Genomic DNA, 41,331 nt, shown 5'->3' on the forward strand with positions numbered 1-41,331 from the left:
AAAGCTTTCCCAACACACCCATGCGAGCATGCCAGAATATCCGGTATTAGACCCCGTTTCCAAGGCTTATCCCAAAAAGGAGGGCAGGTTACTCACGTATTACTCACCCGTTCGCCACTAATCCACCCACAACAAGTTACAGGCTTCATCGTTCGACTTGCATGTGTTAAGCACGCCGCCAGCGTTCGTCCTGAGCCAGGATCAAACTCTCCACAAAAAACAGAGAGCCAAAACAACTAGCTCAAATAAAACAAAATAAAAACAAGAACAACACACCACCAACAAACAAACCAAACACATACCCGTAAACACGAATACATCCAGTCATTATCATTAGAGTGCTAACTGTCCTCGCACACACCCACACAACCAACACCACACCCACCAACCAAAAACAAAAAAGCCCTCAGCCAGCACTAGCGCGACATGCTAGTCATGTGAACAAAAAATATCACGTAAAAAATAAATAGTCAGACACACTATTAAGCATCCAAACACCACGCCCACACCCCACGCACAACCACCCGAAAAAAACCACGGCAATCACACGCAAGAGAAACAATCACACTCAAAAAGAGCAACCCCGTTAGCTTAGCACCACCCAGCCAGGAAACCAAACCCAGCCCCAGTGAACCACGCCACTCTCAAGGGATCCTGTCACCGCTTACCGGTTTCCCGGGCCTCGGCGACGGATAACAAGCTTACAAGCCCANCNCNCNANACNCAAACCANACCAACGAGACACCCACCACACCCCACTAACCCGACACCACCCAGCCACTCTTACGCGCCGCTTCACACCGGGCGAGCACGCAGGAAGCCACGGCGTCGTCGATAATAGAGAAGTGAGTGAACATAAAGAACCTGCCGTGACAAGCACGCACATACAAAACGACGCGAAGCTATGCTCCCACGATGCCAGGTTCCCACACAGTAGTACTGGACTTCCTCGCGGCGGACAGTTCGGGCTCCTTGTCACCCTGGTGATTACCGTGCTGTCCTACCAGCTCAACACCACGATGGTCACCCCAGCGCTCCCGGATATCGGGCGAAGTTTTGCGGTGAGCGAGGGAACGCTTGCTCTGGTTTCAAGCCTCTTCTTCCTCGCCGGGGCGGTCGCCGGGATTCTTCTTACCCGCTGGAGCGATTTCCTTGGCCGCGCCCGCATGCTACTCGCGGTTCTTGCGATCTTGCTGGTGGGAACACTGGTATGTGCACTCGCCCCGAACTTCCCTATTTTCGTGACCGGACGTGTCCTTCAAGGTGTTTCCGGTGCGGTCTTCCAACTCGCATATATGATCCTGAGCGAATCGGTCTCTCCCGCGATTCTAGGCACCATGCTCGGTATTATTAGCGCCGCTAACGGCGGCGTGGGCGGCCTAGACGGATGGTTTGGCGGGATCCTCACCGACCACTTCGGTTTCCAGGCTATTTTCTTCGTTATTGCGGGTCTCACCTCAGTGGCAATTTTCCTGACAGTTCGACTACTCACGACGCAGGAGCGGCCTGCCGCCAGCGGAAAAATGGATTGGTGGGGCGGCGGACTCCTCTCCCTCAGCCTTATTTTCCTCACCTACTACGTCAATGTTGGCGGCACCCGCGGGTGGTTCACCACGGCTACCCTCCCACTTTTCGGTGTGGCCGCGCTATTTTTCAGCGCTTTTTGCATGGTTGAGCGTCGGGTTCCCTCGCCGCTTTTCGCCCTGCGCCAGCTGGCATCACGCCACTGTTGGCCGCTTATTGCTACAACACTTCTATCTCTCGCATCAGTTTTCGCGGTCATTAATTTCACGGTCGCGCTTTTCGCCCAGAATCCCGACGCGGGCTACGGGCTAGAGGCTGGCCGCGCTGCACTCCTCTATCTCACACCGCCCGCGCTTATCGGACTGGCCGCTGCCCCACTTTCCGGGTGGCTGGCGGGAAAAATCGGCTGGCTCACCGTTCTGCGCACCGGACTCCTTATTTCGCTATGCACAATTGGCGGGATCTGGTTCTTCCTCGATCACCAATGGGTTGTTTTCACCCTCATTGCGATTCTTGGAATCACCTATAACGGCATGATCCTCACAACTGTCAACGGGCTCGGCGTCATCCTGGCCCCACCCGAAGCACCCGGCTCGCTCCCCGGTCTCAACGGCGCAGCTTTTGGCGTGGGCGCAAGCCTAGGTATTGGCCTGGTGGCGCCCCTCGTCGGAACGTGGGATGGCTACCGCGGGGCACTGGCTCTTTCCGCCGGCATCGCCGGGATCGCTCTACTGTGCGCGTGCGTCTTGAAGATGCGCACAGATTAATAACGACGACGCAGCTACCTGGCAGCTGTACACCCCGCGCGCCGCGGGCCCACTACAAAAGCGGCCGGCATCTGAACAATCAGGTGCCGGCCGCCAATTTCGTGCACTCATGCTCGGCTGCGGGTAATACGCCAGACAGCGAGCACCTCAGCTTTTAGAGGAGGGAGGCGTAGAGCGCGCGGATTTCTTCCTTGGTGGCCTTGCGGGGGTTGCCCGGGGTGCACACGTCGTTGAAGGCATCCTCGGCCAGGGCGTCGAGGCCGGATTCGTCCACGCCCACCGCGGAGATCGTGGTGGGATTACCCAGGTCCTCAACCAGCTGCTTGACCGCGTCCACCGCGTAGGTACGCGCTTCTTCTAGCGCGACGTCGTACGAATCCTTCATGCCGAAGGCATGCGCAATATCGCGGTACTTTTCACCGGTGTACTCGGCGTTGAACTTCATGACAGCCGGCAGCAGGATACCGTTGGCCACGCCGTGCGGCGCGTCGTAACGCCCACCGAGCGGGTGCGCCATGCCGTGCACCAGGCCCAGGCCCACATTGGAGTAGCCCATGCCCGCGATGTAGGAGGCGTAACCCATCTGCTCAACGGCGTCGGTATCGCCATCGGCAGCCTTGCGCAGGTTCTTCGCGATCATCTGGATAGCCTTGAGGTGGACCGCATCCGAAAGCTCCCAGGCGCCCGGGGTGATGTAGCCCTCGATGGCGTGGGTCAGAGCGTCGAGCCCGGTCGCTACCTTGAGGGAACGGGGCATGCCGTCCATGAGGTCCGGATCCACGATGGCGAGGACGGGAATATCGTGTTCGTCCACGCACACAAACTTGCGGTGCTTCTCCGTATCGGTAATCACGTAGTTAATGGTGGTTTCCGAAGCGGTACCGGCGGTGGTGGGAATGCCAATAATCGGCACGGAGGGGTTCTTGGTATCCGCCACGCCCTCGAGGGAGAGAACGTCAGCGAATTCGGGGTTCGCACCGATAATGCCGATGGCCTTCGCGGTGTCCTGCGGGGAACCGCCACCCAGGCCGATGAGCACATCTGCACCGGAATCCTTGAGCGCCTGCACGCCGGCCTTCACGTTTTCGACGGGCGGGTTCGGAACGACGTCGTCGAAAATCTCGTAAGCAAAATCGGCCTCATCCAAACGTTTCGTGACTAGGTCCACGGTCCCGGCCTGGCGCACACCCTTGTCGGTGATGATGAGGACTTTCTTGAAGCCGCGCCGATGCAGCTCGGGGACCAGCTGGTCGAGCGCACCGCGCCCGAAGTACGAGGTTTGGTTGAGGATCATGCGATTAACCATGACAACTCCTTATGTCGAATATTCGTAGCAACTGCGCCACTTTCCTGACATGGAACATTGTTCCATTTTTTTGACCCCCGCCTTATGACGTAAGGCCCGACAAGGAGAGAGCGCCCGGAGGCGCGGCGACATTTTCCCGCCAGATTGGTTACGGCGCGGGGTAACTGAGAAGCTACGGTAATGTGCGTAGGAAGCACGACGACGCCGCGTCCCCGCGGCGCGCGGGCGCGCCGCGGCGCCGTCGTACCTACCTTGCGAAACCTATTCCACATCGAGCGGAACCCGGCGGTGCGGAGCCGGGAAGGCGCCATCTAGGCGCGCCAGCTGCTCGACGCTCAACTCGATCCGCGCGGCCTCCAGGTTTTCCCGCATATGGGCGAGCTTCCCGGTGCGCGGAATCGCGATGGTCGGGCTCTGCGCTAGCACCCAGGCCAGTAGCACCTGGAAGGGACTCACGCCCAGGTCGCGGGCTACCTCGGTGACCACCGGATTGGTGACCAGGCCGTTGCGCAAAGTCCCGGCTTGGGCGAGCGGGCAGTAGGCGATGAGCGCCACGCCGAGCCGCTCCATGAGGCCGCGCAATTCCACTTCAATTCCGCGCGAGCCGAGGTGGTAGAGCACCTCATTAGCCTGGCAATTCGCGCCGCCGGGCAGCGCGGCCAGCTCCTCCATATCTTCGACGTCGAAATTGGAGACGCCCCAGCTGCGGATTTTCCCGTTCTCGCGCAGGCGCTCCAGCTCCGCCACGGTTTCGGCCAGCGGGGTGCCACCGCGCCAGTGATAGAGGTACATATCCACGTACTCGGTTCCCAGCCGCGCCAGGCTGGCATCCAGCGCGCCTTCCATGCGCCGCCGGGATGCGTTGGAGGGGAGCACTTTGGTGATGAGGTAGAGCGATTCGCGCGGGAAAGGTGTGATTGCTTCGCCCACGAGCTCTTCGGAGCGCCCGCTGCCGTACATTTCCGCGGTGTCGATGAGCCGGGCGCCGCCCTCGATTCCGCAGCGCAAGGCCGCAATTTCTTCCTGCCGGCACGCTCGGTCATCACCGAGGAACCAGGTGCCCAGCCCGAGGGCTGACACGGTATCGCCATTGGCCAAGGTGATGTTTCGCATGGGGTTTCCTTTTCGTTTCCTGCTTGCTTCCCCGAGCCCGCCGCCGCAAGTCCAGACCGCGGGCGCTTTCCATTCCAGGGTGCCACGGATGCCGTGCCCGCGCCAGGCCTTTCAGTGCGCCGAGATCGCCTGGACTGCAACTGGACTGCAAAAAGTGCGTCAGGAATATTGAAACCGCGAAAAGCTGTCAGCCCCATCGCAATCACTCGCTCGCGTGGACAAGCGTGGACGATGTGAGCGGTGATACCCATAAAAAGCGACGCATCAACAGCGGAGCCCCCAGGATGCGCCCTCCCGGCAGGAGGCCCCCACAAAAAGCAACCCCACGACAGTGCGCCCCACAAAAAGCAACATCTCGACGGGCAGCTCTTCAGAATGTAACCCCACGACAGTGGGTCCCACAAAAAGCAACCCCACGACATCAAAACAATTTCTTAATGTAGCTGCGGTTGCATTTTGATTTCGGGCATACGCGGCGGCCTCCTCACGGGATCCTCATAGGCCTCACGAACTTCAATAGTCACACCGGCCCCTAGGGAGGGGGATCTGTTTTCATAACTGTACTGCGCTTGTCGTACATGCGAAGTACATCCCGGAAAAACACACCCTCCCCGCCAGCGCGCCGGGCGGCGAGGCAAGTGGCGGGAGGCACGGTGCCTGGGTCGGCATCGCTAAGCCCGTGCTTGGGGTGTCGTTTCATCTTACGAACACGCCTGGCGATGTTAGTGACCGACCACCTGTCTTGGCGATGATCAACATGAAGCCACGACCATCACATTCACATATGTTACAGTCCCTGACTTTTCACAACTGCTTGACCCCGACCAACCACGTACACTTTGTACATGCCTCGATTGAAGGGATAACTATGGTTCGCGTATCTCCGGATCCGGATTGGACACCAGTGCCTTTCCGCCAGTCATGGAGCGGGCATCTCATCGCGGGCACGCTGACCGCAATAGGTATTGTGATTACGCTGGCGCTGAGCCGGTTGTTCCTCCCTCATCAGGTGAACTTTTTCGCGCTGCTGCTCATTGTTGTGCTCAGCACCGTGGCTGTTGAATTCCTTTCAACGCACATCGACCGCTGGCATCAACGTCGCTGGCACCACCCGAGCCCGGGAGGATGGATTGCCCCGCTGAGCCGGATTGCATTCTTCGCAGGGGTCTATTTTCTTGTCACGCTGGTGCTGACGCTGGACTCTCGCCAAGCACTCATCTGTGGTGGCGTGGCTACCGCGGTCGCGATCATTGAGGTGATCGGGATACGGCAATGGAAAACAGGCGTGACCATAGCGGAGGAAAAAGAAGCCACGCTGGCAGCCAAGAAAGCGCTTGAGGACATAGCTATAGAACTGCGCATAGAGCGGCAGGAGAAAGCTCGGCTCAGGGCGGCGGAGCGCCGCAAGCAGCTTGGCTTACCAGAGGACACCAGTCCGATTATCACGGTAAAGCCGGGTGGCTTCGAATTCCGGCCGCACCGCGTTAACTTTATTCCGCCGCGCGCCGAGCCCGACGCCGCGGAGCAGCCTGATAATCACTCCGCTGAGAGCCCTCGTGAAGGGCGGGATTAGCGGCGCGGTGCGCGGGGCTTTCTGCAGCTGTGTGCGCGGAGCCTTCTGCGGCCGTATGCGCGGGGCTTGCCGTTGAGCTGTGGGAGGCACGGTGCGCTGAGCTCCTCCCGGATGTAGCGGTCGCAGCGAAGGTATGCGCAGCCCGGCGGCCGCGGATTTCCTGCCAAATATTGCGGCTGCGTGCCGTGCTCTCGGTACCCGGCTGGGCAGCGCGGCTCCCCCGGCGCCGCGGCCGCTCGGCAGCTGCCGGTGTTTCGGTTACCTTTACCGCAGGTTCGGGTTTCGCCTCAAGCTCCTCGGTTACTTCAACCGCGGCGGTCTTTTCGGTTGCCTCCGCTTCAGCCGCTTCGCTCGCCTCCGCTTCCGGCGCCACATCCAGAAGCGGCACCCCGACAGCGGGCCCGAGCGCGGTAGCGCGCTGGAGGCGAATTTCATCCACAGAAAGCAAAATCCCGGTGGCCCGCTCCAGGATGGTCACCTGCCAGACCTGCACTCCGGCTCCGGCCAGAGCGCGCACGGCATCATAGGTATCCGGCTCGATGGCGAAAGCAAAAATGCTCAGGCGCGGGGCCGGTTCCGGGATGGGCGGATTGACCGCGGTGAACTCCTGCCAGGCGGAGGAAAAATCGTGGGGCCCGCCCGGGAAAAGCCGGGTAATTTCGCGGCGGTCCAGAGTGGCGTGCTGCGCGGAACGGGCGAGGGCCGCGAGGAGCGCTGCGCCGTCGAGAACATCAATAATATCCACGCTAATAATGTTCCCGGTGGCATCCAAGGCAACCAATGAAGCGGTGCCGCGCTCCCCTTCCGGGCGCGTCCACGCTACCTGGAAGGCCGGGAAATCCAGGAAATCAGAAATCTGGGCGCGCAGTGCTTCCGCAACCGCGGTACGGGTTTCTTCCGGCAGATCGGCAGGAGGCGCCGCGCGATGAAATTGCCCGCCACGTAATGAGAAAACGCCCACGAGATACCATCTCCGATACTGTTTGCCGCACGAACCTGCCAACTCAAGCCTATCCTAGGCGAGATACCTGAGAATTGACTGCACCGCGCTTTATTGCACGACGACGCCCGCGTGGAAGAAGCCCACGTACACCTTGCGAACTAAACCAAGAGCAGCAAACTTGCCATGTGTCACAACTACGGTAAGAGCCGAAGAGAAAAGCTACTCCGTTTACCCCCGTAGACACGTTATGTTTACAGGGGTAAACTACCTGCTATGAAACGGGCCCACCTCTTGAACGAGCTCAAGAAAATCGCGAAACAGAGCGGCCACACGCTTATAACCACCGAAGGAACTCGACACACACGCGTTACCATCGGCGATGTAAGCGACATCGTGGGGCGGCACCGCGACATTCCAGAGGAAACCGCAAAGGGCACAATCCGTAAATTCAGGAAAGGACTAGGACTATGAGCAAAACGCATGTGAGAGCCTTTCGCGACCACGGGTGGTGGGGGCTCGAACTTACCGTAAACGGTGAAATTTACCATTCTCAAGCCCGCAGGCTCAATGAAATTAGCGAGATTGTCGCGGATGCGCTCAATCTTCTTAATGTTGAAAACCACGGGTTCGATTTAGTCATAGATGTTGGCTCCACCGCCGAAACTATTGCTCAGGCTAAAAAACTATCCCGGCAAGCTCACGAACTTCAGTCACGGGCATCGCAAGCTACGCGAGAAGCCGCTACCAGCTTGCGATCTTCAGGGATGACCGTCCGTGAAGTTGCAGAGATTATGGAGCTTTCACCCGGACGCATTTCCAAGATTCTGCAAACAGCCTAAGTTCCGCATTAACTGCACCTTCTTCTACCCGCACGCCAAGCGGCCGGGCGGGAACCAGCTCCGTGCAGAGCTCCGTTCCCGCCCGGCCACCGTGCAGCGCGAGCCGCGTTTAGCTAGCGTTTGCGCAGCTAGCTTACGGTTCCGCTGCTACGCCGTCGCCCCGGCTCCGGACTCATGCCCTTTGGCCATGACGGCCGCGCGCCCGGCTTCCAGGCGTGCCACCGGTACCCGGAACGGCGAGCAGGACACGTAATCCAAACCGACGGAATCGAAGAAGTGCACCGAAGCGGGATCCCCGCCGTGCTCACCGCAGATACCCACGGTGAGATTCGGATTACCCTTCCGCCCGCGCTCGGTACCCATGCGCACCAGCTCGCCCACACCTTCGCGGTCGATGGTCTCGAAAGGCGAGGTGTCGAAGATTCCTTCCGCCATATAGGTCGGGATGAATTCGTGTTCGACGTCGTCCCGCGAGAAGCCCCACGTGGTCTGGGTCAAATCATTGGTGCCGAAGGAGAAGAATTCGGAATCCTCGGCGATCTTCTCCGCGATAATGGCCGCGCGCGGCAGCTCGATCATATTGCCGATCGCGATATCGAGGTCGTAGCCAGATTCGCGTTCCGCCTCGGCAATGATCTTGCGGGCCCGGTCCGCCACCAGGCGGAATTCCTTCTCCGAGCCAATCAGCGGGATCATGATTTCCGGATGCGGATCCAACCCGCGCTTGCGGCAGGCCACCGCCGCCTCGGCCACCGCCCGCACCTGCAGATCCACGAAGCCGGGGATCTGGATGGACAGACGCACCCCGCGCAGGCCCAGCATGGGGTTGTCTTCGTGGCGTTCAGTTGCCGCCCGCAGTAGCGTGCGGGTGTGTTCGGGAACCTGCTGGCCGCGCGCCTCCATCGTGGCGACCTCAACCGCCAGCTTGGTCATATCCGGGAGGAATTCGTGCAGCGGCGGGTCAATGAGGCGCACCACCACCGGCAGTCCGTCCATCGCCTCGAAAATACCCTCGAAGTCCCCGCGTTGCAGCGGCATAAGCGCCCCGAGCGCGGCGGCCTGCAATTCCGGGGTAGCCGCGAGGATAACGTGCTCGATAAGCTCGCGCCGCTCACCCAGGAACATATGCTCGGTGCGGCATAGGCCCACGCCCTGCGCCCCGAATTCGCGAGCGCGCGCGGCGTCTTCCGGATTATCCGCATTGGCCCGCACGTGCATGCGCGCAGACTTATCCGCCTGGGTGAGGATGCGATCCACGGAACGCACCAATTCGCAGGTGTCCTTATCATCACCGGCGGCCTCCAGCGCGGCCTCCAGGCCCTGGGATACGTAGATCATGACCGGGGAATCTTCCACCGGGACAGCCCCGAAGAACACTTCCCCGGTGGTGCCGTCAATGGAAATAACATCCCCGGCGCGCAGTGTTTGCCCGGTGGACTTGATGAAGACCGTGCCGGCCTTTTCTTCCACGAGGAGATCCTCCGCGCCCACCACGCAGGTACGGCCCATCCCGCGGGCCACCACCGCAGCATGTGAGGTTTTCCCGCCGCGCGCGGTGAGCACGCCGGCGGCCACCACCATGCCGGGCAGGTCATCCGGGTTGGTTTCGCGGCGCACCAGGATCACCTTGGCACCTTCGGCGGCGCGCGCCTGGGCCTGCTCGTTACTAAAGACCACTTCACCCACGGCCGCGCCCGGGGAGGCCGCCATGGCCTTCGTGATGAGGGTGCGCTGGGCATCGCGCTGGAATTGCGGGAAGAGTAGCGAGGTGAGCTGTTCACCGGTCGTACGGGTGATCGCTTCTTCCGCGCTAATAAGGCCCTCATCTACCAGCTGGGTAGCCACTCGGAAGGCCGCGGCGGCGGTGCGCTTACCCACGCGGGTTTGTAGCATCCACAGTTTGCCTTCCTGGATGGTGAACTCAATATCGCACAGGTCCCGGTAGTGGTTTTCCAGGCGCTTCATGATGTCCATGAGCTCGGTGTAGGAAGCCGGATCCAGCTGCTCGAGGTCCTTGAGGGAAAGGGTGTTGCGGATGCCGGCCACCACGTCCTCCCCCTGGGCATTGACAAGGTAATCACCGTATACCCCGGAGTGTCCGGTGGAAGGATCGCGGGTGAACGCCACCCCGGTGCCGGATTTCTCCCCCATATTGCCGAACACCATCGTGCAAATATTGACGGCGGTGCCCAGGTCATCCGGGATATGTTCGCGCCGGCGGTAGATCCGAGCACGCTCGGTGTTCCAAGAACGGAATACCGCGGTGATCGCGAGGTTCATTTGCCGGCGCGGGTTCTGCGGGAAGGGATACCCGCTGGCGCGCCGCACGATTCCCTTGAATTGTTCGACCAGCTCTTGCAGGTCCGCCGTCGTCATATCAAGATCGCCACTGTAGCCTTTCGCCTTTTGCAGGGCGTGCAGGGCGTCGGAGAAAAGATCTCCATCAATATCGAGTACGGTGCGGGCGAACATTTGGATGAGGCGCCGGTAAGAATCCCAGGCGAAACGTTCGTTGCCGGATTGCGCCGCGAGGCCCTTGACGGACTGGTCATTGAGGCCAATATTGAGCACGGTTTCCATCATCCCCGGCATGGAGAACTTCGCGCCTGAACGCACCGAGAGCAGCAGCGGATCCTCCGGATCGCCAAGTTTCTTGCCCATCTGCTCTTCCACGGCTTCCAGGTGGCGCGTCACCTCCGCTTCGAGTTCCTCGGGTTCCTGCCCGTTACTCAGGTAGTAGCGGCAGGCTTCGGTGGTGATGGTGAAACCGGGTGGGACAGGCAAATCCATGTGGACCATCTCCGCCAGGTTGGCTCCCTTGCCGCCGAGAAGGTCCTTCATGTCCTTGTTGCCCTCGGTAAATGCGTATACGAACTTGGTCATATCGTCCTCCGTGAGGGTTCACACGCGCATAAGTGCGCGGAGCGGCCCCTTCGCCGCTCACGTGTCCAGGGTAACACTTCGGGGCGGCGTGATCGAGAGGAATTTTTAGTGAATGCCGCGCACGTTTCCGGCGGCGTCCACGTCAATGGCCAGCGCGGATGGTTCTTTGGGCAGGCCCGGCATGAGCATGACGCTCCCCGCCATGACCACAACGAAACGGCCCCCCGCGGAGAGATGTACATCGCGTACCGGCACGTCAAAATCGCTGGGAGCGCCCAGGCGTTTCGGGTCGGTGGTGAAGGAGGCCGGAGTTTTCGCGATGCAGACGGGATAGCTGCCGTAGCCGCGTTCTTCCAGCTCACGTAGCTGCTCACGCGCTTCTTGCGCGAAGGTGACGCTCGCTCCCCCGTAGACGCGCCGCACCACCGCCGTGATTTTCTCGCTGAGGCTCGCGCTATCCGAGTACGTGAAACGGGTGCGGGACGGCGTTTCGAGCGCGGCCAGAACCGCTTCGGCCAGGGGCGCCGCGCCTTCCCCGCCGCGCGCGAAATGCTCAGAGACGGCCACCGGCACACCCAATTCTTCGAATTGCGTACGCACTTTTTCGATATCTGCTTCGGTATCCGTATCAAAACGATTAAGGGCGACGACGACGGACTGCCCCCACACCGCCTGCAAATTATGAATATGCCGGGCGGCATTGGCGATACCCCCGTGGTAGCGCAGGGCGCGCAAGGTGACCACAAAAACGGCCGCGTCGGGGCGCAGCCCGGAGGTACGGCACATAATGTCAATAAATTTTTCGGCCCCCAGATCAGCCCCGAAGCCGGCTTCCGTTACCGCGATCTCCCCCATCGCGAGCGCGGCGCGGGTGGCCATCACAGAATTGCAACCGTGCGCAATATTGGCGAAGGGCCCGCCATGCACGAGCGCGGGGGTGCCTTCCCGGGTGGCAACAAGGTTCGGGCAGAACGCTTCGGTCAGAAGGGCAAGCATGGCACCGGTGGCACCCAGATCCGCCGCGGTGACGGGTACGCCAGCCCGGGTGCGGGCCACTTCCATGGCGTTGAGGCGCTCGCGCAGATCCGCAAAAGAGGATGCCAAGCAGAAAGCTGCCATAACTTCACTGGCGGGAACAATATCGAAGCCGGTGGCGCGGGTGGCGTGCGCACCGGGATTGGAACGGGTGCCCGCGCCCGGGCCGGCGCTATCGAGGCGCCCGCTGGGGCTGAGGAGGATAGCCCGCAGGGCCCGGTCATTCATATCGATAACGCGGCGCACGCTGACCGTAGCCGGGTCAATATCGTGGGTGTCGAAATAGACCGCGTTATCCGCCATAGCGGCTAGGAGGTTATGGGCGGCAGCAATCGCAGCGAAATCCCCGTTGAAGTGCAGGTTAATGGAGGCGGCCGGAGTGAGGGTGGCTCGGCCCCCGCCGATCGCCCCGCCTTTGAGCCCGAAAACCGGGCCGAGCGAAGGTTCACGCAGCGCCAGAACCGCGCGTTTACCCAGGTAGCGCAGGCCATCCGCCAGGCCAATGGAGGTGGTGGTTTTCCCCTCCCCGGCAGGGGTGGGTGACATGGCAGTCACGAGCACGAGGCGGCCGGGCTGCGCACCGACCTTTTCAACCCAGCGGTAATCGATCTTCGCCCGGTCCCGACCGAAGGGGATAACGGCATCGGCGGGCACCCCGGCCGCCAGCGCCGTATCAACAAGGGGAAGATCAATAGACATACGCTGTAGTTTATACCGCTCTGCCCGATCCCCTAGGCAAGCGGACCCATCTCTTCTTCATAGGCGGCGCGGAGCGCTTGGCCGCGGGATTCGTCGTCGTCGTTAAAATAACGCAGCACGCGGGCCGGAACCCCAACCACAATGCAGTTGGCGGGGACATCACGCATAACGACGGCGCCGGCGCCCACAATCGAATTTTCACCGATGGTCACGCCCGGGCCGATGGTGGCGGAGGCACCGATCCACACGTTATCTCCAATGGTGATGGCGGTGCCGAATTCCAGGTCGGTTTCGGCGCGAACGCGCGGAGGAACCGGGTGCCGGGCGGTGGTGATAGTGACGCGCGGGCCGATGAGGACACGGCGGCCCAGGGTAATGGGGGCGACGTCGAGGAGAATCGCACCGGAGTTGATAAAGACCTCCGGGCCGATGTGAACATTGGCGCCGTAATCGCAGTGGACGGGCGGAACCACGGTGGCGCTGGGGTCGAAAGAACCGAAGAAACGGGCGGCGATGGTGCGGATCGTTTCGTTATCGGAAGGGTTGGTGGCATTCAGCTCGTGCTGGACAGTGAGGCCCTCGCGGCGGACGTGGGCTAGGTAAGGATCGTCGGCGATATACATTTTCCCGGCGACCATGCGCTCCCAGGTGGGCGAGGGCTGCGGCGCGGTGCGCTGGACGGGCGCGGGCGACGATTCCGGAACGGGCTGATTCGATTCGGTCATAGGTTCATTCTGGCATATCTGGGCTACCATCTATGGTGAACTCTTGTTCGCCCTTCGGAAGGGATGCGGTGGTGCGTTTCCCAGGTTTTCTACCCCGGCGGTGGCCGGCTGGACATCGTGGCCCAGCTGGCATGCTGCCATCTCGCAACGCGGCGGGCTCCGAACCGCTTGGAGAAATACTCCGCCACGCGGCAAGGCGCCCCGTCACCGCAGCAGCCTTGATAAGACCTCACCAGCAGCGGGCCGCTCAGCCGGCCCCCACATCAGAAAGGATGAATCATGCGCATTGCAATTATTGGAGCTAATGGCGCGGCCGGAAAGCTCCTCACTCAGGAAGCAGTTTCGCGCGGGCACGAAGTTATCGCCGTGACGCGCTCGGAAAACGAAACGGAGGCCCCGGTCTCGCTACGCCGCGATGTTTTCGATATTGAACGCGGGGATATTGCCGGCTTCGATGCCATGGTAGATGCCTTCACACCCAGCGCAGATGCCGGGGAGGACTTCCCCGAGCGCGCCGCACACCACCTCATTGAGTTGGTTTCCGGGCTGCCGACCCGGCTCATCGCGCTCGATAGCGGAGATGCGAAAGTCCCGGCGGCTTTGGAGGGTGCCCACATCGCCAAGTGGACGTACATCTCCCCGGAGATTACTTCCGCAGATCTGGCTGCGGGCGTGATTGACGAACTCGAGCGCGGCCCGCTGACTGCCCATATCCGCAAGCATCTCGTGGTGGGTGAGAAATAGAGCGTAGAGAAATCGGAGCGAGGAACGCACCGCAGAGAGCACATCTCCGCAAACACGAATAAGGGCCGCGCCTGGGAATCCGGGAGCGGCCCTTTTTGCACGTTTCGAGCATATTATGCACATTCTATTGCGTGGTTCGCTCACCTCAGCTAATCTATCCGTATATTTCGAACGAAATATATGTTCCGATAGGTGAGCGCGGAGGCGCGCCCTCCGAATATCTGTGAGTGCCACGCCCGCCCCGACCAGGGGCACGACACTCTCGGTAGCGTGTTCGGCAGGCCCGTACCACTCGCGATGCAAGGAAGCGATCGCGGCACCCCGCGCGGTGTTCCAGGAGTTTTTCATGATTACGTCCCCGCAGATGGCCCAGCGGCCCACTCGATATCGCTGGGTAGTCATGGCGATTATTTTCGTCACTTACGTTATTTGTATGGCCGATCGTTCTAATATCGGCACCCTGCTGCCCTTCATCAAAGAAGACTTCCACATGACCAATTCCCAGCAGGGTCTCATCGCTTCTATGTTCTTCCTCGGTTACGCGATTTCACAGATCCCAGCCGGTCTCATCATGGGCAAATTCGGGACCCGTAATATGGTGACGTTCGCGGTGCTATGTTTCTCCCTCGTTACCTTCCTCATGGGCTTTACCACCACGGCCATCGGCCTGATCGTGCTGCGTCTGCTTCTGGGTCTGACCGAAGGCCCCACTCCGGTAGGAATGACCTCCACTATTAATAACTGGTTCCCGAAACGGGAGAAAGGCACTGCCACCGGTATCTATATCGCTTCCACCCAGTTGGCACCGATGCTGGTTCCGCCTATCGTGGTGGTCCTCGCCCACAATATGGGCTGGCAGCATGTGTTCTGGGTCTTCGCAATTCCGGGTGCGATTATGGCCATCGTTTGGCATATTTTTGTGCGTTCTTATCCCCGCCAGTCTTCCCACGTCAACAAGGCCGAGCTCGCCCACATTGCCTCCGAAGAAGTGATCACCCAGACCAACCGCAAGGAAGCATCGTGGATGCCCAAGGTCGATAAGCTGATCCGTTACCGGAAGGTCAAGCGTCTGGAGACCAACGGCGATGTTATGCGCTCCTGGGATATCTGGGGTGACACCCTCGCGTACTTCTTCATGAACAACGTGCTTTATGGCATGCTGACTTGGATTCCCACCTACCTGGTGGATGCGCGCGGTTATGATGTCTTCGCCATGGGCTGGGTAGCTGCCTGCCCGGCGCTGGGCGGTATTATTGGCGCCCTCACCGGAGGTTGGGTTTCTGACCGTATCTTCGCGGGCCGACGCAAGCCAACTATGCTGCTGACCGCTCTGTTCACAGCGATTATGTTCGCCGTGGTCCTCATGGTTCCCAATAACATGTACGTGGTGGCACTCGCACTTATCCTTACAGGTTTCTGTCTCAATCTGGGCTGGCCGATGTTCACCGCCTACGCGATGAACCATTCCACCGAAAAAACCTACCCCTTCGCAATTTCGATTATTAACTCCGGTGGCAACCTGGGCGGATTCTTTGCTCCGCTTATCGTGGGTATGCTGCTTGATGCTACCGGTAGCTATAACGTGGCCTTCTCTTACTTCGTCGTCGTTCTGCTGCTCGCCTTCGTTATTCTGCTGACGCTGCGTGAGCCGAAGCCGCAGGCGGCGAGTGTTGGAAAGGAAGAAGCTTAATTATGAGTGCCGAAAGGAAAATTCTCTCCGGCGTGGTGGCCGACGACCTCACGGGCGCTACCACCACGGGAGCACTACTGGCGGCACGCGGGGTCAAGAATATTGTCAGCCTCAGCGACACGTCGAACTTAAGTTACGACGACGTTGACGCATTGCTTGTTTCCACCGATTCCCGCAGGCTCCCACCTGAGGAAGCTGCCTCCCGGGTACGTAATGCAACCCGCGATCTGGTGGCACGCGGGGCAACGATATTCTCTAAGCGCACTGATACTACGATGCGTGGCGGTATCGGTTACGAAATTGACGCCATGCGTGATGTGCTGGGCGAGGATTACATGGCTATTATCGTGCCGGCCATGCCCCCCTCGAAGCGCATTGTGGTGGCCGGATATTCACTTATCGATTCGCTGCTTCTAGCTCGCACCGGCGTGGCCAACGATATTCTCAGCCCAGTCAAGGAGTCGTACCTTCCCAAGTTATTGGCCGGGCAACTACGTGATGCCGTCGACCTTATCTGCATGAATACCGTGGTGGAAGGGCGCGACGCTATCCGCGCCGCCATGCAAAAATCCTATGATCGTGGCGTACGTAATATCCTCTGCGATTCAGTATCGAGCGAAGATGTTGCTGATATTGCCGCGGTGGTCAGCCAGCTCGGCTGGAAGGTTCTCTGCGTGGATCCGGGGTTATTTACCACGGAATACGCTGTGGCCCAAGGGATCCGAACCGAAGAGAAAAGGCCCAAAGCGCCACTACGCACCAAATCTCAGGAAAATGATCACGGCACGGTGGTGATCGTGGCGGGATCCGCAACCGCGACTACTCGCCAGCAGCTGGAATACATGCAGGAGGTGCCCGGCACGCATACCATCACTCTCCCCCATGATCCTTTTATTGGAGGTGGGCACGAATACGCCCAGGCGCGGGCAGAGGCTGTGGCACAGGCACGAAGGATTCTCGACGACGCCGCAGCAGGCAATGGGGAACCCGGACAGGTGCGGGTTATCATTATTACCCTCGATACCACGCTGAGCGGTACCGTCGTCGATATCAACCGGATTGAAGTGGCGAAGAACTTGCCAGCCGGCCAAGGCTCGCGCAATCTGGCGCAACACCTGGGCGAAGTTGCCCGCGATGTCATGGACATGCTCGGTAATCAGCTAGCAGGCGTGTATGCCACAGGAGGCGACACGCTTGTCAATACCTGCCACGCTATCGAGGCAAGCGGTATCGCACTGGAAGATTATGTGATTCCGCAATCAGATCAGGGCAGAATTGTGGGAGGTCCCTTCAATGGCCTTCCCATGGTGGGTAAAGGCGGACTCACCGGAACTGAACACACCGCACTTCGTATCGTCAACCGACTCTTTGATGAAAGGACCGTTTCATGACATCCGCAGCACACACCGTTGAGCCCAGCGAGCACGCGCGCACTCTGGCCGACCAGGCCCGCAAGGATCGCCGGCCCGTTACCGCAATTACCCTAGGGGATCCGGCCGGCGTTGGCCCGGAAATTGTGGTGGGAACCGTCTGCGATCCCAGCGTATACGAATGCGCTCGTCCCTTCGTGATTGGTAATCGCAAGGCTTTGGAACGCGCCGCGAAGATGGCCGGTAAGAAACTGGTGATCAACGAGATCTCTGAGCCGGAAGAAGCGAAGTTTGAGTTCGGTATCGTGGACCTCCTCGATACCGGAGTGCATTCTGATGCCGATATCAAGTTCGGAAAGATTCAACGCGAAGCCCAGCTACAGGCTTATTCCTATTTGGAAAAGGCGATTGAGCTGGGGAACCAGGGGAGACTGCACGCGGTGTCTACCGCCCCGACCCATAAGGAAGGGATGATGGAAGCCGGGGTGCGATACCCGGGGCAGACTGAGATTTTCCAGAATCTCACCCACTCCAAGTACGCGCTCACGATGTTCCACGTGCATAAGCTGCGGGTGTTTTTCCTATCGCGGCACGTGTCTCTACGTGATGCGGTGAATTTCGTAACCAAAGAGCACGTGCTTGATTTCCTGCGGAATATCCACGAGGAATTCGAGCGCATCGGTTTCGATAATCCTTCCATCGCGGTGGCGGGGCTCAACCCGCATAACGGCGACAATGGGATGTTTGGCCGTGAGGAAATTGAGGAGTTAGAGCCGGCAGTGGCTGCCGCCCGCGCCGAGGGCATTCGTGCCCGCGGCCCTTTCCCTGGCGACTCGATTTTCGCTTTCTCGCTGGACGGGCGCCACGACGCCATCCTTTCTCTCTACCACGATCAGGGCCATATTGCCTGCAAGACCCTCGACTTCGAGAAAGCCATCACCCTGACCCTCGGGCTGCCGTTTATGCGTTCCTCCGTGGATCACGGCACAGCTTACGATATCGCCGGCAAGGGCATCGCCAACACCGGTTCTATGGTGGAAGCTACCCGGGTATGCGCGGAATTTGCGTTGCGTAAACTCGACGGCGAAGCGCGCCGGGCCGCGCGGGCCTAAAACGGTGCGTGCTGATTCCACTACGTGGCTAGTACCGGTCGCGCGGTGAATGATAGCCACGCACAATTCGAGAGGACCGCGTTTCCACTCAGGTGGGACGCGGCCCTCTCTGGTCCGTATGGGCGCGACGCCGCATTTGCGTGAGCAGACCCGCGAATATTCCGGGCCATGCGTCCTTAACGTCAGTGTCACCGCGGGCTAAGATGAGCGATATCACTCAGATTTATAGGACACAGAAATCCGCTAAACCCAACATAATCTGAGAGTCATGCAGCTAGCCACGAGGTGAGAGAACACCGATGACCGCAACGGAAGAACCGCGCGCCCGCCGCGCACAGAACCGCAAAGTAGTCAAGCGCCGCGCCCGGATTTTAGAACTGCTAGCCGGGGGAGATGCACCGCTGCGCAATGAAGAACTCGCCCGGCATTTCGGTGTTTCCCTCGCGACCATCCGTCGGGATTTGAGTGAACTAGAAACCAGTGGGGAGCTATCCCGTACTTACGGCGGTGCGGTCTCTGCTCACCCGGAATTTCTTCACCTGGGCGGGATTACCCCCACGAATTTGGCCCGTAAAAAAGCAATTGCGAAGCGGGCCGCGGCTCTTATCGCTGATGATTCCCTCGTGATCCTAGATGCGGGAACCACCGCCGAGCAGCTTTCCTTTGCCCTCGATAACACGCGCCGCATCACCGTGATTACCAACGGGATTCGCCCGATTAACGCCCTGGCACTCCAGGATAAAGTGACGGTAGTGGTGCTCGGTGGAACCCTCGATATTGCACACGACTCAATTACCGGCGTCGATGCAGAAAAAATGCTCGAATCTATGCACGGCAATTATGCCTTTATGGGCGCGGTACAGATCTCCCCGGAACGCGGCATCGGCTCTCTCAGCTACGAGCAGGCGCGGCTCAAAACCCAGATGATGGCACATGCTTCCCAGGTCTACGTAATGGCAGACGCGGCGAAACTGCATAATCGCCCTTATCCATACTGGTCACCTTTTCCTAAACGCTGGACGCTAATTACTGATACCGACGCAGATGCCGAGATGCTGCGCCGCTTGCAGCGCTCGGGTGCTGAGGAAATTCTGCTCGCCAAGGTGTAGATTTTAAATGGCTCATGTCACAACGGCGAATGGCAGGAGGAACGATGATCATTTATTTTTCCGAGACTGGTACTACTGAAAAAGCAGCAGAACGCTTGCAGGGTATCGTCGGCGGCGAAGCGGTACGGATAGCCGCTGCGCAGCCCTACACGAATGAGGATTTGGATTGGCGGGTCGAGGACAGCCGGGCAAATCTGGAACAGCACGGTAAAATCGCAGCTCCCGGCCTTGCGGAACCTGTCGAGCTGGGAGGTGCCACGGAAGTATTCCTCGGTTTTCCGATCTGGTGGGGTATCCCGCCGAAAGTCGTGGATAGCTTCGTGAGCTCGCATGAGCTAGGAAACGCACGGGTACACCCCTTCTGCACCTCCGGAAGCTCACCGATGGACGAAGCCGAGGACTATCTACGCTCCGCTTTCCCGCAGATCGCGTGGACGAACGGACTGCGTTTCCACGACGGCCTCAGCGACGAAGAAATCCGCGCCTGGGCCGATGCGCGCTAGAGTCCCGAGCGCAGTTATTGCACTGAGCGGTACGCTCGGCACTCTTGCCGCCTGTTCGCTGGGTCAACCTTCCCCGGATGAACTGGCGGCATGCACCGGAACCGTTACACTCTCCCAGCTCAACCTCCCCGGGCCCTACGGGGTTTCCTGGACGGTTGAGTTTGCGGAGGGCGACACCGCCACCTTGACGTATAACGTTCCTGGAGGTGGCACGGGCCTGACCGAGGTGTATCGGGAATCTTTCCCGGTCGATGCGCAACCGCGGCGAGAGATGTGCATGCGGGCTGCGATGACGAAAGAAGCAGAACCCCTGCCGGGCGGGGCGACCGTCAGCTGGGATCTGGGGCCGGCTGGCTCCGGGCACACCAACGATGAGGAAGCAACTGTGTTCATGGAGCCGGTCATGCTCATGGTCACCCAAGAACGCCTGTGGGCCGCGAATGAGGCATATGAGCAGTACGCCGAGAACCGCTAGAGGAACCGCTTCATCATTCTCTTCACGAGAGAATCTTCAATCAGCTAGGCTCCACATTGGATAGCGGTGATTTACCTAGAGTGCGCCAACTTCTCGCACGCCCATGCCACCCCAGCTTCTCAAGATAGAGAAAAGAGAATCCTATGGTTAGCTTCTCCACTTTCACACGCAGCGGTGCCGCACTCGTGAGTATCGGCATTGCCCCGGCATTGAGTTCCTGCTCCTCGCAAGGGCAAGCCTTGCCAGAACAGATAGCAAAATGTACCGGCACTGTCACGGTGTCTCAGCTTGGGGTACCTGACCCCGAAGGGTTTTCGTAGACGGTTATCTTCGAGAAAGATGACACTGCAATACTCAGCTTCTCCGCCGGAGGGAAAGATACCCGACTGACCGAGGTATACGAAGATTCGTTCACTGTTGACACCAAACTTCGCAAGAAGATGTGTAAGGTAGTTGCAGCTCAACCGACCGCGGAAGCCGAAGAATCCGAAGATTCCACAGTGGAATGTGATTTATCGCCAGCCGGCTCAGGTAAAACGAGAGACAGCAAAGCCGACTTCCTCATGGGCCCGGTTCTCAAGATGATTCCCGAAAGCGCGCTCCTGGCCGGGTATGCGGCACACGAAGAATACGCCAAGAACCGCTAGGTGTGCGGGACGGCAGGCGCGGCATCGTCGTTCTTAATGTGGCGCGGCACGGAAACCTTATGCTGCCACAATGCGGATCATAAACGAGAAGAAGGCACCGCCGTCCCGGTTTCACCCAGCGCGGCGGTGCCTGTTCCGTAACATCGCGTTAATTTATGCTCCCGCTACTTCCTGTTCAAGGTCGTCGGTAATAACCTTGCCCATGGTTTCTGGCGTGGATAGGCACGCCAGAATGCCAAGGCCCATCATAATGGTGGTGAAGGTTAGTACCGGCCACCAACCGAAGCTACCCGGCCGCACGATAATGGCCGCGATCATCGGGGTGAAGCCCACGATGATATTGCCCAGCTGCGTGGAGACGGCATAGCCTGTCATTCGCAGGCGAGTCGGGAACATCTCGCTATACATCGGCGCCTGAACAACGTTTCCGCCGGTGGATACCAGCCCGATAATGAAGAGCAAAATAACCAGCAGCGGCACGCTCTTGATCTGAATTGCCCAGAAGATAACCGGGAACAGTGCCACGAGGCTGAACATCGAAATAAGGTACACCGGCCGGCGGCCGATCTTATCCGAGAGCGCTGCCCACAGTGGCTGAACCGGAACACCAATAACCATCGACACGGTGGCCAGAGTCAGCAAGGTCGAGCGCTCCCAACCCCAGTAAGTGGTGCCGTAGTTGAGCATGTAATTCGTGAGCAAAACGCCGGTGATTGCGAACTGGCCCATCGCCATAACGCGAATGACTTGCCGCCAGTGATTCTTGAAGAGGTCGCCGAGGCTCCCCTTATTTTTTCCGGAAGTCTTTTCCACCGAGTGCTGCGTGGTTTTACCCTGTTGGCGGGCGAGTGCCTCGTAAACATCGCGCGGTTCATCTGCCTTCGTCCGCACCCACAACGCGTAGAGCACCAGCGGAATAGCAATGAAGTAAGGGATCCGCCACCCCCAATCGAGAAGGAAGGACTCATTCCCTGACACGGGAATAAAAGCGGCAATACCAAGAAGCTGGCCGATAAGAAGTCCGTGCATGGTGAAAGCAACGAGACGGCCACGTTTCTCTGGCGGTGCCAGCTCGGACGTCATCGCTGTCGATCCGGCTTGCTCGCCACCCGCGGAGAATCCCTGAATAAGCCGCATAGCAATCAAAATAATGCCCGCAGTAGGGCCAATCGAGTCATAGGACGGCAAGAATCCAATAACGAGAGTTGCAAATCCCATTAACCCGAGAGTGAGGAGGAGCGTCTTCTTTCTCCCCCAGGTATCACCGAGGTGACCGAGCACGATAGCTCCGAGAGGCCGAGCGAGATACGCAACACCGAACGAGGCAAGCGAAGCGACATTCGCTAAGGTCGGATTATCCCCACCACCGAAGAAAACGGTAGGGAAGATAACCGCGGATGCGGTTCCGTACAGGCCAAAGTCATAGTATTCGGCAAGAGCGCCCCAAAAACCAGATTTTGCGGCTTTCTTGGCTGATTTTTCTACGTTCACTTTCTCGCCCGAGACCTTCATAGCTACATTCGATGCAAGACCACTCTCTGGCGACGATGCCGGCGTAGCACCTGGTGTCGTGTGTGGGTCCGTCATTGGTTATCCTTTCGCGCAACGGAGCTGCATTGCATCCGTTTTATGCGGTAAATCGTGGACGTTCCCTTACGTCCATCAGCTAGCGTACTAAGAGCATGGTGATTAAAACCGCCTCACTGCGGGTGAATTACACGTTCTCTCTTCGTACCATCAGACGAGTAGACTAGTCCGTAATTACCGGAAGTAATACTCAAAAATCCGTGTAGCGAATGGCGGGGCGGAATGCGAACAAACCTACAATTCTCACAGCGTTTGACGGATGCAATTCAGGCGCTCCACGCAGCTGATGACCGGCGGGCCATCGCACGCTATTTCGTTGCCTTACTTGCGGATGTGGCACCTAATTCAGACTACATTTCTTTCCACGTATTCTTGCCACGCCAGAATATCTTTGCGGTACTGGGTGTATACGGTCTACGCCATTATAATTCGACTCTCCTGGTGGAAGCTGATTCACCCTTCGGAAGAACTCTTGACTGCCGCGAACAGTACTGGGCCCGTACTCCGGCCGAGGTAGCTCGCCTGTATTCCTTCCCGGATGATTCTTCGCTTGCCTACGAACGAACCCGACCGCTATTCCACTCGGCTTCCGCAGCCACTCACACGTCCGCGGTTATTCAGCCCTGCATCATCGGGGAAGAATTAGAGGGAACTATCTGGCTGGAATCCCACTCGCGAGCCGGAGCTTTTTCGACAACAGATCGGTTGCGCATTTCCCAGCTTTCCACCCTTGCGGCGTTACTTCTGCGCACCGCACCTCACGCAACTATTCTCAATTCTGACGGTTTAGCGGAGGTATGGGATGTACTTCTTACCACCCCCACTCAGCTCACTGCGGACACACCTGAGAATTCGACCCCTGAAAGTACGCCACCACGAACCGAATCGAGACACGCACCTGCGCTTACGCCCCGCGAAAGGGAGGTATTAACGCAAGTAGCATTGGGACTTACTAATTCCGAAGCAGCCTGCGCTCTGCATGTATCTATCAATACGGTGCGCAGCCATCGCCGCACCCTCATGCGAAAACTCGGAGCACACAATGTAGTGGAGCTTCTTGACACAGCGGAACGCTATGGAATGCTATCGAACTCGTAGAGAGACTAGTCCCTAACAGCTACTGGAAGGCGTTTTCACCCCAATGGGACAAGCTAATTCAGCGTTTGGACTCTATGCTGGCACTTAATCGCACAGGAGATTATTTCGAGGGAGAAATGATGAACGCACCGACATTGTCAGTACCAGTTCCCGCTGCCACAGGCCCAATTGCAGTCAACAATGAGAGCTATCCCTTTTCTGCAATGCGGTTCGCACGCGAACCACTAGATTTAGCCTCGTACGGATACGTTGAGGAGGAGTATTTCCTTTCCGGTACCGCAAACGTTTATGGTTTCACTCCGGAGGAAGACACCCGCATAATCGTCGAAAAAGAGGGAATTCCATACTGTACCCGCGTACTGGTGCGGCGCCCAGCTAAGGAAAGTTCACCGACCGCATGGGTATCTATTTTGAATGCCTCGCAGGGATACGACATCGAAGACGATTGGAGGCGGGCCTGGGACTACCTTATGGACAAGCGGCACACCTATGTTGCCGTGACGGCCAAACCCATCCAGATCTCCGCCTTGCACACCTTTGATCCGGAGCGCTACAGACAGCTCAACTGGGGCGGAAAACCGCGCCAGATCGATGCCGCAGAGCCGGGATGGAATCCTTTTATGCAGCTTGACGAGTGCGAAGAGGGCCTGGCCTGGGATGTGATCGCGCAGGTGTCCGCGTGGCTACGATCCTCGAACAGCCCTGTGAGCCTAGAGCGCGTCTTCCTTATCGGCCAGTCCCAATCCTCGGTGTATACCAATACATATCTCACCTACTTCCACAATCTGTTACGGCTAGCCGACGATGCACCTACCTATGACGGTTATGCTCCCGGGGTCGGATCTGTGTTTGTCAAAGCTATTAACCAGCACAAGTCCGGGATCCCGCCGCAAATGCTGAGCGGCGTAGATCTTGATGCACCTGGGACTGGGGAGAAACAAGCAGCCTTTGTCCCCTACCTCGTTGAGCCCGCCCAACTTGATGTTCCGATTATCAGCACCTCCTCGGAGGCTGATGTGAGCCTCTTCGGCGCTGGTCCCGAATCTTTCCGCCTAGGGGACGGACCGTTGCGCCGGCATTGGCATGTGAAGCGTTCACCACATTCGGATGCCCGTTCGCGTGTTATCCCACAAAATTCGGAAGTGGTCAAGGCGAAGCGGCGCCCACGCCAGATGGATACCGCGTTCCTCGAATCCCTCAGTGCGCTTCCCATTGAACCGATTATTACCGGGTCCATGGCCGCGGTAGAAAAGTGGGCAGCGGAGGGGGTACCGGCTGCACCTTCCACCTGGTTCGATGCCGAAAATGGGCAGTGGGTAAAAGATGGCGCCGGGCTGCTTTCGGGTGGGATTGAATTGGGACTCCTCGCTCATCCGATCGCGGATTTCCTCCCCGGAGCGCCCGAAAATCCCGTGTACGGCCTCATGACCTTGCATGCGCGCGAGTCGATTCTCAAGCGTTTTTCTTCTTTCGAGGGCTACCGGGCCGCCTGCGATGAAGTCGATGACGCGCTGGAAAAGGCGGGTTATCTTGAGCCTGTGGGCCGCCGCTTGCTCCACGCCGTGGAACGCGAGCTGTGGGAGCGCGCGGTGGAAGGCGCACCGGCTCCCCTGAGTTCACCGCAAGGTCGGTAGCAGCGCCCGGGTTGCCAGGGCGGAACGCGCCGCGGCGTCGCCGTTAATCCCGCGCGCTCAGGGCACCGGATTCTTCCAGGTAGCTCTCCCAATGGGGTGAAGCCGGCACCTGCCTGACCTGCCGGGAGGCCAGCATGAGCACGGCCGCGAGCGCGGTGGGAATCGCGAAGGAGATTTGGGTGAGTTCCCATCCGATCATCCCAATCCCCCAGCCGGCCAGCGCGGGGGCGAAAGCCGCGGCTCCGGAGGCGAAGAACTGGCTGACCGAACCCACGCGGCCCATCAGCTCATTGGGCGTCATGAGCGTGACCAGGCCCATCACCGCGGCATTGACGGCGGGGATAATCAGGCCCATTAATGCGTACATCGCGCCGATCCACCCCAAACCGGGAAGGAAAGGAACAATGGCGACGACGCCGGCGCACATGAGGAATCCGGCGATGATGAGAATTCCGGAGGGGACCCGCGCGACGAGACGCGCGGCAACCACCGCCCCGGCAAGCGCCCCGCACCCGAGCGCGGTGGCGAGCAGGCCGATGAGCGCCGGCTCCACCCCGCGGTCGGCGAGGCCGAGGGTCACGCTCATCATCATGCCTGCCCACCCCAGGTTGAGCAGGCAGGCGCAGATAAGAAGCACTCGGACCACGGCGCGTTCCCACATCCACCGTAGCGACTCGTTGAATTCCGCGAGCGCACGGGAGATGCGGCCGGTACGAACAGGGCGCGCAGAGTTGTCCGAGTTCTCAGGGCACCTGGCACTGCTGGAGCACTCAGCGCCGCCGGAACACTCAGCGCCGCCGGAACGCCCGGGCCGGTAATCCCCGCGCATGAGGAGCGTAGCCCCCATGCTCGCCAGCTGCCCGACGATTTGCGCGAGAGCGGGGACGTAGAGGTGGATGGCAAGAAGCGCTCCGCCGGCCGGGCCGGTGGCGAGGGTGACCGCGGCATCGCGCCCCTGATTCGCAGCCACGGCGTTGGGAAGAAGTCGCCCGGGAACCACCTGTTTGAGCATGGAATTTGAGGCCGGGGAAAGCAGGGAGTTACGCAGGCGGTCGAGGAAAGCAAGAACGGCAAGATTGAGCACGTTCGCGGTGCCACTGAGCAACAGAGCTACCAGCGCAACCTGCGCGAGCGCCCCTAGGCCAGACGAGACCAAGCGGAGGGTACGCCGGTTATGGCGGTCGGCCAATACCCCGCCGGGAAGAATACCCAGCAACGTACCTACGCCTTGGAAGAATCCCACCGTTCCGGCGTGTACAGGAGAGCCGGTCACCGCCAGGCAGACCAGCGGGAAGGCGAACATCGCGATCCCCGCGCCCAGGTCCTGGAGCAGATCGCCGGTAAACCAGGCCCGGTATTCACGGGATGCCCAGATGGTGGCAGGTTCACGCTCTGATGCGGTCACCTGTTCCGTTGCTATAACTGTCCCATTGTCCGTACCTGACATGAGGTCTCCTTACGTGCTGATGAGCCGAATACCTCGGCCTCCACCTCCCACTATAATTACGCAAGAATTATTGCGCAACATTTGTTGCGTATGTGGGCAAGTCCGTTGTTCCAGCTACAATGATTCTATGGCTTCTTCTGACAGCACTGCCGAATCACGTGACACTCCCGAAATGACCAGCGCCGATTCGGGCAGCGCGCCCACCGCGGGCACCACCACGGGAACCACCACGCCGGAAACGGTGGCTCGCCTCAACCGGGAGCAGCTGCGGGCCCTATCTCACCCGGTCCGCTTGAGCCTGCTCCACACTCTCAGCCGACTAGGCCACGCGCGCGCCGCGGATTTGGCTGAGGAACTGGAGCTTCCCGCCAATTCCATGAGCTATCACCTGCGAATTTTGGCCCGCGGTGGGCTGATTCGCGAGGATCCGACCCGGGCGCGCGATAAGCGTGATCGGGTGTGGACCCTCACTTCCCCGCGCATGGCCACCGATTCCAGCCTGCCCAATTCGGAGTATTCCAAAAGCGTGACCGCGGCCGGCACCGCGATTCTGGAATGGGCCACCTCACTGTGGCTGGCCGCCATGACCGCCCGCACTAACCACCCGGAGGAGCGGCCGCTGTTCACCAGTTTGCACCCGGCGGAAGTCCTTCTCACACGTGAGCAGGCCGCCGATCTTTCCAAGAAAATGTATGAACTCGTGGAAGAATATCGGGTGGATAATGAGGCGGGCGCGGCAACCCGCCCGAATAACTCTTCTGATTCTTCCAAGAAAGCCACACCCGAAAACGCCACTCCCTTTGTGACACTCCAGGCTATTATCCCGCGCAGCCCTGGCCACAACACGCACGCAAGTACCCGCTAGCAAAGGAGCGCAATGAGGCATTCCGCGTTATCGTATTCAGTTTCCGGGGCTCCCATCGAGGGCACCATCGTTGCTTTTCACGGGGTGACAGATTGCGCCGCCTCGTTACACAGCCTCGCCGCGCATTACGGGCGTGATTACCGAGTGGTGCTCTGCGATCTGCTCGGCCACGGACTCTCGGCCCGTTTCGCCAAGGACGACCTGGCCGATCCCTTCACCGCCCTCGTTGCCAGCGCAACCGATGTGGTGGTGCGCGCCGCCGCCGGCACTCCCGCACGCCAGATCCTCCTCATGGGGCACTCCCTAGGCGGTGCGGTCGCCGCGCATATTGCCGCAGCTCACCCGGCGCTCATCGCGGGTCTGGTGCTTGAAGACCCCGCGCTCCTCACCCCGGAGCAGGCCCGTACCTACCGCGAGGCCGCCGAAGATCTTGGCAAAACCCAGGAGCGCGTGCGCGAGTATCTACCCGAAGCTATCGCGTCATTGCGCGAATCGTATACCACCTGGACCCCCTCCGAATACGCCGGCTGGGCACAGGGTAAGACCGAGGTGGACCTCGATTTCATTGCCACCGGCGTGGTGGGCCGCCCCGGGCGCGCGGTGCTTGGCCAGCTAAGCATGCCCACCCTCCTCGTGACCGGCGACGGCGACGATGTGCTCTTCGGCGCCACCGGCATCGAGGCACTGACTGAGCATCACAATCCGCACCTGCGCGGGGCGGTCATCCCGCACTCCACCCATACGGTCCGCCGCGACCAGGAGAGCGCTTTCTACGCCGCGGTGGACCCCTTCCTTGCCGAGTGCGCGAAGGCGCAGAAGCGCCCGCAGCCTTACCTCGATCCGCAGCTCACGCCTTTGCTCGCGGGCGTGCCCGAGCAAACCACCTGGGATGCTCCGGCGATGCGCGCGGAAGGCGAAGCGCTGCTGGGTGCCGAACCGGAACTGCCCTCGGGTATCCGCCGCGAGGTTGTGGTGGAGAACGGCCTGGAGCTGCGTATCTTCCACCCCGATAGCACGACGCCGCCGCAGCCCCGCGTGGTGCTGTCTTTGCATGGCGGCGGTTACGTTGCGGGCCGCGCCCGCTACGACGACGCCCGCAATGCTGAGATCGCCCAGCTGGCCGAGGCCACCGTGGTGGTTCCCGATTACCGGCTGGCACCCGAGCATCCTTTCCCAGCAGCGGTGGACGACTGCCGGGCTGCGCTCGCTTATATTACGCGGGTTTTCCCGGGTGCACCCGTGCTGGTTTTCGGAGATTCGGCCGGGGCCGGCTTGGCCGATCAGGTGCTGCGCTTCGCGCAGCCAGAGGAACTGGCGGGCTTGTGCGGCGTCGTCGCCCTCGAACCGTGCGTGAGCCCGCGCCTCGATACGCTCTCCTATCGAACCTATCGCGACGGCCCCGTATGGACGCGGGAGGCCGCGGCCGCGGCGTGGAACGCCTACGCTGACGATTCCGGGTACCGCGCCGAGCCACTTTCCGCAGGTAGCGGCCCGTATTCAGGGTTGCCGATGCTGCTTGTGGTCAATCCGGTTGATCCGCTGCGCGACGAGGGCCTCGACTGGGCGCGCGACCTCATGGACGCCGGCGCGGCCGTGGAACTCCACATGTATCCGGGGACTTTCCATGCGATGCTATGTTCCCCCGGCACGAAGGTGTGGGAGCAGGTACGCGCGCGAATAAGTGAGTTTATTGCGACTGCGTTTGCCGGGCGTTAGGAGCAATCTCTCTGAAGGCCAGAGATTTCACAATGTCCTTGAACGCCGTTTGAAGAAGCGCTGGATCGCCGTCTTCTAATACCACGCGGAGATAAACCGCAATATCTTCCTGCCGCCTCCAGCATAGGGCCCTGCGGCCAAGTTAGTTACATTTCTATGTCATTTCAGAATTGCGGGGGAACAATCATTATGACTGCTCCCCCGTCTCTATTTTCTGCACTATCTTCTGCCCGGTGCCCGCTTAAGCTGTCAACACCCTGGCCGGATTCTCGTACAGTAACTTGTGCAGATCACTTTCGCTCACGCCTTCCTGGCGCAACAGGTCAATGACGACCGTTGGAACGAAGGCAAATCCATTACCGCCATTCTGAGTCCACATTTGCTTGAGGAAGAGATCGTGACTGAGGATAATCTGATCCGCGTACCCATCAGCTATGAGGTCAGCAAGAACACTCACAGTTTCGTTAACTGACGGAGATACACCTTCTTTCGGGAAGGTGATATCCAGGCCGATCATGTCGAATTCCAGCCACACTCCCCTATCGAGGAGCCGACGCTGGTAATCCTTATCAGCACCGGAAGGATCCGAGTGGGCAAGGGAAACCTTATGCGGCGCCACGCCCTGCGCAAAGACCAGGTCCAGAACCTCATCTCCGCGCCGTTGCCACCCGGGCATATGAATATTGAGCGCTACGGTCGGATTATTTGTTTGAGCAAGGGCTCCGGCAAGCAAGGACGCATGTTCCCCTTCTGTAAAGAAGGGAGATACCCCTATCTCACCGATCATGCCGGCTTTAATCTTCCGGTCGCCACCCTCCGACTTTTCCGCCGCACTGCCCGGAGCGGTATCAATTGCCGGAATACCCTCATTGATATCGGCATCAATTTCTTCCGCAATGGCGTCAACGCTACGCGCGGTAATGCGTTCGCCTTCGAACTTTTCAAGATATGGCCCGGTCGACATAACAACGTTGAGTCCAGTCACTTCCGCAACTTTTAGTAAGCGCGCCGGGTTACGGCCGATGCTGACGGTTCCAGTTGCGTCAACGATAGTCTGCCCGCCGAGCTCAGCAAATTTACGGACTTCCAGGATCACATCCTGAGCCGGCTTATCCGCCATATTATCCGCGTTGCAGTACGGATCTTGGCGCAGGCCATACATAAGATCCGGCGTGACTTTCTTGCCGACTATTTCCTTGGAGAACTCGTAATAGGGCTCATCCACAACCGAGGACAAGTCATTGAAAAGGTGTTCGTGGGGAAGTGTCATCCCCATATCTTGAGCCTTGATAATTCCGCGAACGGTTTGCAGTTCGCCGTTCTTCAGTTGAGACATTGCAGCTGTCCTTTCTTCGCTGCCTAGTGAGATTCTTCAGTTTTATGTTCGGTACCTGCTCCGAGCTTGCGAGACGGGACCATGGCGATTCCTGCGGCAACCAGCGCTACCGCAGCGCCCGCAACCGTAACGGCATAAATGACGTGCCCTTCTTGCGGGAGGATGAGGTCAATGAGGATGGATCCGATAAGCTGACCCGCAGTTGAAGCAAGAGCGAGGAGCAGCAAACCAAGCTTGCGAACCAGCAGTGCCATGAGTGCGATGGAGAGCAGACCCAAAGGACCGCCGAGGTACATCCACCACTGAGTCGGAAGATGGAAAGTAGCAGCACCCATCGCCAATCGAATAATGAACGCAAGAGCGAGCGCGGAAAACCCAATGATGAAATTCCAGGTAATGGATACCAGCATAGAATCCGCAAGATAGCCGATCTTGGAGTTACCCGCCGGTTGCCATCCAGCAAGGAGACCACCACAGAACGGCAGAATTGCCAACGCAATCATATGGGGAGCCGTGAAATTCGGCGATACCACCAGCACGGTCGCTGCAATAGCGAGGAGTGCCCCCAAAATACGGGGGATATTCAGCGCTTGTTTGAACTCAACTCCGATACCGAAACGGTCACAAATAATTCCGGAGATAACCATGCCTGCAATCAATGAGGTCTGGAACGTCGCCACCCCGAGCGCTCCGACGGAAACACCCTCAGAGAGAACAATAACGGCTCCGCACAGACCTGCGAAGAAGTACGGCCACGGCAAGGTTCCATGCCGCAGATGCCCCGGAATCGAAATGAGGGCTTTCCGCAGCCGGCGCTGCGGCAGCACGATAATGAACATGACGACAAGTCCCGAGAAGAATGAAATACACGCGGCCAGATGTCCGTCGTCGACCGCAACACCGAGCCGCCCGTTGACGGAACTCTGCATGGGACCGAGCATGCCCGCCAGAACGGTGAGGAAGGTAAACAGCACAATGGCAGTTCCTTGCGCAGCACTTCCGTGTGCACGCACGCGCTTCTCCGCCGCATGAGTTTCCGTTTGTTGAGAATTAGTCACTGCGTCGCCAGTATCCACAACGCACGAATCAGATTTTAATGAAGACATCATTGCCTACTTTCCCGAGAGCCAGGTGACGATATTGCCAAAAAGGGTGGAATAGCCGGGCCACTCCATGAACTCCTGCGGAGCCCAATGCGGGGAGATGTCCGAGGCGAAAGCTACCGACCGGCCTCGCCCGTATTCACGTGCCACCAAGAGCGGCTTATGCGCCGCAGTTGCCAAGACACTCGCGCCTTCTTTCGCCACGAGGTCTTGGAAACCGAGCAGATACGGCCACGTTTTATCTATTCCTTGAGTAATGGGGTGATTGACATCCGTGAGCTCTCCGCGGACACCTTCAGGCGCTTCAATACGGTCGTCATAGCGGTGGATAGTAACCGGGAGTACATCCTCAACTGGAGTGCCCGCATAATTCGCCATCGCTTGGAATCCCTGGAAGCTGAGATAGCCGCCCGCCATCATTAATCCGCCCCCGTTCTTCACCCAGTCACGAATGAGAGTGAGTCGATTCGGAACACGCTTTCCCTCTTCGAAAACTTGCGGCGGGAGAAGGAGGGTATTAGCTCCAACATCCGACAAAATGAGGACGTCATACTCATTGAGTTCCTCTTCCGTAAAAGGAAACTCGACCGCCACATCATGCGATCGCATATGGGTCACTTCATGCCCAGCTTTGCGCAAACATTCGAGAAGTTTTGCGCAACCGATATGTACTTGAGTGTGCGGGAATTGATCGAAGCCTTTATGGTCAACAATATCGCTGACCCACGACTCGCCTGCAAGCAGAACTTTTACCATTCCAGTCTCCTTCGACTACCAATTATGTTTCGCTCAAGGTAGCGACAGAGCCGTCGGAAACGACTTTCATCACCACAACCATCACGAGCGTTGCGCAACGTTACGCAACGTCTGGTTGTTATGTTATAGGCTTGAGGTGTTTCACACAAGACCCTCGTTTACATCAGGAGTCCCATGGCAGCTTCTCTAAGCGAAATAGCACGAATTGCTGGCGTTTCACCGTCGACAGTCTCTCGGTTCGTGCGTGGGGAACTCAATGTTCGAGGGGAAACCGCAGAGAAAATCCAAGAGGCGATGTCCCAAGTAGGCTGGCAAGCTCCCACTTTGACAAACACTTCATTGCGCACAATCGCCCTGATTATCCCCAACCTAACTAACCCGTTTTTCGCAAAGCTAGGGGCCGAAGTTATCTCCGCGGGTGACGCTGCACAGAAAACAGTGGCTGTATTCGTTTCGGGAGGGCAAATTGATAACGAAGTGGAACTCATCGAGGAAGCCCTCGCAAATCCTACAGTTGACGCGATCATCCTGGTTGGAAATAACTCGCTCGATGGAGATATCAATTCCGTGAGCCTAACTAAACCCTTCGTCATGCTTGACGAGATGGTTCTCAATGTGGATGCAGCTCTCGAAAATTCAGCCTTGGGGTACACCAATATTCGCCCGAGCTCTATCCCCTACGTTGTAGCGGACAACGCTAATGGCGCCTACCAGGCAACGAATCATCTTCTGGCGTTCGGGCATCGCCGCGTGGCGTTCATTGGTGGACCTGAGGGACTTCTCTCCGCACATCAACGAGAACTCGGCTACCGGAAAGCCATAACATTCCACGGGCTCAAGGTGGATGAGCGCTACATTTTCCACGGTCCCTACTCCGAGGCTTTTGGTGCGTCCACATTACCACGGCTTTTAACCGCCCCGGATCCTGTTACTGCGGTCTTCGCAAGTTCGGATGTGGTGGCCATTGGTCTTATCCGTGCCGCAGAGCAATGTGGACTGCATATTCCCGATGACCTTTCCGTCATCGGATTCGACAATATTAGCCTGTGCGATTGGATTCATCCGGGTCTGAGCTCAGTACAACAACCCATTGCAGATATGGCACAAGCTGCCTTGCGCGCTATTGTTGACACCGCAACTGGACAGGCACCCAGCGGACATATTTTCCCCATGCATGTGGTGACGCGTGCATCGGTGAAACGGATCGGGTAAACGGTTCGAGGCGCCCCGGACTGGACACCTGTAATCGTAAAAGTTGTTGCACTCAATTTTAGAGTCCATGGGTATTTGCTCCATCTCACCGATACGGTAAACTAAAGCATGTCTATAGCTGACTCTCCACAGCTTGCCATCACCACCACCGATGCGCGTGCAGGCTGCGAAGAGGCTGCTCGTAACAATGCGGGAGTACACAGTAGGTACTTACGCACCCATGCGATAGTCATTCAGTTTTATGAAGCATAAAGAGTTGAAGATGTCTAAGAAGCTTGTTCGGCACAGCACTGCTAAGTTTTTGGTGTTTACGACCAATGCGGCTAACAGCGTTGAAGTACGGTACGAAGAAAGTACCATCTGGCTTACCCAGAAGTTGATGGCACAATTGTTTGACGTCAACGTCCGAACCGTAAGCGAACACTTGCGAAATATTTTCCAATCGGGGGAGTTGTCGGATTCTGCAGTTATCCGGAAATTCCGGATAACTGCTACTGACGGAAAAAACTACCTCACACAGCACTACAACCTGGACGCAATTATCTCGGTTGGTTACCGGATCAATTCAATACGCGCCACTCAATTCCGGCAGTGGGCCACTGGCATCCTGCGTGATTTCACTTTACGTGGCTACGTGATTGACCGAGAACGTATGGAAACTGGCGACATTCTTGGCGAGGACTACTTTGAGCAACTCCTCCAAGAAGTGCGGGAAATCAGGCTCTCAGAGAGGCGTTTCTACCAGAAGATAACCGACATCTATTCAACAGCTGTCGATTATGATGCCAAAGCGCCCACAACCCGGACTTTCTTCGCTACTGTCCAAAACAAGCTTCACTATGCTGTACACGGACACACCGCGGCGGAACTCATCACCGAGAGAGCCGATGCTAAGAAACCACATATGGGTTTAACTTCGTGGAAAAATTCGCCTGACGGTAAAGTGCTCGCGGGTGACGTGACCATCGGCAAAAACTACCTCACCAAGAACGAGCTTGATGATTTGGGGCGGTTGGTAGAAGCGTATTTAAACCTTGCAGAGTCACGCGCACGCCGTCACATTGCCACTACTATGAACGACTGGGTACAGTTCCTCGACCAAGTTCTTACCCTCGATAGTCGTGAACTGCTGAACAATGCGGGAAAAATTTCAAAGAACCTTGCCGATGAACACGCACTAGAGGAGTTCTCCAAATATCGAGTGGTGCAGGATCTCACCTATGAATCAGATTTCGATAAGTTTGCTCTCCAAGCAGAACGGGTCAACGAGGATCACGGACAACCTTAGATAATTAATTTACGTTCGGGCAAGCTGCCGTCCAGAATTTGTTTCCAACGGCAGCCTACCCAACGCAGGTACTCGCAAAGCATAGAAAGAGCCCCGCGACACCACACCTTCTTCTCGCTACTCGCGCACCGCTTCCGCAGCGAGTTCGAGGTTGCGAATATATCCTTCCGCGGTCCATGCCGAACGGCCAATAAACAGGCCACCCACGCCCGGGATTCCCAGAATATCCTTGTTGTTATCGTGATTGACGGAGCCTCCATAGAGGATGGCCTCCACGCGATCCCCGTAACGCTCCGCGAGCGCGGCAAAGGTACGTACCAGGTCCTCGCGCCGCGGTGGGCGCCCATGTTCCCCAATTGCCCAGATCGGTTCGTAGGCGAGGAGCACGCGGGAAGTATCCGCTATCCCATCCAGGGCCGCATTAATCTGCGCGGTGATAAAGGGAAGGGTCTCCCCCGCCTCAAATACCTCAGCCGGCTCACCGAAGCACACCAGTGGGATAGCCCCGTGGCGCAGCGCAGCTTTGATCTTGAGGTTAACAGTCTCGTCCGTTTCCCCGAAGTACTCACGCCGCTCAGAATGCCCCATCTCAATCAGGGTGGCCCCGGCATCGATTGCCTGAGGGATCGATACTTCCCCGGTCCACGCCCCGGCATCTTCCCAGGCCGCATTCTGCGCACCCACCAGGATTCTGGTTCCCTCAAGCTCGCTAGCTGCCACATCAATGGCAGTAAACGAAGGAATAATAAAAGGCTGGATATCACCTAGGCTGGCCACATCAAGGCCGGCGAGTGCGCGAGCATAGTCCCGTGCGAAAGCGCGGGTGCCGTTCATTTTCCAGCTAGTTCCAACCCAAAGCATCATTCCTCCAGTGAACCGTCATAGGCGCAAATGGCATCCACATTGGCCTTGGAATGCGAGCTCGGGTCGAATTCATAATTGAAAAATTCTTTGGCCAGTCGTCGCGCGAGTTCCGCACCGATAACCCGCTGCCCCAGGCACAGCACCTGGGCGTTATTGGAGAGCACCAGGCGTTCCACCGAATAGGAGTCATGCGCGGTCGAGGCGCGAATGCCTTTCACCTTATTAGCGGACATAGCCACGCCCATTCCGGTCCCGCATACGAAAATACCACGGTCAGCCTCGCCGCGCGCAATCATTTCCGCACCCGCGGTAGCGAGGTTCGGATAAAGCGCAGATTCGCCTTCCTTGAGACCCAGGTCGATCACTTCGTCGATGCGCTCATCCTTCTCCAGATCAGCCTTGATGAGGTCCTTGTATCCGTACCCGGCCGAATCACCGAGCACCACCACACGAAATCCCATGTTTTCTCCTTTGTTTTCTTTTCTAGCCACGTATATACGGGTTGGTACATTCTTACGAGCCACGCCACATTGAGGTAACAACCGCTCACCGCTATTCCACCACACGAACCGCGCAAAAAGCCACATTTTAGCGTCTTGCCATCACTTTATCCTATCTTTTTGCGCGGTTCATGCAGATTGATATCAGAGCGCCTCCGCTGCCGCGGCCATGAGGAGGGCGAAAGACACCGCGCCCGGATCCGGGTGACCGAGTGACGCATCGCCGTGTGTCTTGGCCCTGCCCTTGCGTGCAGCCAGCTCCGAAGTAGCTTCGGCGGCCTGACGGGCTACTTCGGCCGCGCGCGTCCAGGCGTCCTTGAGCCCCACGCCTTCGGCAAGCTCCTTTTCCAGTGCATCGGCAAAAGGTTCGGTTGCGTCCACCATCGTTTTATCTCCGACGACGGCACCACCGTCGCGCGCCACATTTCGCGCCGCATCAACGACGGCCGCGCCCAATATTTCGGCCGAAACCGCTCCTCCATCGTCAAGATGGCTGGCAGCTTGGCAGATGGCATCTCCCCAGAGTGCACCCGAGGTACCACCCGCGCCTTCGGACCATGCTTTGCCAGCCGAGTCCACCAGGCTCGCAGCTCCCGCCTTGGCGGAGAGGGCCCGGCGGACCGCATCGCGTGCAGCTACCGAGCCGAGGGTCATGCCTTGACCGTGATCACCGTCCCCAGCGATGGAATCCAGCTTGCCCAGATCCGCTTCCGCCGCGATAGCAGCATCGGCAAAAGCGGTGAAGACGACGGCGATGCGTTCCGCCTGCGCTGCCGATTCGGGCGTGCCGGCACTGAGTTCCACCGCGTGCGCTTCCGCAACGGGGCGTTCGCGGCGTTGCTGGTTCTCCACGTTTCCAGTACGGAAAGCGGGGGTATCCGCACCGGACAGCCAGAACTTCTCCAGTTCCTCATCGAGAAAAGCAACGGTGAGAGAAACACCGGCCATATCGAGTGAGGTCACCTGTTCACCTACGACCGGCGCCACGACCTCCAGGCCACGTTCGGCCAGGATGCTAGAGACTGCGTGGTAGAGCACGAACATTTCTTCGTACTTCACTCCGCCCAGCCCGTTAACGATCACCGTCACGCGCCCGCTGTAGCCGCCCTCGCGGCGCTCGGGTTCTTCGGCAAGAACACCGTCAACCAGAAGGGTTGCCAGTTCATCCGCGGTGGCATGTTCGTGTTCGGAGATCCCGGGCTCACCGTGAATCCCAAGCCCGAGAGCGAATTTTCCATCAGGCACGGTGAAGAGCGGATCGCCCGATCCCGGGAGGGTGCAGCCGGTGAAAGCGACCCCGAGGGTACGGGTGGAATCATTGGCGTGCCAGCCAATGCGTTCGGCTTCGTCCAGGTTGTACCCGGCGGCGATTGCCCCGCCGGTTACTTTCACGACGAAAAGGTCACCCGCAATACCCCGGCGCTCACGGTGTTTTTCCGGGATCCCCGATGCGACGTCGTCAGAAATCTGTACTTCGCGCACATCCAGACCGTCCGCACGCATAATACTGGCGGCTTTCCCAAAGTGGAGAACGTCCCCGGCGTAATTGCCGTACATGAGGAGCACGCCACCGCCGTTATCAGCAGCTTGGGATACCGCGGTGACTTGGGACTGCGAGGGGGAAGCGAAAATATTCCCACATACGCAACCGTGCGCCATACCTGGGCCGACCCAGCCAGGGAAGGCCGGGTAGTGCCCCGAACCACCCCCAATGACCAGCGCCACTTCGCCCTCCGGGGAGGTAGTAGACCGTACGACGCCGCCGTGCACCGCCTCCACGTACCGCTCATTAGCGGCGATGAAACCCGCGAGGGCTTCAGCGGGGAATTGTTTAGGATCGTTGTAGATAAACGTCATTGTTACTCCATTGGTTGATCTGCGAGGATTGCACTCTGGCGGGCACGATCCTCAGCGATTTTGGCTCGCACCGCACCGGACAGGCCGAAAGCCATAATCCCGGCAACGGCGACCGATACCCCGAAGAACACCGTGGTAGCGAACATATTTCCGTTCGTGAGGTCTTGCAGCCATCCGCCGAGGTACGGGCCGAGCATCCCGCCGAGGTTCCCGATACCGTTAATGATACCGAAGCCGGCACCCACCGCCGCAGGGGGCAGCAGCAGGGAGTTGATCGTCCAGTACGGAGCGAAGAAGGAGAGCTGGCAGGCGGTTGCCGCCGCGAGGGCGATCACCACCAGCCATCGCTGGTCCGCCGTCACGAAAGAGGAAAGCGCCAGGATAATGCCGCCAAGGATGAGCGGAATACCCACGCGGGTGCAATAGCGCTGATCTCGGTCCGCGCCCTTCCCGTTGAACCAAATAGCGATACCAGCGCAAACGGGCGGGATCGCGGAAACTAGACCCACCGTAAGAGAACCGTGGAAAGACTGCTTGAGGAGGGTGGGAAGCCAAATCTGGAGCCCGTAGAAGCCCAGCCACACAAACATCCCCAGGAAGGCCAGGTACCAGGTGAAGGGATTACGCACCGCGAGGCGCCAATCCGATTCCACCGGCTTTTCGTTACCATCAATGATTTGCAGGGCGCGGATCTCGTCCTTTTCATCCTGGTCAATCCACCGGGCGGTATCCGGATTATCGGCCGCGAAATACCACCACAGCCCCACGCCGATGACCAGCGGCAGCGCACCCTGAATAATGAAGAGTTCGCGCCAGTTCCCGTACATGAGGATAAGGCCGGCGAAGGGGCCTGTGATGATCGTGGCGATGGGATTGTGCATGATGAACAGCGAGAAGGCCCGCCCGCGTTCCGCCTTGGAGAACCACCTCGAAATGAGAACCATGAGTGCTGGCTGCACCCCACCCTCGAATACCCCGAGCGTGAAACGAGCGATAAGTAGCTGCGTATACGAGTGGACGAAACCAGCGAGAATCGCACAGACTCCCCACCCGATCATGAGCACAAAGACAACTTTCCGGGCACTCCACTTCTGCGCTAGGTAGCCGCCCGGGACCTGGAGTACGAGGTACCCTATGAAGAAGATTCCCGCGGCAAATCCGGCCTGGGAAGCATCCATATTGAGACTTTCTCGGATGCCTTCCATGCCGAAGCCAATATTGACACGGTCAATATACGCGATGATGTAGATCGTGATAATAACGGGAATGAGAATTTTCCAGCGGCGCCGCGCTGACGTGGGAACGTGGACCGGGGTTGTCATTTATGCCTCCTCGGCGATTACTTCGAGCGCATAGACGCGTGCGGGACCACCATCCGCGCCTTTGATTTTCAAGGGTGCAGCAAAGAAGAGGAAGCGTTCCTGGCTAAGTTGCTCCAGCCCGGCCAAGTATTCGATTTGCAGAATCCCTTTGGGAAGCAGCACGGTATGGCAGGCCCAGTCTTCAACGGGTTCATGGTGCTCAAAATCCGTGAGGTACGGTTCGCGGATCGCGCGGTCCTGCGGGAAATCAAAAGCAATTGCCTTGGCCTCAAGCTCGAGGAGGTATTCCGCACCGGACTTCGTGATCCACGGGGACCTGGTCCAGAATTCTGGCACGGTTGTGGGGTGGCGCAGTGCCTGGTTGCTGCGGATAAGTATGACGTCGCCGGCGCGTACCGCGCCCGCCCGCGCCTCAAGAACTTCACGGGAAAGTGCAGCGTTACCACCCAAATCTGCGACGTCAATAAGACTTGCTTCCCCGCAGAAACGCTCGATGGGGAGCATCTCGATGGTTTCGAGGGCTCGATCAACATGCTGTGGCGCATCGCAATGGGAGAAATTATGGGCACCGTAATCTTTAAGAACAGTGGACCGGAAGGTAAATTCCGGTTTCGGGAGTTCCTTGAAAGCGAACTCCGGAGCAAAACGCCAATGCGGCTCAATAAGCATCGACAGGTCGACGACGCGGTAGTGATCGAAAAATCCCATAGTAGTTGTCCTATTTTTCTGCGTGCGCTGCCGTGCGCACGGCTTCCGATGTTGTGTTGAGCAGGTCTTGCGGGAGGCGGTAGATCCGCACCGCGTTCTCTGCGTAGGCGGCTCGTTGTTCCGCCTGGGACCATCCGCTCGTGATCTCGCGGAAGCCATTCCAGATGTCTGCGAAGCTTCCGGCAATGGAATCGACCGGGAAATTCGAGGCGAACATAATGCGTTCGGTTCCGAAAATCTCGGTGATTCTTTCCACGATGGGACGGTTATTTTCCACGGTCCAGGGCTGGTCTTTCAACCCGATCCCGGAAATCTTGATGGAGACCTGCGGATATTGCGCCATGAAGTCCAGTGCGCGCACCCAGCCGGCGATCATATCCGGGTGGCGATCCGCGGGCAGCCCGGAGTGGTTAATGATGAGGGGAATATCCGGGTTCTGCTCCAGAACGGTTTTCGCCTCGGTCATATGCCACCAGGCCACCTGCAGGTCGAAACTAAATCCGACGGCGCGCAACGCTGCGTAACCCTTCTGCCACTGCGGATCGGTGAGCAGGCTCGGGTTGCTTTCTGCACTAACCGGAGAATCTGACTGCCCGGGCTTATTACGAACCCCGCGCACAATAGGAATCTCAGCTAGTTCTTCAAGGGTTCCCTGCACCTGCGGATCTTTGAGAATCGCATGCCCTACCCCGGCGTTGGGGAGGCCGAAGCGATCCGCGATATTTTGGGTGTAGCGCATTTCGCCAACCGGATCATCGAGTTCCCATTCGGTTTCCATCGTTACCGAACCGACGAGGTTGAGATTAATACTCGCGGCTAAATCGGTGAGATCCGCCGGCACGAAATCAACTTTGATTGGATCGTAATTTCCGTAGCGGAAGGGGATATGCGCATCGGGGCGCAACCAGGGTTGGTAACCCAGATGCGGCTCCCAAAAGTGATGATGCGCGTCAATAACTGGACCTGTGTATAACTCCATTG

At 58.6% G+C, this 41,331-nt stretch carries 34 protein-coding genes and 1 rRNA gene; 17 read left to right on the plus strand and 18 right to left on the minus strand.

The genetic code is table 11. The annotated features are described in order from the left end of the window. Positions 1-217, minus strand: a 16S ribosomal RNA gene (locus AC5RK6_RS00215); the annotation flags it as partial. A 628-nt stretch (positions 218-845) separates the two neighbouring features. Between AC5RK6_RS00215 and AC5RK6_RS00220 the strand changes: the two genes are divergently transcribed. Then, positions 846-2,291 carry an MFS transporter gene (locus AC5RK6_RS00220; RefSeq protein WP_274736135.1) on the plus strand — a complete coding sequence of 482 codons (1,446 nt, stop codon included), beginning with the start codon at positions 846-848 and terminating at the stop codon, positions 2,289-2,291. A gap of 154 nt (positions 2,292-2,445) precedes the next feature. On the opposite strand, the gene fucO is transcribed toward AC5RK6_RS00220, so the two are convergent. Together fucO and AC5RK6_RS00230 are read right to left on the minus strand one after the other, a co-directional pair. Continuing rightward, positions 2,446-3,597, minus strand: coding sequence for a lactaldehyde reductase (fucO, locus tag AC5RK6_RS00225; protein WP_126135936.1), 1,152 nt, complete (start codon positions 3,595-3,597; stop codon positions 2,446-2,448). Between the two features lie 261 nt (positions 3,598-3,858). Further along, positions 3,859-4,710, minus strand: a complete 852-nt coding sequence (locus AC5RK6_RS00230) for an aldo/keto reductase (RefSeq protein ID WP_274733928.1) — start codon at positions 4,708-4,710, stop codon at positions 3,859-3,861. 868 nt (positions 4,711-5,578) lie between these two features. Here AC5RK6_RS00230 and AC5RK6_RS00235 point away from each other — a divergent pair. Next, entirely contained in the window at positions 5,579-6,283 is a 705-nt protein-coding gene (locus tag AC5RK6_RS00235) for a hypothetical protein (protein WP_274733930.1), read from the plus strand. Here AC5RK6_RS00235 and AC5RK6_RS00240 read toward each other — a convergent pair. After that, a complete protein-coding gene (locus tag AC5RK6_RS00240; RefSeq protein ID WP_274733932.1) occupies positions 6,201-7,244 on the minus strand; it encodes a hypothetical protein in 1,044 nt (347 codons plus the stop codon). The genes AC5RK6_RS00235 and AC5RK6_RS00240 overlap by 83 nt on opposite strands. A 449-nt stretch (positions 7,245-7,693) precedes the next feature. Between AC5RK6_RS00240 and AC5RK6_RS00245 the strand changes: the two genes are divergently transcribed. After that, entirely contained in the window at positions 7,694-8,065 is a 372-nt protein-coding gene (locus tag AC5RK6_RS00245) for a hypothetical protein (RefSeq protein ID WP_274733934.1), read from the plus strand. Positions 8,066-8,212: 147 nt separating this feature from the next. Here the strand turns inward: AC5RK6_RS00245 and ppdK are convergent, their stop codons facing one another. The 3 genes from ppdK to AC5RK6_RS00260 all read right to left on the minus strand — a co-directional run bounded on the left by ppdK (position 8,213) and on the right by AC5RK6_RS00260 (position 13,407). Continuing rightward, positions 8,213-10,948: a pyruvate, phosphate dikinase gene (gene ppdK, locus AC5RK6_RS00250; RefSeq protein ID WP_274733936.1), complete on the minus strand. Its 2,736-nt coding sequence runs from the start codon at positions 10,946-10,948 to the stop codon at positions 8,213-8,215. Between the two features lie 105 nt (positions 10,949-11,053). Continuing rightward, positions 11,054-12,682, minus strand: a complete 1,629-nt coding sequence (locus tag AC5RK6_RS00255; RefSeq protein WP_274733937.1) for a formate--tetrahydrofolate ligase — start codon at positions 12,680-12,682, stop codon at positions 11,054-11,056. Between the two features lie 32 nt (positions 12,683-12,714). Next, on the minus strand, positions 12,715-13,407 hold the full coding sequence (locus tag AC5RK6_RS00260; RefSeq protein ID WP_274733939.1) for a sugar O-acetyltransferase: 693 nt from the start codon (positions 13,405-13,407) through the stop codon (positions 12,715-12,717). 279 nt (positions 13,408-13,686) lie between these two features. Between AC5RK6_RS00260 and AC5RK6_RS00265 the strand changes: the two genes are divergently transcribed. From AC5RK6_RS00265 to AC5RK6_RS00300, 8 genes are all read left to right on the plus strand, one after another. Beyond that, on the plus strand, positions 13,687-14,151 hold the full coding sequence (locus AC5RK6_RS00265; protein ID WP_274733940.1) for an NAD(P)-dependent oxidoreductase: 465 nt from the start codon (positions 13,687-13,689) through the stop codon (positions 14,149-14,151). A gap of 346 nt (positions 14,152-14,497) precedes the next feature. After that, positions 14,498-15,841 (plus strand): MFS transporter, encoded by a 1,344-nt coding sequence (locus AC5RK6_RS00270; protein ID WP_274736150.1) that lies wholly within the window; start codon positions 14,498-14,500, stop codon positions 15,839-15,841. Between the two features lie 2 nt (positions 15,842-15,843). Next, a complete protein-coding gene (locus tag AC5RK6_RS00275; protein WP_274755773.1) occupies positions 15,844-17,232 on the plus strand; it encodes a four-carbon acid sugar kinase family protein in 1,389 nt (462 codons plus the stop codon). After that, positions 17,229-18,323 carry a 4-hydroxythreonine-4-phosphate dehydrogenase PdxA gene (gene pdxA / locus AC5RK6_RS00280; protein WP_274755772.1) on the plus strand — a complete coding sequence of 365 codons (1,095 nt, stop codon included), beginning with the start codon at positions 17,229-17,231 and terminating at the stop codon, positions 18,321-18,323. The genes AC5RK6_RS00275 and pdxA overlap by 4 nt, the downstream gene beginning before the upstream one ends. A gap of 299 nt (positions 18,324-18,622) precedes the next feature. Then, positions 18,623-19,432 (plus strand): DeoR/GlpR family DNA-binding transcription regulator, encoded by an 810-nt coding sequence (locus AC5RK6_RS00285; protein ID WP_274733945.1) that lies wholly within the window; start codon positions 18,623-18,625, stop codon positions 19,430-19,432. A gap of 44 nt (positions 19,433-19,476) precedes the next feature. After that, entirely contained in the window at positions 19,477-19,935 is a 459-nt protein-coding gene (locus AC5RK6_RS00290) for a flavodoxin (protein ID WP_274733947.1), read from the plus strand. Beyond that, the gene (locus AC5RK6_RS00295) at positions 19,925-20,410 is read left to right on the plus strand and encodes a hypothetical protein (RefSeq protein ID WP_274736153.1); all 486 of its coding nucleotides are present in this window, start codon (positions 19,925-19,927) and stop codon (positions 20,408-20,410) included. The genes AC5RK6_RS00290 and AC5RK6_RS00295 overlap by 11 nt, the downstream gene beginning before the upstream one ends. Before the next feature lie 440 nt (positions 20,411-20,850). Further along, entirely contained in the window at positions 20,851-21,057 is a 207-nt protein-coding gene (locus AC5RK6_RS00300) for a hypothetical protein (RefSeq protein WP_274736154.1), read from the plus strand. 153 nt (positions 21,058-21,210) lie between these two features. Here the strand turns inward: AC5RK6_RS00300 and AC5RK6_RS00305 are convergent, their stop codons facing one another. Beyond that, a complete protein-coding gene (locus AC5RK6_RS00305; RefSeq protein WP_274755771.1) occupies positions 21,211-22,569 on the minus strand; it encodes an MFS transporter in 1,359 nt (452 codons plus the stop codon). A gap of 327 nt (positions 22,570-22,896) precedes the next feature. Here AC5RK6_RS00305 and AC5RK6_RS00310 point away from each other — a divergent pair, with 327 nt between their 5' ends. Both AC5RK6_RS00310 and AC5RK6_RS00315 read left to right on the plus strand, forming a co-directional pair. After that, on the plus strand, positions 22,897-23,742 hold the full coding sequence (locus AC5RK6_RS00310; RefSeq protein ID WP_274735198.1) for a helix-turn-helix transcriptional regulator: 846 nt from the start codon (positions 22,897-22,899) through the stop codon (positions 23,740-23,742). A gap of 119 nt (positions 23,743-23,861) precedes the next feature. Then, a complete protein-coding gene (locus AC5RK6_RS00315) occupies positions 23,862-25,376 on the plus strand; it encodes an alpha/beta hydrolase domain-containing protein (RefSeq protein WP_274735199.1) in 1,515 nt (504 codons plus the stop codon). 43 nt (positions 25,377-25,419) lie between these two features. Here AC5RK6_RS00315 and AC5RK6_RS00320 read toward each other — a convergent pair whose 3' ends face one another. Next, the gene (locus AC5RK6_RS00320; RefSeq protein WP_274735201.1) at positions 25,420-26,823 is read right to left on the minus strand and encodes an MFS transporter; all 1,404 of its coding nucleotides are present in this window, start codon (positions 26,821-26,823) and stop codon (positions 25,420-25,422) included. A 127-nt stretch (positions 26,824-26,950) separates the two neighbouring features. Between AC5RK6_RS00320 and AC5RK6_RS00325 the strand changes: the two genes are divergently transcribed. Then, entirely contained in the window at positions 26,951-27,688 is a 738-nt protein-coding gene (locus tag AC5RK6_RS00325) for an ArsR/SmtB family transcription factor (RefSeq protein WP_274735202.1), read from the plus strand. A 12-nt stretch (positions 27,689-27,700) separates the two neighbouring features. Beyond that, entirely contained in the window at positions 27,701-29,404 is a 1,704-nt protein-coding gene (locus AC5RK6_RS00330) for an alpha/beta hydrolase (protein ID WP_274778614.1), read from the plus strand. Between the two features lie 241 nt (positions 29,405-29,645). On the opposite strand, the gene AC5RK6_RS00335 is transcribed toward AC5RK6_RS00330, so the two are convergent. From AC5RK6_RS00335 to AC5RK6_RS00345, 3 genes are read right to left on the minus strand one after another with little or no spacing between them, the layout of a single operon-like run. After that, entirely contained in the window at positions 29,646-30,740 is a 1,095-nt protein-coding gene (locus tag AC5RK6_RS00335; protein WP_274733960.1) for a phosphotriesterase family protein, read from the minus strand. Between the two features lie 23 nt (positions 30,741-30,763). After that, positions 30,764-31,849 (minus strand): DMT family transporter, encoded by a 1,086-nt coding sequence (locus AC5RK6_RS00340; protein WP_274733962.1) that lies wholly within the window; start codon positions 31,847-31,849, stop codon positions 30,764-30,766. A gap of 3 nt (positions 31,850-31,852) precedes the next feature. After that, positions 31,853-32,599 carry a glutamine amidotransferase gene (locus AC5RK6_RS00345; RefSeq protein WP_274733963.1) on the minus strand — a complete coding sequence of 249 codons (747 nt, stop codon included), beginning with the start codon at positions 32,597-32,599 and terminating at the stop codon, positions 31,853-31,855. Between the two features lie 174 nt (positions 32,600-32,773). Between AC5RK6_RS00345 and AC5RK6_RS00350 the strand changes: the two genes are divergently transcribed. Continuing rightward, entirely contained in the window at positions 32,774-33,811 is a 1,038-nt protein-coding gene (locus AC5RK6_RS00350; protein ID WP_274733964.1) for a LacI family DNA-binding transcriptional regulator, read from the plus strand. Positions 33,812-34,073: 262 nt separating this feature from the next. Continuing rightward, complete coding sequence (locus AC5RK6_RS00355) at positions 34,074-35,099, plus strand: virulence RhuM family protein (RefSeq protein WP_284891312.1); 1,026 nt, start codon at positions 34,074-34,076, stop codon at positions 35,097-35,099. A 117-nt stretch (positions 35,100-35,216) separates the two neighbouring features. Here the strand turns inward: AC5RK6_RS00355 and AC5RK6_RS00360 are convergent, their stop codons facing one another. The 6 genes from AC5RK6_RS00360 to AC5RK6_RS00385 all read right to left on the minus strand — a co-directional run. Then, a complete protein-coding gene (locus AC5RK6_RS00360) occupies positions 35,217-35,963 on the minus strand; it encodes a triose-phosphate isomerase (RefSeq protein WP_274733967.1) in 747 nt (248 codons plus the stop codon). Next, positions 35,960-36,424, minus strand: a complete 465-nt coding sequence (locus AC5RK6_RS00365; protein ID WP_126135477.1) for a ribose-5-phosphate isomerase — start codon at positions 36,422-36,424, stop codon at positions 35,960-35,962. Before AC5RK6_RS00365 ends, AC5RK6_RS00360 begins: the two co-directional genes overlap by 4 nt. A 183-nt stretch (positions 36,425-36,607) precedes the next feature. Beyond that, the gene (locus AC5RK6_RS00370) at positions 36,608-38,320 is read right to left on the minus strand and encodes a dihydroxyacetone kinase family protein (RefSeq protein WP_274778612.1); all 1,713 of its coding nucleotides are present in this window, start codon (positions 38,318-38,320) and stop codon (positions 36,608-36,610) included. A 2-nt stretch (positions 38,321-38,322) separates the two neighbouring features. Further along, a complete protein-coding gene (locus tag AC5RK6_RS00375) occupies positions 38,323-39,642 on the minus strand; it encodes an MFS transporter (RefSeq protein ID WP_274778611.1) in 1,320 nt (439 codons plus the stop codon). Beyond that, on the minus strand, positions 39,643-40,350 hold the full coding sequence (locus AC5RK6_RS00380) for a cyclase family protein (RefSeq protein ID WP_274778610.1): 708 nt from the start codon (positions 40,348-40,350) through the stop codon (positions 39,643-39,645). It lies immediately after the preceding gene. Positions 40,351-40,360: 10 nt separating this feature from the next. Then, on the minus strand, positions 40,361-41,331 hold a 971-nt coding region (locus tag AC5RK6_RS00385; protein WP_274778609.1), incomplete at its 5' end, for an amidohydrolase family protein.

Source organism: Actinotignum sp. usb-actsch-213 (genome assembly GCF_059085665.1).

What these genes read in the sequence shown, in the direction of transcription:
- fucO (WP_126135936.1), bottom strand. Translation starts at nt 3,597, where the DNA reads ATGGTTAATCGCATGATCCTCAACCAAACCTCGTACTTCGGGCGCGGT.
- AC5RK6_RS00230 (WP_274733928.1), bottom strand. Translation starts at nt 4,710, where the DNA reads ATGCGAAACATCACCTTGGCCAATGGCGATACCGTGTCAGCCCTCGGG.
- AC5RK6_RS00235 (WP_274733930.1), top strand. Translation starts at nt 5,579, where the DNA reads ATGGTTCGCGTATCTCCGGATCCGGATTGGACACCAGTGCCTTTCCGC.
- AC5RK6_RS00245 (WP_274733934.1), top strand. Translation starts at nt 7,694, where the DNA reads ATGAGCAAAACGCATGTGAGAGCCTTTCGCGACCACGGGTGGTGGGGG.
- ppdK (WP_274733936.1), bottom strand. Translation starts at nt 10,948, where the DNA reads ATGACCAAGTTCGTATACGCATTTACCGAGGGCAACAAGGACATGAAG.
- AC5RK6_RS00255 (WP_274733937.1), bottom strand. Translation starts at nt 12,682, where the DNA reads ATGTCTATTGATCTTCCCCTTGTTGATACGGCGCTGGCGGCCGGGGTG.
- AC5RK6_RS00260 (WP_274733939.1), bottom strand. Translation starts at nt 13,407, where the DNA reads ATGACCGAATCGAATCAGCCCGTTCCGGAATCGTCGCCCGCGCCCGTC.
- AC5RK6_RS00265 (WP_274733940.1), top strand. Translation starts at nt 13,687, where the DNA reads ATGCGCATTGCAATTATTGGAGCTAATGGCGCGGCCGGAAAGCTCCTC.
- AC5RK6_RS00270 (WP_274736150.1), top strand. Translation starts at nt 14,498, where the DNA reads ATGATTACGTCCCCGCAGATGGCCCAGCGGCCCACTCGATATCGCTGG.
- AC5RK6_RS00275 (WP_274755773.1), top strand. Translation starts at nt 15,844, where the DNA reads ATGAGTGCCGAAAGGAAAATTCTCTCCGGCGTGGTGGCCGACGACCTC.
- pdxA (WP_274755772.1), top strand. Translation starts at nt 17,229, where the DNA reads ATGACATCCGCAGCACACACCGTTGAGCCCAGCGAGCACGCGCGCACT.
- AC5RK6_RS00285 (WP_274733945.1), top strand. Translation starts at nt 18,623, where the DNA reads ATGACCGCAACGGAAGAACCGCGCGCCCGCCGCGCACAGAACCGCAAA.
- AC5RK6_RS00290 (WP_274733947.1), top strand. Translation starts at nt 19,477, where the DNA reads ATGATCATTTATTTTTCCGAGACTGGTACTACTGAAAAAGCAGCAGAA.
- AC5RK6_RS00295 (WP_274736153.1), top strand. Translation starts at nt 19,925, where the DNA reads ATGCGCGCTAGAGTCCCGAGCGCAGTTATTGCACTGAGCGGTACGCTC.
- AC5RK6_RS00300 (WP_274736154.1), top strand. Translation starts at nt 20,851, where the DNA reads ATGTGTAAGGTAGTTGCAGCTCAACCGACCGCGGAAGCCGAAGAATCC.
- AC5RK6_RS00305 (WP_274755771.1), bottom strand. Translation starts at nt 22,569, where the DNA reads ATGAAGGTCTCGGGCGAGAAAGTGAACGTAGAAAAATCAGCCAAGAAA.
- AC5RK6_RS00315 (WP_274735199.1), top strand. Translation starts at nt 23,862, where the DNA reads ATGAACGCACCGACATTGTCAGTACCAGTTCCCGCTGCCACAGGCCCA.
- AC5RK6_RS00320 (WP_274735201.1), bottom strand. Translation starts at nt 26,823, where the DNA reads ATGTCAGGTACGGACAATGGGACAGTTATAGCAACGGAACAGGTGACC.
- AC5RK6_RS00325 (WP_274735202.1), top strand. Translation starts at nt 26,951, where the DNA reads ATGGCTTCTTCTGACAGCACTGCCGAATCACGTGACACTCCCGAAATG.
- AC5RK6_RS00330 (WP_274778614.1), top strand. Translation starts at nt 27,701, where the DNA reads ATGAGGCATTCCGCGTTATCGTATTCAGTTTCCGGGGCTCCCATCGAG.
- AC5RK6_RS00335 (WP_274733960.1), bottom strand. Translation starts at nt 30,740, where the DNA reads ATGTCTCAACTGAAGAACGGCGAACTGCAAACCGTTCGCGGAATTATC.
- AC5RK6_RS00340 (WP_274733962.1), bottom strand. Translation starts at nt 31,849, where the DNA reads ATGATGTCTTCATTAAAATCTGATTCGTGCGTTGTGGATACTGGCGAC.
- AC5RK6_RS00345 (WP_274733963.1), bottom strand. Translation starts at nt 32,599, where the DNA reads ATGGTAAAAGTTCTGCTTGCAGGCGAGTCGTGGGTCAGCGATATTGTT.
- AC5RK6_RS00350 (WP_274733964.1), top strand. Translation starts at nt 32,774, where the DNA reads ATGGCAGCTTCTCTAAGCGAAATAGCACGAATTGCTGGCGTTTCACCG.
- AC5RK6_RS00355 (WP_284891312.1), top strand. Translation starts at nt 34,074, where the DNA reads ATGTCTAAGAAGCTTGTTCGGCACAGCACTGCTAAGTTTTTGGTGTTT.
- AC5RK6_RS00360 (WP_274733967.1), bottom strand. Translation starts at nt 35,963, where the DNA reads ATGATGCTTTGGGTTGGAACTAGCTGGAAAATGAACGGCACCCGCGCT.
- AC5RK6_RS00365 (WP_126135477.1), bottom strand. Translation starts at nt 36,424, where the DNA reads ATGGGATTTCGTGTGGTGGTGCTCGGTGATTCGGCCGGGTACGGATAC.
- AC5RK6_RS00370 (WP_274778612.1), bottom strand. Translation starts at nt 38,320, where the DNA reads ATGACGTTTATCTACAACGATCCTAAACAATTCCCCGCTGAAGCCCTC.
- AC5RK6_RS00375 (WP_274778611.1), bottom strand. Translation starts at nt 39,642, where the DNA reads ATGACAACCCCGGTCCACGTTCCCACGTCAGCGCGGCGCCGCTGGAAA.
- AC5RK6_RS00380 (WP_274778610.1), bottom strand. Translation starts at nt 40,350, where the DNA reads ATGGGATTTTTCGATCACTACCGCGTCGTCGACCTGTCGATGCTTATT.